The following is a 54,117-nucleotide window of genomic DNA, read 5'->3' as shown; positions in this document are numbered from 1 at the left end:
ATAACACCCGTTTTGAATTTGTGTCCTTAACAAAGGATGAAGATATCAAGGAGCCGGATGAGGCGAAAGTTTCACGTCCGGTTTTGAAGGAGAGGTAGGGGTAGTAATGCCCCTATCGACTCTAACAATATCTTAACTAAAAAAATCATCGATTGGCTTATAAACAACTATGCCAACTTCAACGATTGATGTTCAACTCAAAGAAATTATTGCCAAAACCCGCCAGGGATTAGAAAATCTTTATGGCGAACAGTTAATCCGAATCATTCTATATGGTTCCCAAGCCAGAGGCGATGCTAGACCGGACTCCGATATTGATATATTAATCCTTCTCAAAGAACCCTTCAATTACTCCCAAGAAAGCGAGCGTATTTCTGTTTTGATTGCCGATATATGCTTAGAACATACTGTCGTGATTAGCTGTATGTTTGCCACACTTCAGAAGTACCAAGAGTATGAAAGCGGTTTCTTTCGCAATATCCGTCGCGAAGGAGTCCCAATTTGAACCTAGAGCAAGAAAGGTTACTTGATAAAGCTGATAGAACTTTGCAGGCTGCACGGGTTTTATGTGACCAAGGCTTTTTTGATTCTGCCGCTTCCCGCGCTTATTATGTGATGTTTTACATAGTCACTGCATTTTTGGAGTCAGAGAAATTATCTTATTCTCGCCACTCCGCTGTCATCGCCGGTTTCGGTCAAAAATTTGCTCGTTCGGGGCGGGTTCCGGTGCAGTTCCATCGTTACCTAATAGATGCCCAAAAAACTCGATTAGAAGCTGATTATAACGCTGATATACAAATCTCACAAACAGACGCAGTGCAAACAATAGATCGGGCAGAAGAAATGCTCAACTTTGCTTTGGCAAATATTGATTCTATTTCTCCATCCTCTCCTTGATTCAGGAGATAGCCTGCTTTCCACTCCTGCACCCGCCAACTAAAGTTGTGAGGCACTCAGTCAAGTTTGTGTCTGTTCTCAATTTGTTCTAAATACAGCAATTCTGTGGGTGTAAGAGCCGTTGCTCTTTCTAACAAGTTCAAAATTTCTACTTCAAACGGATCTAGATTCCCTAATTGGTGAAGTCTGTCAGTGCGATCGCAAATTTCTTGAAGTCCCGGTTGACTTTCGAGCGGCACGACGGTAAGGGCCGAGTGTTTGAAGGTATGCAAGTTCATTGTAACGGTGGGGATGTGTCGCATCCACACGGCAGCCGTTTTCTCGCCGACCGACTGAATGCGCCCCAACCGGCCGTTAGCATCTGGGCGATCGGGCGCGTACACTTCTACTAAGGAGCCAATTTTGAGCGTCAAGTGGTGGGCGATAGTAGGTTCACCTTCAGGTTTTACTTTTTGCTTGCGCCTGTTCTCAAACCCCTGTAAAGTTTTGGCAACCTTAGCCGGACTGCTGCGAGCGTCAATCGCCAAAGCGATGACCTGCTTCTTGGTCATCCCCGCCGAGCGAGTCAATATTTTCCACTTCATATCCTCTCCTCCAATAGAACTCAGGGTGTCTACTGCTTTAGTAAACTCAGCGTCTCTGCGAATTGTTTTTGGGGAAGCATTGAACTGTGTCCCCAACTTTTCCTCTGTTTTCAAGTGGTCATTTTGACCACTTGATTTTCTGTCTCCGCCGTGGGACTGCTTTGTCAGCTCGTACCAAGTGCCACGCAAATAGCTAACCGATTCAGACGTGAGGTTGCGGCGGCCCAGTTGATTGAGGAGCATCCAGACCTTGACTGCATTCCGGCTGTCGAAAGACATCTCTACAGTTTGGTAGGGGATGCCGTGTGTCACACAAATAGCATAGCGGTTGTAGCCGTCGATCAGAATTTTTTCCTCAGTCCAAACCACCAAAGGGTCTCGACACCCTTCCTCAAGAATACTGGATTCTAAGGCAGCGAACTCGATCGCACTCAAAGGAGGGATAAGCGCTTTGAATTCTGGGTCAATCCGCAGCGAATCCGCAACAGCGTGGTGGCGCTTTCCTGTTGAGCCTCGCAAAACTACGAACGGTTGACGCTGCTCGTTCCCCGATGTCTCCTGAGTTGTGTGCATTTTCTTGTGCCTCCTTAAATAAGTCAGTCTTTCACTTGCCAGCAACAAAGCCAAACACCAGCTTGAAGAGAATTGCTGGTATAGGTTTATTCCATATTATATATAGTAACATGGAAATAAACCAACAATGTGGGATAATAAAGAAAATAGAGAAAGGATAATGTGGCCCAATGCCCCCAAGAAAAGGAACGCAGCTCCACCCCAACTCTCTGGCTAATTTGAAGTTAGGCGGAGGCGAACCTCGATATGAGGAGCCAAAGAAGCAAAGGAACATTCAGGTGACATCTGCGGGATGGGAAGGTTTTCGAGCTATTGCCAGAGAGCGGGGATTGAGCTTGAGCGAGTTGATTGAACAGATTGGTAGGCGAAAGATTACTTTGGCTGATGCCGATGAACCGAGTCCAAAAATTTTCCTTTCCAGGGGAAGAATTGGATGACAATTCAGATCTTTCAAGCGATGAAAACTAATTTGAAAAAGCTATGAAAACTAATCTGAAATTGTTCGCGATAAATTAGCCGGCTCTAGCCTCGATCTCGCTCCATGAGGACATCAAATGCTGTATGTGTCGGGATGTTTGCCCTTGGTGTTCAGGGGGCAACAAGCGCCCCCAAACCATTACAGGTTAGTGTTTTCGCGCTATCGTTCCCTGAAAAAAATTAGCTTATTGACAAAAAGATATCAAACATATTCAATGCGTTTTTGGGTATTGGCTTCTTGAATTTTTAACAGTAGATATTCTATTCGCCAGCTTGGCTCCCTCCAATTGCTGCAAACCTATGCCACAAAAAAGTCAACTTTCTACAAAATTTTATGTCCATTACGCCTACCTTACCACCCAAAATTGAAGCACTTCTCCGCCAACGTGCCGAGAATACAGGGCAGGATATAGCCAGTATTGTTCTCGCCGTCCTCGCTTTCGGGCTCAGCTTTGATGAAAGCGATTTCTTTGAAGCGCTGGAAGGCATTCAACGCGGACTTGATGATTTCGAGCAAGGTCAATTTTCCAGCCTAGAATAATTTATCGCCGAACAGAACCGAAAATACGGACTTTCCCTGGAAGTGTGACTATCAGTTTCGCGCTTTCGCTGCTGCGAGAATCTGCGACAAGCAATGCGTAATTTCAAGAAAACCACGGCGCAACCGTGGTTTTTGGTTTGAGGTCAATACTGACTGTAAAAATATTAACAAGTTTCCAGATAACTCTTAACGATCGCGCAAATATTAACAATCTTTCATATAAATCTTAACGATCGCGCAAATATTAACTCAAATTTTTCACGCTTTTTGAAAAAATAGATATATCTTTTGGTCGATCGCTAAAATAGTCCCCTTTGGGTTAAAAAGGTAAAAAGCAATTAATTATTTGAGCTTTTGACGGTCGTTAAATAATTAACTGCGATACCAATCATTCATGTTTGATACTAATCATTCATGCGTAAAAATATGGCATTATCAGCAAAAAAATTAGTAGCTAGCGTAGACTTCGGAGGCTGTGGGGTGAAGTCAGTAATGAGCTCATCCAAGGGTGTCAAATTGACTTCAAGCTATATGGAACCCTATGCAGTATCAGTGCCACATTCCAGCGCTGCCGAGTTGCAGGTATCCCTGAAGCTATCCGACCCCGAAAACTGCTGCTGGGTTGGCTGGAACGGTCAGTACGTGGCACTGGGATACTTGGCAGGAACGCACTTTTTGGGAAAGGAGCGATTGGCAGAAGCAAAGGTTGCTACGGCAGTATACAAAGTTTTGGGGATGCTGTGGGTGGCTTCTGAGAGGTTGGAATTGGGTTCTCAGTTTGATGCTTCTCTGTCGCTGCTGCTTCCAGCTAACGAAATGCACTCGAAATTAGCCCTAACTGAAAGGATAAAAGAAGTAGCTAAGAATTTTGTGACACCGACAGGAGAAATTCAAGTAAATGTTAGTACAGTACGCTGTTTGCCAGAAGGTGCAGGGATATTTTACTTGCTAGCAGCTCGGATGCCAAATGAGCTGAGAAAGTCGGACATTGCAATAGCGATGTTGGGGTACCGAAACGCATCAATATTGGTATCGAGGCGAGGAACTTTAGAAGTAATTTCTACTTCAAATTTAGGATTTCACGCACTGATTAGAGAGGTGTCCAAGCGAACCAATAACACGTATCCTGAAGAACTGGTTTCAGTGGTAGCTGCTGGGGGATGGGCCGGTAACAAGTTGAGCTTTGAACTGTCGGCAGCGGTTAAGGAAGCGCAACCGCTTTACTTTGGAGTGCTGGAAAATTGGCTGAAAAACTCGATACCAAAAAGTTGTAAGCAACTTGTATTTTGTGGTGGAACAGCCGATTATTTAAAGTTGAAATTAGAGGAGACTTTTGTCACAAACTTTAAGCTGATTTGGCACGCAGGCGAAAGTTTACCTCATTCTTTAGATGGTTTTGAGTTGGGTAACAGGTTGCTGGATGCTTACGGTGTTTACTTAGCAGAAACTGTTGTCCCAGGAGAGTTATCAGTTAACCGTTAAATTATTGACATTTCTGGACGCATTGAGATGTAGTTATGTCATTTACGTTTGGTTTCATTTCACTGCGTTATGTAAGTTCTATTGGAGTGATTTAACCACAGAGGACACAGAGAACGCAGAGGAGAATTCAGAGAGATGAATAATTTCTATGAATTATATATTTGATATCCAGAAAGGTTTTCAGCAACTTTAAAGGCGATAAAATGTCTAAGCTTCACTAGCAAAAATGTCGAGAGTGCGTAAGTCCTAATTGATTTATAGGAAGGAGGAAAAACTGTGGATAACATTGAAAAAAATCAGGATTCGGCTCAAAAATTAACCCGTAGTTCAACTACAGCATACACTCAAATAACTGTGAAACTGAGAGGTTTAGAAGGCACATCCGACAGCGAAATTTTGGAGTTATTCTCTGGTGTTGACGAAAAGGAGATTGCAGAAATTTATGTTTGGCCGGCGTTGAGATTAATGTGGAAACTCCGTGCCAAGGAAGTTGCAGGTTGCCGGGATGACAGAAAATTAAAAGAGTGTGCTGAGTGGATGCGACGAGAACTCAGAGAGGTGGACAGTCGTGCTAGTTCGTATTTAGAAGAATTACCCCTAACTTCAATTAATGCGGGCGATTATAAACAATTAGTTTTGTGGTGTTTTGAGGTTTTAAAAAGAATGTCTGGTTCGGCTAGTTCTGTTGCAAATACAGATATTTCAGTAGGGGAAAGATATGCAGAAGAGTCTTTATCAGAGAATCAGATGTCGGAAGAAGCAGCTCGGATTATGGCGTTGAAGTCGCTCCAAAACCTGAGCGATAGCTTTTAAAAGGTTGGGACTTAACAGCAATTTCAGAAGCTGATTGTTGAAATTCAATCAAGAAGTTGTTCCTAAACCTGAGCGATAGCTTTAAAAAGGTTGAAATTTAACAGCGATTTGAGCAATCAGTTTCTGAAATTCAATCAAGAATTGGCTCCCAAATCTAAGCGATAGCTTTAAAAAGGTTGAAATTTAACAGCGATTCCAGTAATCAGTTTTTGAAAATCAATCAAGAAGTCGCTCTCAAATCTGAGCGATAGCTTTAAAAAGGTTCAAGTTAACAGCAATTTTAGCAATAAATTTCTTACATTCAATCGAGAAGTGGCTCCCAAATCTGAGCGATAACTTTAAAAAGGTTGAAAGTTAACAGCGATTTCAGCAATCAGTTCCTGATATTAAATCAAAAAGATGGCTAGGAAAAAACAAGAATTAGGAGATGCTATGGATGGAGAAAATGGAGCCGTAGGTTTTGCTGCTGACGGCAAATACAACTACGGTTTAGATGGAACTCAAAATGGACAAGAAGGTGTAGCAGCCGCAGATTCCAAACAGTTGTTTTCGCTTCCGGAACAGGCACACTGGGTACATTTTTGGGGAGGAGAATCAGGTGGTGTTGGCAAGTCAACTTGCTGCCGCTTGATGGTACATTATTTGAGCGAGAAATTGAAAAGAGAAGATTTTTGTGTTATAGACTGCGATCGCACAAAACCTGACGTTTCTAATTGGTACGGCGGACAGTTGGGGGAGAGGTGCATTACCAGTTTGTTTTCAGAATCAGAAGAACTTTCCTCTGAAGCAGATGCAATTATTGAGAAAGCTATGGTGCAAGATGCGATCGTAAATTTGCCAGCTCAGGCATTCGATTCTTTTAAAGAGTGGGCTCGCCGCAATGCTCTTGCAGATGTGGTAAAAGAGCTTGGAATAGCGCCGGTGATGTGGTTTGTTTCTGACGGGACGCCTTCGTCTTTAGCGCTTTTTGCTGATTCAATGCGGGAGTTTGGTTCTTGGATGCGACACGTTTGGGTGCGTAACTACGGCCGGGAAAAAAGCGAAGTGGCTTGGCAGGCTTTGGAAGAGCGGGAAGCTTTTATGAAGCTTAAACCCGAAAAAACTCCTTTGCTGTACGCTTCAGTTGAAATGGAAATTGCGGGGGTTTCTAATTTCGATGGAGCAGGTGTATCTGGATGTTTCATTATGAACGTGCCGGCGATGTACGCGCCAGATCGAAAAATCTTTGAGGAAGAACAGAAGCCTTTAAAAATAGTAGCAGAAACTATGAGGTCTGGAAAACCCTTATTTAGTATTAGAAGCCGAAAGTTTCTGGAAGATGTCTGCACTCAATTTGACATAGTGATGACTCATATGGGAGCAAAAAATGAAAAGTTTTAGCTTTTAGTCATAGTTTTGATGTAGTAAATTAGCCTTAATAAAGGAGTAAAAATGGAAAACTTTAGCTTTGAATTGTGCGATTATGCAAAGCCTTTCCTGCACTTTGTAGGAGGGGAAAGCGACGCCAGCGGTAAGTCTGTTGTCGCCAAGCTTTTGGCAGAGTGGATTCCAAGCTGTGCGTTATTTGATGCGGGGAGAGGTGGCAATTTGAAGAAGTTTTTTAAATCTAAATGTGAAATTATGGAACCTCCGCGCTGTGACGATCTCGATTGGGCTTGTGAGGCGCTGGAATTAGTTCGTCAGGGGCGATCGGCAATTATCGATTTACCGGGGCGGCGATCAAGCGAATTTGCCTGCTGGGCTGCATCTAACAGCGTTGGTAGTGCTGCTTCCGAGAATGGGTGGGGTATTTTCCTATGGTGGGTTTGTGACGGTACGGTTGAGTCTAAATCAGCCCTGCAAAAATCTTTGGAATTAACCGGAGGCGAATTCATACATATTTTGGTACGCAATTTACATTTTGAGAATTATTGGGCAGACTCTACCAGCAAGTGGGAATGGTGCGGCGAAGATTGGTTTTTGGAAAGGGAAGAGGCAGGCAATTTGAAGTCGATCGATCTGCCAAAACTGACTGCCGGACACATGAATTGGATTTCCCGCACGGGCGTTACTTTTTTGAACGCACTTTCTGCAAAAGATGCGATCGGCAATTTTGAATTTTATGCAAAAACGCGATCGGCTGTATTTCGATTCGTGAGAGCTAGTTTCGAGCAATTATCGAGTTGCAATGAAAGTTGGTAGCTGACATTTGACAGTTGATAGTTGACATTTGACAGTTGATATTCGGGTTTTTAGGATGAAATTTAAACAGTTAACAATTAATAGTTGATAGGGTGTTTTTTGGTATCCGCTCAATAATCCGGGGTAAATCGCTCAACGATGCACCTCAAATTAGGAAAAATCGTTCCTGAGTGGGTAGTCCGCCCCGACAGATTGAGCGGATACGTTTTTTAGATATTATTTCAATAATTGACAGTTAAGATTTGACATTTCTTTACTGTAAAGGAGAATGTAAAAGGTGAACAAAACAGAGTTCGACATAGAAGATTTTGACAGCGATCCAGAACTAGATTCCGGTAAAACCGCAGTTTTGGATTACGAAAGAATTCGGGAAATAGTTAAGTGGTTTGCCCCAGAAAATATACCGACTAGCGTCGAAGAGTTTAAAAAAGATGTAGTAGAAGAACTTTCTAAGAACCACGATGTTTCTCCGAACGACCCCGAATTTGACACTCTTCTGAGAATGCAGAGGTTAGAACTTCTGCTGCGATTGCTTCCATCTATATTTGATGGAGTATTTTTCAATTGGTTGGAGCGGGTTAATAGCATTACGAAAGAGCAGTCAGAGTGGCTGTTTGAGGTGAAAGCTGTAGCTGAGCATTACGCGCTCAAGGCAAATGCTTCGGCACTTGAACCGTTATCTAAACCAGATGGGGCTTTTTTGGGGTCAGGAGTTACTCGAAGCGGGAAAACATTAGATTTAAAATTTCTGCTAGCAGGCGGGCTCTTTTCACTACTTACATTTGTAGGAGGTTATCAATTAGCTTTATCGAATTGCCCGTCTCATTTAACATTGCCACAGCAGAAAACGAAGTAATTTAACAATAAAAAAGGATGGTTAATATGCCAGCAAGAAAAGCAAAGATAGCAGAAAAAGAAGTAGTAGCAGAGCCGCCAAGAGCAGATTTAGATCGGCAAGTTACTGCTGTTGCGGAGGATTCGTCTAAGGCTGTGTATTTGGTAGATTTGATGTCAAAATCGAATCAGAAAGCCTTGTTTGGAGAAAAAGGCGATCGCCCAAACGATATTGCTTTAGCGGCAGTAGTAAACGACGCTAAAGGAGTACAGAAAGCCGCTACAGAGGCTGGGTACGAAGTAAAAGGTTCAGTTGATACAATAGGGCGCGTCGCAATGAAATCGCTGGGTGTCAGTGCAGAACCCGGTACAGCACCGGCTGTTTTCAAAAGTCAGCACGGTGACAGTGCTAGTAGGTTAGATTCTGCCAAATCAATGGTGAAACAAGACCCTACACCGGCTACTACCATTGACATTCACTTAAAGGTTAAAGAATCGACTCCTCAAGCATATGAGGCGGTGTGTCCGGCATCTTTGAAGCAGCAGCATTCGGAAGTATATTCGATTCGGAGAATCAATAAGGAAATTCAAGAACAATCTTGGAAATCGTCATCGGAGGATGCCTATGCTCTTGGCTCGATTAAACCGATTCAAGACTTATATCAATCCGAAGCGACTGCGAGATTTACCAGAATAAAAGAAGAGGTTCAACCGAAGGTTGATGGTATTTCATTGAACAGTTTTGTAGAATGGGCTGCGGACGCTCAAAAGCTGCACCGCAGTCCAGAATATCAAGACCGAGTTCAGAATGCTGGCAGAATGAAAGTAACAGGTGATGTACTTGATACGAAGACTTTATCAGAGTCTTTGAAACAGTATGAAGCAAGCATCCAGCAAGCGGACAACGGTAAAGTTCATTTGAAGAACGAGCGCATAGAAAGTCGCCCGACGCCTGTTGCTGTCCGAGAATATAAGGAGGAAATGAAAGCAGTTCATTACGAGTCAATGCCCAAACAATGGGATGTTGTCCAGCAGTATATGGAAAAAGATCGGGAATCTGCTTCTAAGCTCCAAGCATTACCAGCTAAGAGCAAAAATTCTTCGGAATTGGGAGGTTGATTCTAGGTTTGTGTTAAATTTTTTCGATTTCAATTCCAAGGTAAAAACCCGGAGTTTTTATGGTATTAGATGTTGTTTCAGCCAAAAATACTTTGAGAGACATTAGGTATTTGTTGATGCCTCAAGACATTCCAGAATATGCGGTTTATTGCGTTTGTGGTGTACCGTCTTATAAATTTTGTCCCAGTCTACCAGGCGATGACGGCTTTTGGGTTGTAGGGGGAGAAGAGCGAAATGATTTAATGAACAAATCAGAAATTAAGCAATTGTGGGAATTTGAAGAGGCAATGATTTTTGATGGTGAGCTGGTTTACGGTGTGAAAGAAGGTCAATTAGTTGAAAACAAGTATTTATTGCTGCGGCAGAAATTTTTAGAAGTGATCTGATTTTTGTCTTTGTCACAGTCTTTCAAAAAAAAAGGAAACGTGCAACCATTGCACGTTTCCTCCATTATGCTGTTAATACCATTTTTCTATGAAGCTGCATGGAATAGATCCTTTATCGGAAAGGATTTTAGGCTTTCCATGGAGTGCAGCTTCATAGTGAATTGGTGTAAATAAGTTTAGTATTCGGACGGTAATAGCAAAGTGGTGTTGCACAACCACAGCTTAATTTCGTCAAGCGGGAAGTCCGAAAACTCTATTTCTTGGCTGTAGGCGGGTGGTGTTTCTGAATCCTCCTTACAAGACAGCAAAAATTTACATTCCTGCTGTCTTCTGAGTTCCCAGATTTGGAATCCTTGGAGCATTTCATTGCCAGATTTTTTGATTTCTGGTTGGTATGAGGCAATTGCATCGATTAACCAAGTACATTCTGCTTCTCGAACGAGGAACATGACACCTTCCGTTAGCCCGAGCGTCGTCTGAATTAGCCGATGAGTGTACAATGTTTCACTACCGCCAAAGCCCGGTAGTAACTCCAGCAATTCTTCTTTTGTTTTCATATATTTGAGTTGTGATTTATCAAAAACTCGGCGCGAAGCGCTATTATGATTGGGTAGTAAAAAAAAAGAGAATTAGTTGACTCTGAAGTTATAATTCTCTTTTTTAACATTTATCGTCAGTTTTTCCGAGTTTTTCAGAATCCTAATGGTTCAATGTGGCAAGAATCTTGGCAAGTGCAATGGAGCTTTTGAAGGCGTTCTAATTCTTCAATTTTCGCAGTTGTTAGGTGGGTTAAAGTCAAATTGAGGTGGTTGATTAAACTTGATAAAGCTTCTACACTTTCCGTACCAAACTTCAGCGTTATGCTGGTTTCATTGAAGCCTTCAAATAGCGTTACCGTGTCAGGGCTGGAGCAGCAAGTAGTTAAGCTGCTGACATATACGACGTGGCTTGATGTAATTTTCATGGTAGTTTTTAGCTTGTGAATGTGAATGCGAATTTACGCTGTTACTGGCGCGGAGCGCTTGCTAGCCTTGATTGGCGAGAAAACCATTTGGCAAAATTAGTACAGTCTACTAATTTCCATCCTACCTGGGCGCAAATTTGGTGGGCATTTTGAAGTTCTTCTTCAGTGAGATTTTTGTATTTTTGTGCTTGACCATTTTTTGTGAACAAGTAAGTTTGGTAAAAGTGACCAACTTTTGCGTAACCTACTGTTTTAGTGATTGTTTCTGGCTTCAGTAAAAAGTCAGGGCAGTGCCAGACTTTCACTTCTAGTTGACAAGTATTGATTCTTTTTGAGTGGCGGATTTGGCAATCACCCCATCCGTGGGTTATTAGAAGATTCATGAATTTTTCGGCTGCTGCTTGCGAATCGAATCCAAAATAGGCAGTTTGTCTTGTGCCTTGAGGATTGATTATTTCGCCGGATTTTTGAGAGTGGAGGATAAATTTCCATCCTTCATTGAGCAAAGTTATTTGTGGGAAAATTTCTGCCATTTTTTTAGTTCTGAGCTGAGTTCAATTACACAGCGCAGAGCGCCAACTACATAGAGTTGGTATTTATACTCTACTGGTTGGGCTTACAGCAATATTATTGCAAAATATTTGACAACTTATTTAACCATTTATTTAATATGTATAAGTTATCAAATCGGAGAGTTTTGAAAAAAATCCCCAAATAGGGGATTTTTCCTAAACTCATCTAAAACGGAATGTGAGTATATTCACTCTCATTTAGTTCCATCTCAGGTTGAAAGCTGCTCTCAAACGCAGTCAGTTCTGCTTCCGATTGCTGTTTAGAAACAGGTTTTGATTTGGACTGCGGTTGAAATTGCGGTTTTGTTTTGCCTTGACTTTTTGCAGTTGGTTTTGATGCAAATTCCGATTTGATTTGAGTTTCTGGCTGTGGTTCTGTGTTGATTTCCGCTATTTCCGCATCTTCTATATTGAAGAGAGGAATATTTTCTTCAAATGTGATGTATCCTTTACAGGTACACAAAACTTTGTCAGTATTTTGAGACTCTATGAGTTCGGCAGACAAATTTCTAGCAGAGAATGGAATGCTAGCAAATTCCATGTCTTCCCGACCGCGAAACTGAAAAATTCCAGTGCCTGTAACAAGGCTATTCTCGCCTTGCTGTCTGAAGTTATACTCGTCATCTTTTATGACGATGAGAGATAGCGTGCAAGTTTGCATCATGAGAGTTTTTCCTGTATTTATGTGGTTGATTGCTAATATTCGATGCCGCGATACCAAATTTACATAAAGTCGCATAGAATTCCAGGGTAACAAAATCGAAACCTGACTTTGTTTTCAGCTTGTCTATGTTCTATGCAGCTTCATAATAAATTGGTATGATTATTCGTTTCAGCAAAGATAGATGTTAAAATACCTTTGCGGAAACAGGAGTTTTGCCGTTGTGGTTGTAGGCAATCTTTCCAAAAGAGTTTACTTTGGGAAGAGTTGCGGTTTGTGTTTCTCGATCGCGTTTTTCTAGGAGAGTTACGCGCTGGATTTTTACAACCAGTTTTGAATGAAATTCGCCGTTGTGTCCCGTCCAGCTTTCGACGCTTACTTGACCTTCGACACCGACGAGGCTGCCTTTTCTGGTGTAATTGGTAAGTACCTCACCTGTTTTTCCCCAAGCTTCAATGGAAAACCAGTCAGTTTCATCAGACATCTTTCTTTTGATGGCAAGAGAAGATTTTGTCACAGACGATCCAGATTGAAAGTAGGTGATTTCTGGATCTCGACCGAGGCGACCTACAAGCATAATTGTGTTCATGCAAATTCCTTTTTAATTGTTGTAGATTTTGCGCGTAGCGCTCTTATTAATCAATTTATTTTAATTAAATACAGTTAATTGCTATTAACATCACCGCGTCTCCCAGCACAAATTCCACACATCGCCTAGCATCGGGGGCTAAGTTCTTTCGTTAACTCTGTTGCGAGTGCTGCTGCTTTTGTGGCTCCCATTCCATTTGCCCACATTGCGGCTACGCGATTGGAATAGCAAAAAAATATCACTAAAAATATTTACAGAAAAAACGATCGCAAGTAAAGTAGCAAAATGCAACTAAAAACTGGGCAAATTGTCAAGGTGCGATCGCGCCAATACCTCGTCGAAGAAGTCGCACCCAAATTCTCGGAGGATACAGACACCTTAGTGCGACTGTCGTGCTTAGAAGATGATGCCTTGGGAGAAAGCCTCGAAGTCCTGTGGGAGCGAGAAGTTGACGCCGTAGCGATCGGCAATAACTCTTGGGATTCCGTCGCGAAGCGGGGCTTCGACAATCCTAAACTCTTCTCAGCTTACCTGCACACCCTGCGCTGGAACTGCGTTACTTCAACCGAACCCAAGCTATTTCAATCCCCCTACCGAGCAGGCATCGAAGTTAAAGCTTACCAGTTAGAACCTCTCCGCAAAGCCTTACTCATGCCGAGAGTTGGGTTATTTATTGCCGACGACGTAGGCTTGGGCAAAACGATCGAGGCGGGACTGATTTTGCGGGAAATGCTGATCCGCCAGAAAGTGCGACGGGTGGTGATTTCTTGCCCCCCGACTGTCGTGCGGCAGTGGCAAGAAGAAATGGAAAGCCGCTTCGGGCTCAGTTTCATAATTTGCGATCGCTCCTTTGTGGCCACCTGCCGGCGCGATCGCGGGTACGGCATCAACCCCTGGACAACACACACCCGCTTCATCATCTCCCATGCTTTGCTCAGAGATGAAACCTACACCGGCCCACTGCGAGATTGGCTGGGCGAATTTGCAGCCGCATCGATGCTGATTTTAGATGAAGCGCACAATGCCGCCCCTGCCAGCGGTGCTAAATATGCCGTTGATTCCCAGCTAACTCGCACAGTGCGAGATTTAGCGCCTCGTTTTGAACATAAGTTATTTCTCTCAGCAACGCCTCACAACGGCCATTCTAATAGTTTTGCAGCGTTGTTAGAAATTTTAGATCCGCAGCGGTTTTGCCGGGGTGTCCCCGTGCGCGATCGCAAATTACTCGACTCGGTAATGGTGCGCCGTCTCAAGCGAGACTTGCGGGAAATTGGCGATGATTTTCCGAGAAGGGAAGTGATTGCAATCTCGATCAACAATCTGCCTGAAACTGCACCCGAACTCCAACTTTCGCGCTTGCTGCAACACTATCGAGAATTGCGAGAAGAGCGATTGCAAGGTGAATCTCGCAGCAACCAAGCAGCGGCGATGTTAGTAATTACCAATTTGCAAAAGCGCTTGCTGTCATCTATTGAAGCCTTTACTCGCACGTTGAAAGTTCACCGAGTAGCTTTAGAAAAGCAAGTTTCTAAACAGCCAATTTTGCGGTTAGAACGCTTACAACTGCTGTCTGAATCGGCGGGAGGTGATGATGAGCGGGCGGAACTGCCCGAGGAAGAAGTGCAGGCAGAAGAAGACGCGCAAATGGCAGCGGCAACTGCTAATAGTTTATCACAAATTACCCAGCGAGAACAAGAGATTTTGTCAGAAATGGCGGAAATTGCCAATGCTGCTCGTTATCAACCTGACCCGAGAATTGTTAAGTTAATTGAGTGGATTAGAGAAAATCTGTGTCCTGATTTAGGGCAGCCAAATGCTCAATGGTTAGAGCGGCGCGTCCTGATTTTCACAGAATATACGGATACCAAACGTTACTTAGAAGAACAATTGCGATCTGCCTTCGCCAATTCTCACTTAGAACACCAACGAATCGGCGTTTTTCATGGTGGCATTGGCGAGGAACGGCGCGAGGCTATTAAACAGGCATTTAACAGCGACCCAGCCAGCAATCCCCTCCGCATTTTGATTGCCACAGATGCAGCACGAGAAGGGATAAACTTACAAAATTATTGTGCTGATTTATTCCATTTTGACATACCTTGGAATCCCAGTCGCATGGAACAACGCAACGGTCGCATTGATAGGAAGCTTCAGCGTTCGCCTGTTGTTAATTGCCATTATTTTGTATTGCCGCAGCGAATTGAAGATCGAGTTTTAGAGGTTTTAATTCAGAAGACAAAAACCATTCAAGCAGAGTTGGGAACTTTGACACCTGTTGTTGAAAAAAGTATGTCTCGTTTGCTGCATAATGGGATTATTCATAAAGAACTGGGAAAAATTACTCAATCCCTTGAAGAAATATCTGTAAGCTGCGTCAGTCCTAATTCAAGTGGGCAGTTAGAAACATTTAATACAGACGCACCCTACAAAATAAACTCAGAAACAATTAATCCTAACACATCCACCGCTATTGGCGAAGAATTAGAAGAAATTCGCCTTCGCAAACAAGACCTCACTAAACAGATTTCCGAACTCCAAGAAATGCTCAAGAAATCGCGGGATTGGTTGGGTTTAGATGACCGCCATTTCCGGGATGCAATCTCCGCTTCTTTGGAAATTTTAGGTGCACAGCAACTCAAACCCATTGACGTAATCGCAGCAAACCACAATCCAGAAACAGCGAAATGGGAAATTCCTGCACTTAACCAACGAGTCGGGGCAGATCCAACTTGGACAGTGACGCTGGATACCTTGAGAAAACCTCGCCAAAAAAGTCAGCAACTGTGGGATTGGCGTAGGGAATCTCCCATCCGACCAGTAGTTTTTCGTGACCCAGGTTCTCTGGATGGCGAAGTGGTACACTTGCATTTAGAACACAAAATTGTGCAGCGATTATTGGGACGATTTTTAGCCCAAGGATTTCTACATGATGAATTAACTCGCGCTTGTATTTGTCTCACCGATGACCCGATTCCTAAAGTTATTGCCTTGGGGAGATTGTCACTTTATGGAGAAGGTGCTACCCGACTTCATGATGAAGTAATTGCCGTTGCTGCGGAGTGGATAGATCCGGCAAATAGGGGGCGGAAAAAACTGAAGCCTTTGGGAGAGGGAGAGAAAGAAAATGTATTGGAATTGCTAGAAAATTCTTTGGCAAATCCGCGATTGCGAGAGGTTTCTGAAGGGGTAAAGATTCGCCTAAAGGAAAGTGCGTCTCAGGATGTTGAGGAGTTAATTCCGAACCTGGAAAGTCGGGCAGAAGTATTAGCCCAAAGGGCAAAGCGGAAGTTAAATGAGCGCGGTTTGAAAGAAGCAACTGAGATGAAGAAAATTTTAGAACAGCAGCAACAGCGTATTTTAGCACGGCAACAAGAAACTCAAGCGATTCAGTTATCTCTTTTTCCAGAAGAGGAACAGCGACAAGTGGATGCTGATAGGCGTTATTGGCAGAAACGTCTGCAAGGTTTGTCTGAGGAATTAGTGAAAGAACCGGCTCGAATTGAAGCGATTTATCAGGTAAAAGCGGTGCGAATTGAACCAGTGGGGTTAATGTATTTATATCCGGTGTCGGGTTGAGTCGGGGTAGGGTGCGTCAGAGTCTAGGTAGGGTGCGTCAGGTGATTATTCATAGTTATAGTTGGGTATTTTAAAGCTGACGCACCTTACAATTATACAATTTAGGGAACAGCTAAAATCAGGAGGAACAATGGCACAAGATCCAGAATTAATCAGACATAAAGAATGGTTGGGATTCCTGCAACCAGTGGGACTTGTTGTGTCGCCTCCCGCCTTAGTAAAATTTCAGTGCGTGCCGAATCGCAATATCGTTGAATTGCAGCAAGCTTTGCAAGAAATTATTAGCACAAATAGCGAGGAAAGTCAAGCATTAATTTCAGATTTTCCCGCGTTTGTTGCCGAGGTTTTGGGGTGGGAACCCTATGATTTAGTGGCAGAAATTGCTCCAGAATTCACGGTGCCACTTCCTGACTACGGCGAGACTTTAAAACCAACTTATACAGTTCTAGATCCAGAAGTAGTTCGCCCCTGTATATTAGTCCAAATTATAGAAAATAATCGCCCTTTTGATGAATTAGATTTAGAATCAGAAAAAGCAGGTCAGTGGAATGCTTCGCCACAAGCAAAATTTGAACGCTTATTGCGCGAAACGAGCGTTAACGTGGGGTTATTGTGCAACGGTTCGCTATTGCGCTTGGTTTATGCGCCGCGTGGCGAATCGTCGGGGTATTTGACGTTTCCGGTGGCGGCGATGTGCGAAGTGGCCGGCCGCCCAATTTTAAGTGCGATGGTAATGCTGTTAGGTTCGGATCGGCTTTTTGTTGCGCCGCCGGAACGCCGTTTGCCAGCTTTGTTGCAGGAAAGCCGCAAATATCAAAGTGAAGTTTCGACAAAATTAGCCGAACAGGTTTTAGATGCCCTCTGGGAATTGTTGCGGGGATTTCAGACAGCGGATGAGGCGAGTAATGGTAAGTTATTGAGTGAAATTGCTCAAACAGAACCGCAGCATATTTATGGGGGATTGATTACAACTTTAATGCGCTTGGTGTTTTTGTTGTACGCCGAAGATGAGGGGTTGATGCCGCAAGATTCGGTGTATGCGCGGAATTATGCGGTAACGGGACTGTATGAACGGTTGCAAATTGATGCGGGAAATTATCCCGATACGATGGATCAGCGGTATGGCGCTTGGGCGTGGCTGTTAAGTTTATTTGGGTTGGTTTATGAGGGCGGCGGTCATTTACCTCAGTATTTACCGGCCCGTCACGGTCAGTTATTTGACCCGGATGAATACCCGTTTTTACTAGGTAAAAAAGTAGGGTGCGTCGCCGCCGAAAATCTCGGTGAAATGTCAAAAACTGAACAAGCGACGCACCAAACAAACTCAGTAGGGTGCGTCGCCACCGAAAATCCCGGTGAAATGTCAAAAACTGAACAAGCGACGCACCAAACAACTCAAACAGCGACGCACCAAACAAACTTAGAAACAGCAACGCATCTTACAGAAGTGCCGCGTATTTCCGATGGGGTGATTTTTCGCGTATTAAATCGGTTGTTGATTTTGGACGGAGACAGACTTTCTTACCGTGCTCTCGATGTCGAACAAATTGGTTCGGTTTACGAAGCGGTGATGGGTTACGAAGTCGAACGGGCCCAGAGTCCATCTATAGGAGTGTGGAGTAAACCTAAAAGTTCAAAAGTCTCAGTTACGGTTGTGGTTAGCGTCGAGGAAATTCTCAAAACTAAGGCAAATGACCGCGCTAAATTTTTAAAAGAAGTGGCGGGATGCGAAATTTCTGGTAATTCTCTCAAAGAGTTAAAGGAAGCGAAAATCGCCGATGATATAGTCGCGGCGTTAGGGCGGAAAGTATCAGCGCAAACTCCCACTTTAATGCCTGCGGGTTCTCTTTATTTGCAACCAGGCGAAGAACGGCGGCGCAGCGGTTCCCACTATACCCCGCGCGCGATGACGGAACCAATTGTTAAGGAAACTCTCAGACCAATTTTAGCAGCATTGGGAGAAGATGCCACACCAGAACAAATTTTAGAGTTAAAAATTTGCGATTTGGCGATGGGTTCGGGGGCGTTTTTGGTGGAAACTTGCCGCCAGTTAGCAGAGAGGTTAGTTGAAGCTTGGAACAAACACAATTGTTTGCCGGAAATTCCCCTTGATGAATATCCTTTGTTGTATGCGCGGCGGTTGGTAGCGCAACGGTGTTTGTATGGGGTGGATAAAAATCCGTTTGCAACTAATTTGGCGAAGCTGTCGCTATGGTTGGTGACATTGGCGAAAGAACATTCGTTTACTTTTTTAGATCATGCGTTGAAATGTGGCGATTCTTTGGTGGGGTTGACTCGGGCAGAAATTGGGGAATTTGTTAAAGCAACTGATATTTATAATGCGCCTTTGTTATCGTTGCTAAAAAATCGGGTAGATCAAGCTAAGATTTATCGAGATGAGATTGGTAAATTAGCTGATGATAAAGATGAGGAAAAACGGGTACGTTTCCAAAAAGCCGAACAGGAATTAGAGGAAGCTAGGTTAACGGGAAATATTGCTGTCGCGGCTTTCTTTGCTGGGGAGAAAGATAAGGAACGCAAGGAAAAAAGAATCGAGTTTTCGCAGAAAATTAATGATTGGCTTTCAGGGGTTGTTAATCTCAAGCAAATAGAAGGTATTGCTGAAAGTTTGCAGAGGTTAGAAAAGCCGATTCAGCCGTTTAATTGGGAGATAGAATTTCCCGAGGTGTTTGACAGGAAAAATCCTGGTTTTGATGCGATTATTGGAAATCCGCCCTTTTTGGGAGGAAAAAAAGTCAGCACAAACTTTGGCAATGAATATTTAGAGTGGCTAAAAGTAGCTAACCCTGAATCTGACGGAAATGCTGACATAGTAGCGCAATTTTTTAGACGAGGTTTTACAATTCTGCGAAAAAGCGGTTGTTTGGGTCTAATTGCTACAAATACCATTGCCCAAGGTGACACGCGCAGCACTGGTTTAAGATATATCTGTCAGAATGGTGGCACAATTTACAATGCAACAAAGCGGTTTAAGTGGATTGGTTCGGCCGCAGTTGTAGTCAGTATTGTGAACATCCAAAAAGTAGATACAGTAGGGTGCGTCGCTACAGATATTCTCGATTTATCTCGAATATCTCCCGCAGCGACGCACCCTATACTCGACGGGCGACAAGTCGCTAAAATTTCTGCATTTCTGTTTCATGCGGGGGGTAATGAAAACCCTCAAACTTTATTAGAAAATGCTGGTAAAAGTTTTATAGGTAGCTATGTGCTAGGTATGGGGTTTACATTTGATGATACTAACCCCGATGCTACAGCTATTACAGAAATGCACCGTTTAATTCAACAAAATCCTAAAAATGCCGATCTGATTTTTCCTTATATTGGGGGTGAGGAGGTTAATTCTAGTCCAACTCATGCTCATAATCGTTATGTGATTAATTTTGGTGAGATGAGTGAAGCTGAGGCGCGGGAATATCCAGATTTGATGCAAATTGTAGAGGAAAAAGTTAAGCCTCAGCGCGCTTCATTAAAACGTGATGTTTATCGGACTCGTTGGTGGCAATTTGCTGAAAAACAACTTGCTCTTTATAAAGCGATCGCCAAGTGCGATCGTGTGTTAGTTGTTTCCCGTGTTGGTCAGCATGGATCATTGGCTTTTTTACCCAGAAACATAGTTTTTTCTGAAGGTTTAGTAGTTTTTGTAGATGAACGCAATTCATTTTTCTGCATTCTACAATCCCGCATCCATGAAATTTGGGCAAGATTTTTCAGTTCATCCATGAAAGATGACCTTCGCTACACACCCACAGACTGCTTTGAAACCTTCCCCTTCCCCTCAAACTGGGAAACCAACCCGGAATTAGAAGAAAAAGGCCAAACCTACTACGAATATCGTGCCGCCTTAATGGTACGCAACAACCAGGGGCTCACCGACACCTACAACCGCTTCCACAACCCGGACGAGCGACATCCAGATATAATAAAACTGCGACAATTACATCAAGAATGTGATAAAGCTGTATTAAAAGCCTACGGGTGGACAGACATCGCCACCGACTGCGAATTCATCCTTGACTACGAAGAAGAGGAAGAAAGCGAAGGAATTAGCAAACGCCAGAAGAAAAAACCTTGGCGGTATAAATGGCCTGAAGAAATCCACGATGAAGTATTAGCGAGATTGCTTGAATTGAATCTGAAACGCTATCAAGAGGAAAGTCTGGGAGGGAAAGCGGCCGAGGCGAAGGCGAAAGGAGGTAAAAAGACAGCTTCTAAATCTCGCAAAAAAGTTTCAGATAAGCCGCCTAGTATCCCCGGTTTTCCTGATAGTCTGTAATCTGTAGGGTGCGTCAGGGGAAGATTTATCGCAATTAGCAGAGAATTGATGACTGACGCACCCTACTCACACCATTGCAACTAACTTATCAATAGTCTGAGATGCCCAAGGTTGTACTTCATTTTCTTGCAAAACTTCCGCCCCCAAACTCCTGTAAGTTGAGATAGTTGTTTGATACACTTTGTTGAGTTTTTCATAATCCTGCCACTCTTGTTTTGGGGGAAGTGCAACAATTCCTATAGGCAATTTAGGATCAGATTCTTTGACATCTGAAATCATCCAAGAAATAGAATCTTGAAGACTTTCAGGAATGTGAACCTCAAAGGATATTCCGTGGGCGGCAAAGTAAGGTTGACCGTTAGCAACAACCGCATCAAACTTGTGTTCTTTATGACTTCCTTTTACAGGAAAATCATTTTTTAGCATTTCTTTTAAAGCAGGTTTATCATCATAGGATATAAGAGTTTTTCTAATTATAGAAGTTGTAATTCTCGCAGCATCTTGGCGATTTCGCTTAGTTTTTGTAGGAACTACATTAACCAGGTAAGTCTGCGCGATATCTTCTAATAAATTCTCGACATTATCTAAAGAGCCGTGAGGTTCTGTGAATTGAATACTGTTAATCCAACCCTGTGCAATTTTTTTTAATCGCTCATGTTTAGGAGTGCCATCTGGCTCATCTCCGGGAAAAAGCAAACCCTCACTGGCGGCGAAGTTCATTCGTTTTGCAAAGTCTCTGAGAAAATGAATATCTTCGCGCCCAAAAGCCTGCACTCGACTCCAATTATTCAAAAATTGTACGCGCACATCATTGTCATCAAAAGCAACAACACCAATATTAATCCGTTCGTCAGCGATGGGATTGGGGACGTATTGAACGATACTATATCTGCTTGCCATTGCTTTTGCCTCCCTCTATGCAAATCTCATCTGTGATAAAATTGCAATTATCACACAAATAGGAGTTTAGTTCAGCTTGGGGCGCTTGTCATAACACATTATCTCCTGCTTTGTCAAGTCGTTAATAAAAAATGACATATTCGCCAAACCAAATTTACGCATAATTACATCAACTCAGCAAAAGCGAACCGAGACAATTTGAGGAAAGAATGCCGGCAAGAGATACAATCCATAATATCGTTAAAGAAGCGCTGATAAAAGATGGTTGGGAAATCACTAACGACCCCTATGTAATTTCTTACGGAGAGCGGTTTCTCTTTGTAGACTTGGCAGCGGCAGCGTCCGAAATCAACAACAAAATAGAAGGGCGTTTTATTGGCGCAAAGCGAGATAATACTCGCGTCGCCATTGAAATTAAAGAATTTCGAGGAGCGTCACCTATTGCCGATCTGGAACAATCTATTGGTCAATATATACTCTATCGGTTATTGCTAGGCCAAGTTGACCCTGAACGGATAATTTATTTAGCCGTTCCCACTAGGGCCTATAACGGCATTTTCAGCGAACCTATTGGCGAACTCGCCATTACAGAAATACCCTTAAATTTGGTAGTAATCGATTTAGAAAAAATAGAGGTTCAACAATGGATAACTTAACGGGTAATGCAACCACATACCGAGAAATTGTCAAACAGGTAATCGGGAAATATGCCCAATTAAAGCCTTCTCACGGAGAGATCCGACTTGATCCCGTGTTTGACGAAACTCACGATCGCTACGCCTTGATGCAAGTTGGTTGGGATCGGGGGCGGCGAATCAGAGGAAACCTCATTTATATCACGTTGGAAGCTGGTAAAATCTACATTGAATATGATGGTATGGAATGCGGCATTACCCAAGATTTAATGGAGGAAGGCATTCCTCAAAACGATATTATCTTAGCTTTTCTGTCACCAGCCCAAGTCCTTGTTACCGCATAAAACAATGCCGGTCGTGTAATCTTGTCACTACTTATGAAGAATTGATGAAGCCGAATTCGTATAACACCAGCACTCAAGTGCTGACAGTCAAACCTTATACAGTGATTACTACAGGTCAGCGTTTTATTGGCAAAAAAACAAAAATTCAATTAGGAAACCTTCATACATCTGTGCAAGCTATGACTCAAAAAAAAAGATTCCTTTGATACAAGTAAGGAATCATTTAGGGATTAAAGTTTGGACTAATTATTAAACAATCTAATTAAAGGTAAAGACATATTAATGAATATCAATGCAACCCCGACAACCCCCGCCCAAGTTCGCCAACACCTAATCGACGCTTTACAACTCGACCTGATCGGCCCCATCCCCGACGACGAAGCCCACGCCGCAGAAATCATCAACCAACCCCCTTCCCGCTGGTATCTCAGCGGTTTTCTCGTACCCTACGGGGCCGGCCTCGAACAACGTAGCGACGACACCAGCAACGACGAACTCGACGAACTCAGTCGCCCCAGTCCCGGCGACGACGAAAACCCCCCGGAAAAATCCTCCGCCCGCAGAGCATTTTTTCCCTCTTCAATGGGGCTGAGTTTCCTGGTTCCCAAAGAAGCAACTTACTTCCGGGCGATCGCATCTTGGGGCGACTACTCGCCCATTCCCACAGAAGAGGAAAAAGCAGAAACCAAACTGCAAAGTCTCGTCTCCGGTGATTGGCTGCGGAAACCTCAACAGGTAGAACTAGATGTTCCCATCAAAAGCAGCACATCGCCCTACACCTTGGACATTCCCGACAGCGGCGGCTTAAAACTCGTTATTTCCGTTCGCCCCGTCTTGTCCCAGATTAAGTTACCCCCCGGTACCCGTTCCGTCTCCGCTTTCCTTGTCAACTACCGCACCCCCACCACCGACGACTCCTTGCGAGATACCACTTACATCTTCCAAGCAACTTTAACTATTCACACCCCCTACCCCCTCGTCCCCCGCCCGAATTTGCGGGGACAAACCGATGATGATTGGGATGAAAAGGTGGCAGACTTGCAGTATCGGGAAGACTGCGAATTTGCTGTTGGCCACAACATTTCGGCGATCGCCCTTGTCCACCCCGACTTGATTTGCAAGGAAATTCGCACCGCCTGGATACCCACCGCTGACGTAGAAAAAGTCATCGCGGCCGTTGTACCCGGAACTGAACTGGAAATGGAAGCGATCGCTGCGGCACCCAGTCCCGCAGCTTTGCGGTCAATGCTAGAGCCAATGGTAACAGCTTACGGCGATTGGATTGCAGACCAGCGGCACAAATTCCCCCTCGATCTCAACCGAGCTCAAATTGCCCAAAAGTTGCTCAACCGCGCCCAAGTCGCGCGCGATCGCATCGCTGCGGGCCTCGACGCTATGAATGACCCCGAAGTGTTCGAGGCCTTTAGAATTGCCAATTTCGCGATCGCCAGATCCATCCGTCAACGGGCCACCCATGACAGTGAGAAAACCCCCGCAGAAATCCCCGCCCCCAAATGGCGGCCGTTTCAGCTAGCCTTCCTGCTGATGAACTTAAGTGGAATTGCCGATCCAGAAATGGGCGATCGGGAAATCGTAGATTTGCTATTTTTCCCCACCGGCGGCGGCAAAACCGAAGCATATTTAGGGTTAGCCGCATTTACTTTAGTTCTGCGACGGTTACGAAATCCAGGGCTTAGCGGGGCCGGGGTTAGTGTTTTAATGCGCTACACTTTACGCCTGTTAACCTTAGACCAACTGAGTCGCGCCGCCACTCTGATCTGCGCTTTAGAATTAGAACGGCAAAACGATGTTCAAAAACTTGGCACTTGGCCTTTTGAAATCGGGTTGTGGGTGGGACAAGCAGCCACGCCAAACCGCATGGGGCGCAAAGGAGATAACAACCCAGAAAGTGCCCGTACCCGCACCATTGCCTATCAAAATGACGATCGTAATAAACCCTCCCCCATTCCCTTAGAAAACTGCCCTTGGTGCGGTGAAAAATTCACCCGCAACTCCTTTACCTTATTCCCCAACGCAGACAATCCCACGGATTTAAGAATTCTCTGTACCAACCGGAAACGCCTTGCCAACAGCCAACCGCAATGTACTTTTAAAGGGAATAATCCCTTGCCCATTGTTGCGGTTGATGACCCCATTTATCGCCGCGTCCCCTGCTTTATCATCGCCACAGTCGATAAATTTGCTAACTTACCTTGGGTCGGAGAAACTGGGGCTCTATTCGGCAAAGTCGATCGCTATGATGACAAGGGATTTTACGGCCCGGCTGCGATCGGCATCGGTCGGACACTAGAAAAACCTCTCCTACCACCCGATTTAATTATACAAGATGAATTGCACCTAATTTCCGGGCCGTTAGGTACAATGGTCGGACTTTATGAAACGGCTATTGACGCCTTATCAGCTTTTGACAAAAACGGCAAAAAAATCTATCCTAAAATAGTCGCTTCCACTGCCACAGTGCGACGAGCAACAAAACAAATTCGCGCTTTATTTGGTCGCACCGAAGTCGATGTCTTTCCGCCTCCAGGGCCAGACCGCCGCGATTCATTCTTCGCCAAAACTGTCCCCGCCACCGAACAAAACCCCCGCACTTATATCGGTATTGCCGCTCAAGGTCGCAGTTTAAAAGTCATCTTGCTGCGGAGTTATTTAGCTGTATTAGGGGCGGCTCAAAAACATTGGAATGCCAACGGCGGCGCGAGAAATAAAAATAATCCTGCTGACTCTTACATGACCTTATTGGGTTATTTTAACTCCTTGCGAGAACTGGGGGGAAGTCGGCGCATTGTTGAAGATGAAGTCAAATCTCGGTTGTTAGGATATAGCCAGAGAAAACGGGAAAACGAGCAGTCAGGATGTTTTGCTAACCGCCAAATTAACGATGAACCTTTAGAATTAACTTCTCGCGTTAGCACTAGCCAAGTTTCGGAAGCAAAGCGCCGTTTAGCCCTAGCTTTTTCAGACCAAGACCGGGTGGATGCTGCACTAGCAACTAATATGATTTCTGTGGGCTTAGATATCACTCGCCTCGGATTAATGGTCGTATTAGGACAGCCAAAAACAGCCGCCGAGTACATTCAAGCAACCTCGCGGGTAGGGCGAGACGAACAGCGGCCGGGATTAGTGGTAACATTATTAAATGTACACAGACCGCGCGATCGCTCTCACTACGAACGTTTTGGCGCGTGGCACAACACTTTTTACCGGGCAGTCGAAGCAACCAGCGTCACACCCTTTTCACCCCGTGCCATTGACCGAGGAATTGCTGCGATTACCGTTGCTTTAGCGCGTCTAGGTAATCCAGAAATGACCGCACCTTTAAATGCAATTAAAATTACAGAACAGCGCTCTAACTTAGATTTTGTTGCTGATATCATTGCCCAGCGTTCTGAAATCCACGACCAAGACCGAGACGCGGAAGAAACCGAAGAATTGCGCCTGAAACTAAAAGAACGAGTCAATAATTTGCTCGATACTTGGCAATATATAGCTTCTGAAAAAGGTAGTTTGCAATATCAGCAAGAAGTGGGAGTTGCACCGCCTTTATTATTTGACCCCCTTGACCCAGATTTGCAGAGACAACCGCAACCTGCTAAAAAATTTAAAGCGCAGCGTAGTTTGAGAGATGTGGAACCCGTTGTCAATTTGTGGGTGAAAAATCCAGATGGCTTAGAGATTGATGAGGGGGATTAACTCGCCCACGTTGTGTCAGATTGAGTATCAAGATTAATTCGCCCATGTTGCGTCAGATTGAGCATCAAGATTAATTCGCCCATGTTGCGTCAGATTGAGCATCAAGATTAATTCGCCCATGTTGCGTCAGAAAAAAAGATTATTTAATTGCGAGCAAATTTCTCTCTGACGCACCCTACAAATAAACTCAGTAGAGTGCATCAGAAAAAAAGATTATTTGCCGAGCGGAAGATTTCTCCTTGACGCACCTTACTAAGTAACTAATTGCGAGCAAATTTCCGGCTGACGCACCCGACAAACTACAAACTAACTAAAATCAATATGAAAATCCCATCTGGACAAATTCGCCAAAGTCAAATTTTAACCACCTTCGGGCCGGGGGCAATGGTCGATTTGCCCAACTATTCGATTATTATCGGCGGGTTGAACCACTGGCGGGGCGATAAATCGCGCATCCACGAAGAGCGCTTGGAAGAGCGAGTTGCCGAAATTCTCGGGCTGAGCCGCGTTTCCCTGTACGCTCCCCCTGTAGATGAACAAGACCCCAGCGCCCCTCGCACAGGTATCACCGCCTTCACATTTCCTACTTGGTTTGTAGCGCAAGATGATAGCACTTGGAAAGCTTCCAACGGCAAAGAATACCGCACCAGACCTTTAATTCGTTGGGGGAGTTTAGTTAAGGGAAAATATCTTAATGCTGAGAGGAAGAAAAAGCCTGTTGTTCCGGTGCGCTTCGTGCAAGCTTGCGCCAACGGACATATCAGCGATATCAATTGGTATGCTTTCGCCCACAACAATTTGGACGCTCTATGCCGAGGACAATTGTGGCTTGATGAAAGCGGTTCTGGCAATGATTTCGCTGAAATCTTCGTCCGGTGCGAAGCTTGTAAAGCTCGTCGGCCTCTTTCTGATGCCACTGTCCCGTATTCTAAAGTGCTCGGCAGGTGCTTGGGAGAGCGCCCTTGGCTCGGCCCTGTTGCAAAAGAACCTTGCCTTTCTAGAGATGGCGATCGCCCGTTGTATAATCGACTGTTAGTGCGATCGGCGAGTAATGCTTATTTTGCCCAAGTGCTTAGCGTGATTTCTCTGCCGGACACCGACGCCAAACTCAGGGAAGCTGTCAATCAAGTTTATGAAGATTTCCTGCAATATGCTGAAGATTTAAATGATATCAGAAAAGAGCGAAAAAAACAAAAAGTTTTTAATGCTTTAGCAGGTTTAAGCAACGAAGCGGTTTGGGCAGAAATACAGCGAAGGAAGGCAGGATTTTCTAATACAAAAAAGAGCATTAAGCAAGTGGAGATTGAAACTTTACTTGCTAGTCCTGATGAAGTTGGGGAAGATGTGCCCGAAGGAGATTTTTACGCCCGCGCTCGCAAATTAGAGGGGTTAAATTCTCTCGCAACAGCTCGCATTGAACGCATTATTCTAGTGCATAGGCTCCGAGAAGTCGTGGCGCAAGTCGGATTTACTCGTTTTGAAGCAGCTATGCCGGATATTGATGGTGAATTAGATATTAACGTGCGACGGGCAGCTCTTGACATCGATCCGACGTGGGTACCGGCGATTGAAAATAGGGGTGAAGGAGTATTTATAGCCTTTAAAAAACAGGCAATTGACCAATGGCTGAAGCAAAAAGCTGTTCGAGAAAGAGGGGAAGAGTTGCATAGAGGTTTCCAGAAATGGTGTAACACTAGAGGGATTCCGCAGGACAAAGCTAACTTTCCGGAATTGCCTTACATTATGTTGCACTCCCTCTCTCACTTATTAATTACTGCTGTTTCTCTGGAATGTGGCTACGCAGCTAGTGCCATCCGGGAACGCATTTATGCTGGGGATTCAGGCTACGGTATTTTGCTCTATACTGGCACCTCTGGTAATGATGGAACTTTGGGGGGACTGGTGCAAATTGGCAAGCGCATTGAATTACTGTTAATCAGCGCATTGGAGTTAGGAAGGCTTTGCTCTAACGACCCTGTGTGTGCTCAACACGGGCCGGAAAATGATGCCGAAGACCGTTTCTTACATGGGGCTGCTTGTCATGGATGTTTGCTGATTGCTGAGACTTCTTGCGAACGGCGCAACGATTTTCTCGATCGGGCTTTGGTGGTAAACACAGTTAGTGGTAACGGTGCTGCTTTTTTCCCCGATGAATGGTGATCTCTAAGGAATACAGCCACATTCCACAGGTGCGATCGTCCGCAGGTAATTTTTAAACCCACATTCCGCGGTGAAATTCTGATTCATTTAGAGGTGCAGAACGTCCTCCTAAAGTTGTATTTCCTTTTTAGCCGTAATTTTGTAGGATTCGAGGAATTGCTTCTGCTCTTCCGACAAGTTAATTATTGCTGCATTTTTTCCCAATTCGCGCGAGTAAATTGTCGAATTATCTCTAGCTCGAATTACGGTAATGGTTTCAGTTTCTTTGCAGTAAGTAACTAATAAAGTATTTTGGATAAAGGGAGTTCTGGGGCTGTAATTATTGTCGGTTGCAGCTTGTACTGCCGCAGCAATTAGGTTTTTTTCCCAAGCAGGTATGAGCGGTGAATTGTCTGCACTTTGTTGCAGCATTTTTTGAGGCTCTGAGGTAGCGATCGCATTTTCAGTGTCTTGAATACCGTAAAATTTCTGTAGCAGCAAAGATGCCCTATTCGGAAGTGGCGGAGATTCTCTGAGTTTTTGGAAATATGGACTATCGGGAGATAAGTCTTTGGCAATTGGCGAACCAAATTGCTTTGATAGGGATGACATTATTTTTGGGGGTAAATTTTCGGGGTTTAGATGAAAAACTGCATAACCCCGGCGAGTTTCTTCTGTAACAGACGCATCTAAGCGATTTATTTCGGAATGCTGTATTTTGTAATCTTTAAAAAACTTGCGTGCCGTTTCGGCTTTTCTCAGGCTGACAGAAATTCCCAGCACAGATTGGTCTGTTATTTTTCCGGCAACCAAAGTTGGTTTTTTGACTTCATAAAATATAGTGGGAGGTGAGTTCATGTTTTCTATTATTTGCTGTGCTACGGCAAGTCTTTCTGCATTATTCAGTGTTTGACTATTGGGGATTGGACTATTCAGTGTTTGACTATTGGGGATTGGACTATTCAGTGTTTGACTATTGGGGATTGGACTATTCAGTGTTTGACTATTGGGTGTTTCACTATTGAGTACCTGATTATTGACTGTGTTGTTGAGTGTTTGACTATTGAGGATTGGGCTATTGAGTGCCTGATTATTGACTGTGTTGATGAGTTTTTGATTATTAAGTGGCAGATTATTGAGTGTCTTATTAACTATTTCATTATTAAGCACGTTTTGTTTTGACCATTGAATAGGATACTCTACAGAGCTTGGATCTATAGATGCTGTGAGAGTAGTAGAATTGAATTTTATGTAAGCCTTAAAAGAAAGTCCCGTTAGTTTCCCTGCGTCGAATTCTTTTTTCAACATTTCCTCACTCTTGCCTTGCTGTCGATTGTAGAAGGCTTTCATTAAGGCTATTTTAGATTCTTTCTGGTTTGGTGTAAACACCCCCAAGACTTTTAATCCGCATTCAGTAGTAACTGCGGCGCAAATTTCAGGCTTTTGTTGAATATTGACTGAAACTTCTGCTATTGTTCCTTGAAACTTAAAATCTTTATAATGGCCAAGGAGATTTTGTTTTCTGGCACAGAGAATATTGCCTGTTCGGCTTTTAGCTACTGTATACGTGCCGTTACTTACTCCGTAAGTAGTTAGTTCGGCGGTGAAAGAAAAATTGTTGTGCAGGCAATTAAGTTTCCTGAGTGATTCTATTGAGGTTTCGTCGAGTTCGCCGATTACTTTACCAGATGTTTCAAGTAAATATCTAGGTTTATTGAGCCTTTGGATTGTAATAGTATATTCTTGGTTTAAGAGAGAACTTTGTCCGCCAAATTCGCATTCTGCTACTTTCCCGACTTTAATTCGATCGTCCAAACCAGTTACGTGTAGTTCAGCCGTTTTTGCGATCGCAGGAATTAGCTTGACGCGGGCAGTAGTTCCAATTGGTAACTGCGCCGAATTTTCAGAGATAGTACCGGCTGTGATGTACCTACCGTCTTTCATTATTTGCAAAGTTCTTTTACCCTGAGTTGGGTAGTTTTCGCGCTCGTTGTTTGTTGTTGCGTCCGTTTGAATTTCAGCATTTTTAAGATTGTGAGTTTGGGAATTGCTGCGTTCGTTGTTTGTTGTTGCGTCCGTTTTAATTTCAGCATTTTTACGATTGTGAATTTGGTAGTTTTCGCCATTTTCGGTTTGGGCAACGTCAATTCTGATTTCAGCATTTTCGATGCAGTTATTTATTTTGATATCTGCACTATTTAACTCGCCGATAGTTAATTCTTTAAATTGAAGTTCGTTGAGCCGATCGACAATTTGAGAACTCCAAGTAGCAAAAACAAAATTTTGCGTTTTTTTTCTGCTATCATAGTTGAGTTCTGGTGCACAACACAAGTGCCAAGTAGCAGCCGCCATAGCATCAGTTTCACCTTTCAGGCTGCACTCACTTTGAAAACTATCTGCTATTTCCGCTGCTTGTTTGAAAATTAAATTACAGTCAGTTTCAGTTAAAGCTTGTACTGCTTTGACATTTTGCAGTCTAAAATACTTCGTTCCTTCAATTTTTACGGGGATATCGAGTAGCTTTCTGCTGCTTTCGCTGAGGGTGCCGAGTTTAACCCATTTATCAGCTCCTTCTGAGTCTTTGGTTTTTGCCAAAACACAAGTTTTGTGACTGTTTGAAGTAGAGCCACCGTAGTTTTCATTGGTAACTAACAAGACTTCCAACGACGATCGGTTTTTGAAACGTTCCGGGTATTTGCTTAAGGCAACATTGGTGATTTCTATGGTTTTCCCGGTTTCTGTTTGTGCGGTTAAATAAGGCCCTTTTTCAGTCTGCAAGCGTAGTTTGGCTGCAACGGCAGAGTTGAAAAGAGAATCAAAAGCAGCTTTCCTTTCCCTGCAAGTATTGTACTGTTCTGGGGTATAATAATATTTATCTCCTGGTTCAGATACTGGGAACAGGTTGCGAAATTGGTAAAACGGTCGCGCTTCGAGTTCCGATGCTTGCAATAAAGGGTTGAGGGACTGTATTATCGCTTCTTTTAAACTGTAGCCGTTGGGTTCTATGACTTTTCCTTCTAAGTATATGTTGGGCAATTTTTTGTCTTGCAAGTAATTAGGATTTCGGTGGCACAGATTTCTGTACTGGGCGATCGCAATTTCGTCGGCTGGAGTAGCGCTTTTTTTAGAATCTACGGCTATTTGATTTTGCAGTAATAGTTGTGGCGTTACTTGAAACCGCAGAAATTTTCTGTAGGTTTCAAGACCAGTTTCAACTTGTGATGGTGGAATGTGAAACAGAAGTTGATCTTCGCAACATAGCTTGTAGTCTACCAAATCTCGCTCGATTTGATTGGCATCAGCCGAGATTAAAGAAGCCATTGTCGGATGGGCTGAGGAATTGTGTATATTGGCTATCTCCCTGACAGTTGACATGAGCTGTTCCGGTATAACTTTTTCAGGTTTAGCCGTGTAATTATTGTTTAGCTTTTGTTTAAATTGATTAGAAACGTTCCGAATATAATCTTCTTTTTGCTGGGCGCTAAATGTATTTTGGACTGCCACTACTTCTGATTCAACAGAGGCAGCACATTTGACAGCAGAGTTGGCAAGCTCCGTCCATTTATTTGCCATAAATAGAGCGATTTCAGGCAGTATTTTCTTGGGCTGGCCTGGTACGTCAAAGGAAACCTTAGGTAATTTTATGGTTGGCGGATGAGCATTTTGTGGAGTTTGAGCCTCTATAAGATGTAGGGCCGTATAAGGCCAATCTGAAGCCTTGGCGAAGCATTTAGAGTCTCCGTCGTAGTCTTCTCCTGCTAGCTTGCTGTAAGTCTCTAAAGGCAGCGATTGTAATAGTAAATCCTGTAAAGCATCTTGTCGATCTTGTATCGTTTGTAGTTCTTTTTTACTGGGTTTATTTTCCAGGTGAGCTTTTTTACTAGGCTTGCTTTGCAGTTGAGATATTTCGCGCTTCGCCCATGCTTGAGAGAACAAGCGAGCAGCGCGTTCCTGCTGGGTTTCGCCAGCTTGCAAGTCAGTTTTTTTTCTCATGTCTTCGCTGATGTCGATACCTTGAATCGCAGTATATTCAGTAGCCTTCCGAGCTGCGTATTTGTGGTATGGTTCGTCGGAAACAACAGAAACTCCGATGAAAGCTCGCCCTTTGGGGTCGAGGATATCAGGTGTAAAAGTATTATTTTGTAGGGCGATCGCATCTTCGTAAAGCAGGGGCGATCTAAAACTCATTATCAGTTCGCCTTCTCTACCAACGGCTGTGCAAACTTGGTCGTCATTCAAATCTTTTGAGGGAATTATTATGCTGGATCTATTCCATTTGATAGCCCCTCCGGTTGCTATCTCCCGGCGCTGACTTTGTAAAAATCGTTCTAATTGTTTTTGTATGTATTTACATTCGAGCAATTGGTAGTGACCACCTTGTAAGTCTGATTTTAATAGTTTATAGACAAGATTTTCTGAAAGTAATTGCGAATTTAAAGTATTTTCCTGCGGGGTACTTTTGTGGTGGATATTGTCCTGTTGGGTATTTTCTTGTTGGGTATTTTGTTGTTGGGTATTTTGTTGTTGGGTATTTTCCTGTTGGGTATTTTCCTGTTGGGTATTTTCCTGTTGGATATTTTGTTGGATATTTTGTTGTTGGGTATTGTCCTGTTGACCATTTTGTTGTTGGGTATTTTGTTGTTGACCATCTTGGCTGATTTCTCCTCTGGCGGTTGCCTTTTCTTCCCAAGTTTTACAGAAAAGTTCAGCTATTTTTCTAGGATCTCCAGCAATTTCATTTAACTTCAAAGCATATTCTTTAAGAATTTCTCTGCTATCCAGTTCTAAACCGACTTCTGCGGTTGAGGATAGAGTAGTTTGAGAAATGCTTTTTGCCCCCGCCCACATATCAACTTCATATAGTCCTGGTATCGGTTTGTTCCAGCCACCTTTAAAAGAAGATACTGGGAGTATTAAATCGGGAACGTTTGTGGAGTTAGGTTCAAACAGTGGCTCTAAAATTTTTGCCGTTACCGTTCCTTTAGCTATGCGAGCGTTTGAGTCGCAATTCGGAAAAAAAAGCCGGTGCTGTACGGCGTGTCTGATAATTTCATCTGGTTCTCCAGCAACTGTTTGAGAAAGCAATTCATCGTTAAGAACGATAAATTTTTCTAGAAGTTGTGGCGAGATTTTTCCGTGGCAATCTCCTACTAACGAAATCGCCACATTTGGGGGCATAATTCCTCCGTTTTCTCCACACCGCTCTGATTCTAGATCGTCTTCTACTATTAAAAGTTTAACTTTTGTTTTGAAGGTATCGAGACAACTGCCTGATAACAAACTGCCGTAGGCTCCCTTATCTTTTTCGTCAGGTAATAATTGGTCGAGCTCGGTTTTGTACTCTTTTGGCCCGTAGAAGCATCTATTTCCCGAACTAAAAAGCATGGAGCAATTATCGGGGTGGCGCGTTGAATTTTCAACGCTTGTCCATTCGTGTATGTATCCTATTGAAAAAGTATCTTCTGGAGCATTAGGAAAAATTGCTTCCAGCATAGAGTTGTTTAGTTCTTCAGTTAGAACTGTATGGTTATTTGTGAATCTATCGAAGGAATTAACCCATTGATTTAGGTCAGTATCGAAATGTTTGAGTTTTAGCATTGAGATTTTAGGATTGAGTATTGAATTCAGATTTGAGTGTTGGATATTGATTTTGAACTTGAAATTTGAGTTTGAAATTTGAGTTTAAGGTTTGAAATTTGAGTTTAAGGTTTGAGTATTGAGTTTGAGGTTGAAAGTTGAGTTTAAGGTTTGAGTATTGAGGTTAAAAGTTGAGTTTGAGGTCAAAATTTGAGCTTGAGGTTTGAGATTTGAGTTTGAGGTTTGAGATTTGAGGTCAAAATTTGAGCTTGAAGTTCAGATTTGGGTTTTAGATTTTAATATTGAGCTTGAGATTGAGATTTGAGCTTGATGTTGAGATTTGAGGCTTGACAAAAGAAATTAAAGTGGTGAGATTTTATAATAAATATGTTAATTTGGAAGTGAAATCTGACGATAATCTCTGGTAAAGATTATGATGGAACATGAAGATTGGGATTTTATTCCCGAATATGAAGACTGGGATATTAAAGAAGATTTTGAGCAAGAGACAGAACTTCAGCGGTACACCGCGCAGAGTATCATGGACGATCTAAACCGCCAAGAAGTACAGGGAAACATACAGGCTTGGTACGATGGCGGTTGTCAGAAAAAGCTCGAAGATTTGACTTGGGATGAAGTCAGGATTCCCGACGGGTGCGATTTTTTTAATGCCACCGATTATTACATCGGTTACGATATTTGCATCGATCCATTTGTCTTGGAAAACTACAACTCAGATGGCACGATGAAGCCTCACAGGTATCAATTATTAGTCGATTCAGGGGTAAGTTCGGAGGGAAAAGCCTTGGAAGAATTGAGAGTACGCAGGCATTTACGGAAACTCAGCGATCTCGTGATGAGTTACGGTAAACCTCGTGCCCGTCACTTTATGTGTTTCTTTGAGAGAGCTTGATGTTGTCAGGATTAGAAATCAGGAGGTTTTTCTCGCTTCTGGTTGTGGCTGGTGACTAAAATATCCTCGTTTAAGAAACTTAATTGTTCAGTTCTAGACGCACTCAAAGGTCAAAAACCCGGTTCCGTTCCTACGTGAATATCTCTCGCTAGTAATGCACGATTGTGCTTATACCCATTCTGTAGGTCGCTGCACAGAATGGAAGCCACAAATCCTTTCCGGCAAAGGATATTTTCTATCCAGCTTCACAGAAAAATGGTATTAGGAAACTGGGTTTTTTGCATAAGTCTTATGGTGGTGATATCATGTCCGGTCAATCAATCTTAATTAAGGATTGAGTGGAGGAGGGAAAGAAGGGGAGAGGGGAGAGGATTGGGAAAGTTAATTATGAGTAATCGACCAGACTCGATATGACTCGAAAACCAAACGTGCAAAAAATAGTACGTTTGGTTTTTTACCGCATTACCCTATGCAGGTTCGGAGTTCGGTTCGGATTTTGTGCTTAGCAGGTTGGTTCCGAAGTCGATTAAACTGAGATTTTGATAGCGCTTCCCGATCGCAATTGCAATATGCGCGATGGATTCATCAGGTAATTTTTCGATGATTTCTGGTTTTTGCGAGAGATAATTAGTGGCGCGGGATAACAGCTTAGTTTCCAATTTTTCGCTGTCAGAGCCGTTAACCTCGCTCGATTTGATACTTTTCTTCCTAAGAACTCTATCAGCCCAATTGAGCGAAAGAGTGGCTTCTCCTTGATTTATTGCCTCTACAGCAAGGGGTATGAGTTCATGCCAACGCTTGGCTATTCTCATTTTTATTTCACATTGAGTTTTACCAACACCTGCATCCGAAAGAGTTTTTCCGAAGCTGCCATGACACCTCGCTTTTAACTCTAACAGAAAAATACCGGACTGTTTTGCATAGATTAATTTTGACATTTCTGCCAATTTTCCCGCAGTTTCCGCATTTGTAAATTGCTGTTCGCTTTTTTTCAGTGATTCCAGCAGCAATTCGTCGCTCATTCTCTCCAAATTTAGTAGTGGAGGAGAATCGTAAATATCTAGTGTTAGCTCGAATAAACGTTCGTCAGACAGAGCGTTCAGTTTTGATTGTTGAGCTTCGAGTTCTTCGCAAGATTTTTTTTGTTCTGTGGATTTTACTAAAAATCCCAGCGGAAAGCCTTCTTTGGGTTCAAGCGTGTACGTTATACCCATAGATTTGATCCATTATTTAAAGGTATTAGCAAAAAAACAATTTGGAAATATGCACTACCACATTCGGTTCCAATACAATTTCGTTAAATCCCTGTTTTTTGGAGCTCTGGAATTTCAATGGTTATCTGAGTCTAATTTGTTATTTGTGTTTTTGACAACTCAGAAGTGTCTGTTGTTACAAAACTATAAATTAGAGTTATGGTCAGCAAAATAAATTATATGTACTAAAAAATAGTGATTTTTATGATTTTTTAGTGAAGTATTTCTGGTGGTATACGTAATATTTCGGAGGTATGCAATTACTCGATAACTAAGTGGATACAAATAAATATAACATGGTTGGGGTGCGTGAATGCAGCAGTAAACTCGCTTAAATATAACATGAGTCAGTCGCATCCGTGACGCAGTAAACTCGCTCCTAGCATAGCTCCTTACCCGATCTACCCTATAAATATAGATTAATTATCGATTGGATATTATTGTTTTTTTCTGATGACATACTGACTCTATTGCGACAGATTTATTGCAAGTGCCCGCGCATTTTTAAATTAACGATTATTAATTGATAGCTTTTTTTTGATTAAAAACCACGGCGACGCCGTGTTTTTAGTGGTGGTGCCGTTTTTTTGTATTTTTTTTGCTTGGATGTGTTGAAACGGTTGGTGAGATTTATGCCGGCTTTTGACAAGTAGGTTTGTCGGTAGTTATCTCTTGCCATTGCTGTGGCTGTTTTAGTGTTCCACTGTTTGACTGGCAATAAATCGGGAAAGGTTTTCAAGGGTGCGGTAATTTTTGAATCGCCAATGACTTCGGCAAATATGCGGGCGATGAGCTTGCAGCAGGCTGCTGGTTGGAGTGCAATTTGTTCTTCTGCGAATCGAATTACTATCCAATTTCCCTGTACGAAAAATTGATTGCGGTTGTTGTCGCGGTTGCAGTCAAAGCAATGATGCGGCTTGCCGTAGCGATTGTTTGTTGCCACGTAAGGTTCGTCAATTTCAATGTCTGCTGCAATTCCAGTTTCGGGATGTACGGCTATAAAATCGCAAGAATACCTTAGCTTGCTTCCGGGTATGGCAAAAGGAACTCCCTGCGCCGTGTAGAGGCTGGGAAGGAGCTTTCTGAGATGGGATAGAAAGAAAGATTCGGTTGCTCCTTCTTGTGCTGTAGCTTTCTCTAGCAGGGGCTTGATGGCGTCTGCCGATATCTGTTTGAGTTCAATTGCCGTCTGTATTTTTACCTTTTTAAGATGCTGTATGATGTTCGGATCGATCGGCAGTAAAGAGTCAACAGTTTTGTTGAGATGAGTGTTGATGGTTGCGTTTTCTCGCTCTGCTTGCAGTGCTGCTGTGCGATCGCGATCGGCTTGGGATATTTGAGTTTGAGTGCGATCGGCTTGCGGTGCTTGATATTTGGTGCGATTTGCTTGCAGTGTATCGCTGCGATCGCGCTCGGCTTGCAGTGGTTGAGTCCGATCGCGCGATCGATAGCAGCAGTAAAAGCAAAAAGCGGCAGTTAACAGCGCGGCGGCTGCAAATTGCATTGCAGCCAGCATTGCAGTCAAACACGCAAGGTATAAGAAGACGACAGGCATCTGGAGCGAGATTTTTTCGATTGCAGGCGTTTCGGTGTGAGATTTGCGATTTTTGGTGGTATTCGCTTGTGGCAACTGCAAATTTATTTTTGTACGTGCGCCGTCCAAGCAGTCGTTTGATATCGTTTTTTCGACGGCGTTTCTAGCCTTTATTACCGCTGCGATGCTGTCTGGGATAAGGACGATCGGGTAATATTTATTTCTGAACACTTTCTTAAATCTCCTAAAGTATCAATTTGTAGTTTCTTATTTTTAGCTATTTACTGACTAAATTACTATTACTAAAGGCTGATTCCGAACGCCACCAGCACCAGTTATGTTGGTACAAATTAATAATCGATTGTCTGGAGGGAACAAGTCGTGATGTTTCAAAGACAAATAGCAAAAAGTAATTTATTGAGTTCTCCAAACCCGAGCCGCACGATCGAGAATAAATTATCAGCTTCTCCAAATGTGTTGCTTTACTCTGGAGCAGCCGTATTGGTTTGGGATGCTTCTCTTTCAGGTTGGTTCGGTTGGGCAGGTGTTGGCTTCGCCTCTTGTTTATTTTTAGGTACAAATTGGATTGCTCCGAGGCAGCAGATGCTGAAACCTTGGCACAGAGCATTAATCAAGTACGGGCCGGCTGCGCTATTATTTTTGTCAGCGCTGGCAATTTTTTGGATAGTAATTATGAGCGATAGTGCCAACGCTCAATTCTTCAAGAATGCGGAAACGTGGATGAAAACGAATTTCGGTAAAGCAATTGGAGGAGGAGGAGGAGCCGGAGGAGCCGGAGGTGGAGGTGATGTAATTTCGCTAGTTTTTAACGTTTTGCGGGCAATTTACATCTTGTATCTGGGTGTGGAATTGGTTAAGTGCATCAAGGCAGCCCAGCAAGATCAGGATTGGCAAACGCTGGCTAGAACACCGTTAATTATTGTGGTTTCGATTACCATAGCTGATATAGTCAGCACTTTAATTTTGGGTTCTGGAACTGGAGGAGGTGCCGGCGGGCCTTAGTAAAACGGACAGTAATTTCCAGACTATAACGTTAATCTGTTCAGCCATTGGGTTAGATCGTTGTTGATGGTAAGAACGTAAATTGGAGTGTCGGGATTGGAATGTCGGTTTGAATTAGGATTTGAATAGAGATTTGAATCAGATTTAGAATTGGGATTGGATTTTGAATCAGGATTTTAAATATGGCTTCAAATCAGAGAGATTATGCTTTTCGGCGAGTCAATCATAGCTTGGGTAAACAGCCGAATATCGGGCCACTACCAGCAGATCAATTAATTCCTTGGGTAGTTATTTTCTTGTGCTTTTACTACATATTTCACGGCATATTTGGACTCGACTGGGTGTGGACTGGGAGCGCGATTGCGTGGGGTTGCAGCACTTGGTGGGTAATGACAGCTCGCGGAGCCTACAGGTGGCTGTCCATGTTTCTGCCAGCTCCTAAATGGGGAGTAGGCTTTGCAAGATACGAAAAGTTTGTGAAGGATACCGGTGAGAAAAATCGCGATTAAAAAGGTCAAAAAAATTTCTGCTAAAACTTCGCAAAAAACCGATTGTGACAGCCTAGGTTCCGAAAAGTGGCTAAAAAGGTAAGAAAACGGCACTGAAAAGTCTGAGCAGGGTTTGCAAGATACGAAAAATTTGTGAAGGATACCGGTGAGAAAAATCGCGATCAAAAAGGTCAGAAAAATTTCTGCTAAAACTTCCGAAAAAACCGATTGTGACAGCTTAGGTTGCGAAAGGTGGATTGAAAAGGTAAGAAAACGGCACTGAAAAGTTTGAACAGGGTTTGCAAGGTACGAAAAACTTCTGAAGGATATCGGTGAAAAAAACTGTGATTAAAAAGGTAGGAAAACGAGAGTTAAAAGTCGGAGTAAAATCTACCAGATATACTCCTTTGGAAGATGAAATGCAACTAGCTAGCATGATTTCTATGCAGTTTGCAGGTCGCTCGGTTGGCGCGTATTTGCTGCGAAAAGGGTCAGATAATTTTAAAATCAAGTTTGCGTTTGATTGCATCGGCATTCATAACACCTTGAGGGATGAGGAAATCGATTCGATATTTGCTGCCGTTGAAGGTGGTTTAAAAGATATACTTCCCGGTGAATCCCTGACAATTCATTTGGGTTCTTTCTCTGTAGACAGCGAACGGCAAGAAGAACTTTCGGATCTGTACCGACAGGTGAAATCTACCGAACTTCGCTATTTAATCATGGCTGAAAGGTCAAGAGTCCGCGAGTTGAGGAACTTAGGAATCCGCAAACCCAAATATTTGCGCCTCTACTGTACTTATACGGTAGACCCCGGCAGTGCTGGCGCATCGGACGCCATAGAAAAAGTGCTAGTTCGCCTTGAAAAAGGGTGGAAAAGATTTGTGGGTGAATACGATGAAGCCAGATTTAATCAAGTGGACGGAATTCTGAATTCGGCTTACACCGATGGCTTTCAAATATGGGAAGCATTGCTCTCAAACAAAATGGGATTGACCGTCAGGGCCATGACGGCTGCTGAAATGTGGCAGCAGCTTTGGGAATATTTTAATGAAACCCAAGTTAGGGAAATTCCGCAGCTTTTAGTTCTCGACGAATCCGGTCTGAGAGAGGAAGTCAGCAGCGAGTGGAATCCGCTGACAGTTCTTATGGAATCGGATTTCAGCATTCCGGTAGCAGACCGCAAATGGGTTCATGTAAAGGGTAAGTATGTAGGAGTTTTAACTTTTTTAGAAAAGCCGGGAGGCTGGGGTGACAAGTACAAACAAATGCTTTATTTATGGCAAGTAATTTCGAGAGAGGCAATTGCGGATACAGAAATTGTTTGTGAGGTGGCGCGGGCAAATCAAGATATAGTAAAAACCCAAATGCAGCGGGTGGCAAAGCAAGCTATTACCGCCGCTGAAATATCAACAGACCACCATTCTGTAGACGTAATGGCTGCTATTAATTTAAAGCGTTCGGTGGCGGCGCAAGAATCGATTTATGAAGGTGACGTGCCGCTGTATGTGGGAGTAGCATTTTTACTGCACCGCAGCACTACATCTAAACTTGATGATGCCTGCCGCTTTTTTCAGTCTCTGTTCGTTTCTCCGGCGTGGGTAGCGCGAGAAGGCGAATATCCCTGGAAAATATGGCTTCAATGTTTGCCCGTAACCTGGGACAACTTGATGGCAGTTCCTTTCAACCGCAGGAAGCTGTATTTGTCGGGAGAAGCGCCGGGGCTGTTGCCTTTGGTGCGTACCAAGCCGGGGGATGCTAAGGGCTTTGAATTGATTTCCGACGACGGGGGTACGCCGGTTCGCGTCGATTTGTACTACCAACATAAAAATTTGGGATTGTTCGGGGCTACGAGATCCGGTAAATCCTTGCTGGCTGGGAACGTTGTTACCTACGCCCTGGCAGTCGGTTTGCCTGTAGTAATTTTGGATTATCCCAAACCCGACGGTACCAGCACCTTCAGCGATTACGCAAAGTTTCTGAAGCATGAAGCTGCTTATTTTGACATCACGACGGAAGCGAACAATATCTTTGAAATCCCCAACCTGAAAGGGCTGCCCTCAAGCCTGCAAAAAGAAAGGATGGACGACTACATTGACTTTTTGCTTTCGGCACTGTTGTCGATGGTAGTCGGAAGCAGGCGAGGAGAATCGACAGATGCTGCATTTTCCGACATGGTGCGATCGATCTTGGGACTGGCCCTCAAAGCATTTTTTGCCGATGTTCTGATTCGCGATCGCTACGCAGCAGCTTACAAAGGCGGTTTGGGTTCGCAGGATTGGCAAGCAATGCCGACTCTTGCTGATTTTATTGGATATTGCTCTCACGAACGCCTCCGTATGGATTCTATCGCTGGGGATTCCAAAGGAGCGATCGAACGCATCAAACTTCGCCTCCGGTTTTGGGTGGAATCTCGCGTTGGTAAAGCGCTAGCAGCCCCGTCTACGTTTAAGAATGACGCTCAACTGCTGGTATTTGCACTGCGGGGACTTTCCAACGATGAAGATGCAGCGCAGATGGCACTTTCGGCTTATTCTGCCGCGCTGCGCCGCGCTTTAGCCTCTGCTGCTTCTATCTTTTTTATTGATGAAGCTCCCGTACTATTTGAATTTGACGCAATTTCTAATCTAATTGGCCGGCTTTGTGCCAACGGAGCAAAATCAGGAATTCGCGTCATTTTATCAGCACAAGACCCCGATACTATTGCTAAATCTCCAGCGTCCGCAAAGATATTTCAGAACCTCAGCACCAGATTAGTAGGGAGAATTCAACCCGCAGCCGTTGATAGTTTTGCGACTATTTTGAAATATCCCAGAGAAGTAATTGGTCGGAATGCAGCCGAGAGTTTCTTTCCTAAAAGAACGGGGATGTATTCGCAGTGGCTGATCGATGATTCGGGTACTTTTACGTTTGCCAGATTTTACCCAAGCTTACCGCTCCTGGCGATTACCGCCAACAATCCCGACGAACAGAAAGCGCGGCAGGAAGCATTTAACCGACAGCCAGACAAAATACGGGCAATTACAGAATTGGCACGAATGCTAGCTGCTAATTAATGTTATTTGAGATTTGTCAAAACCCAACAACCAACAGTCAAAACCTAACAACCAACAACCAACAGTCAAAACTCAAAACTCAAAACTCAACAACCAACAGTCAACAACCAACATCTCAACTATCGACTGTCAACCATCAACCATCAACCATCGACTGTCAACCATCAACCATCAACCATCGACTGTCAACTGTCAACTGTCAACCATCAACCATCGACTGTCAACCATCGACTGTCAACTGTCAACTGTCAACTATAAAAGTAGGGGTTTAGAAATGGAAACTAATGATTTAGGCTCGAACAGCGAAATTGCAGAGGCAACGCACAAACTAGAAATTAAACTAATTGCAGGTGGTTTAATTTTAGGTTTATTGGTGGCAGTCCCTCTGGTTTATGCGCCACAGGTTCAAGCCGCTTCAGGTGCTACGAGCAATCCCTTAGAGTTAGTTTTGCAACAGTTCAGCCAGCAAGTACAATCCCTGCGTTCTTATGTAGAAAAAACGCTGATGGTCAAACTGCAAGATATTTCCAAAAATTTGGGCAACGATTTGCAGTCAGCCGTGAGTCAAGCTATGGGAGACTTGGGACTTCCCGACCCTGCAAAAAGCCGTGACGCAGTGGAAAAAAGTGTCGGTGCGAAAGATTTGCAGGTAAACAAAGCAACAGAATTAGCTAACGAAATTGACAGGGAATCTGCGAGGGCTACAGCAGCCGGAACGCTGTCAGAAGAAGGACAAAAGCAGCAAATTAAACAAGCTGCTGCAACGCAAGATTCGGTTAAAAAAGTACAGCAATTCGGCGAACAAGCTCAAGGAGATGTGGTTACTCAAGACGTGATGAAGCGTTTGGCTTCTCAAAACAGCGAGATAGCAAGTACCTTGGGTGCCGTTCGCGCAGATGCCTTGAAAGCTGAGCAGAGTCGAGCTCAAAGTAACGTCCTCCTCTCTAATATATCGAGGGCTCAAGACAGTCAAATTCAGCTTCAAAAGACCGAGCAAGCAGCTCAGGGATTAGGCAATTTGGAAACTGCATCGCAAGCAAAGCTTTTTTAATTTTATAGGACTTACACAAGATTTTAATTTGGACACTATCCATAGTGGTATGGCGATCGGCTCACCTACAAATAGGGTTGATGCGTAAGTCCTGTTTAGTTGTTTAGTTGTTTAGTGTAACAGCGATTGCCATGTTTTACTTCACTTTTTAGTTGTTTAGTTTAGCAGCGATTGCCATGTTTTACTTCACTTTTTAGTTGTTTAGTTTAGCAGCGATTGCCATGTTTTACTTCACTTTTTAGTTGTTTAGTTTAGCAACCACTGCCATGTTTTACTTCACTTTTTACTTCATCTTTTACTTTGCAACAGTGGGAGACGGCAATTTCGGTCAAGCTGTCACGGATATCACCAAGCAGGGAGAACAAGCCTCAAACCTAGTCAGTCAGTCGATGGACGGGCTGTGGAATGATGTTCTAGGAGGTGGTTTGTACGCGGCAATTTGCAAACTGGGGTTGTTTTTTGCGATCGGAACTTTTGTTTTGTTCATGGTGAATTGGACAAAAGCTATGATGTACGATGAAAACATAGAAGCCTTCAGCGAGTTAATCTGGCCGATAATAGTCATCATATTTCTTAGCAATAGCGGCGCAAACTTGTCGAAAGGAACGATCGGCTTAAGAAATATAATTAACGAGGCCAACCGCTCTTTTTTAGAGTCAACCTCCGGCTCAATGGATTTGCAAGCTGCTTACAGGCAAGCGATGATATCTGTTGGCATGAATGATGCTTTGAGGGGACAGCTTCAGCAGTGTTCGCTGGAGCCACCTGCATTGCAAAAAACCTGCGTTGAAAAAGTGCAAAAACAAGCCGAAAGTATGCCGAAATCCCCTTCGGGTGGCGGCTTGAATCCAAATTTGATAAAAGGTGCAGTGGATGGGGCAGTGGCTCAACTGCAAACACAGTTAGTTTTGTTTGTCAAAGGTCTGCTTTTAGCTTTTGGTATGGCATTTCAATGGATAGTTGAGATTTCGATGTTACTGACAGGTCTGTTGGGCCCTTTAGCAATGGGTGGCTCGCTTTTACCAGTTGGGCAGAAAGCTATTTTTGCGTGGCTAACTGGATTTTTTAGCATTGGAATGGTGAAGATTTGCTTCAACATTATTTCCGGTCTGACAGCCACTTTATTTATCAATTCAAAATCAGGAATGGATTTAGTATTTGCAATTTGCGTGGGGATTATTGCACCAGTGCTGTCATTAGTTTTGGCGGCAGGTGCGGGTATGGCAGTTTTTACAAGCCTGTCTACTTTGGGACAGACATTGATGTCTGGAGGGATGAGCTTTGCGGGTTCTGCCGCCGGACGGATTGCTGGGTCGTTTTCGGCCGGCAAGTCAGCAGCAAGCAAAGCAACTGATTCAGTAGTTGAAAGTACCGATTGATGCAATTTATCATATGAGCCAATTTACGATAATGTAATTAACCCGATTTATCACATAACCCAATTTACTAGAATGTAATTGATTTAATTAGAAAAGATTCAATACACGCAAATTTACAAAGGGAAATAGTGTTATGAATGCAGCCGAAAAAAATCAGGATTTAAAACAGAAAAAGAAGAAATTAGACTTTTTGGATAGAGCTCGCAGCCCCTCGCAGCGTGATTGGTTGGGAGTAGTTTCGACGGCATCATTTTGCTGCCAGCTAGCAGTTTTGTTTGCGATGTTTTTGCTTTACGGGTCGATGTCGCGATTGGCTTCTAAGCCCGTGCCAACTTTGGTACAACTCAGCGACGGCTCTTCTTTTTCTGCGGCACCGATGGACGCGAAAGAGAGGTCTAACGCAGCTATCAGCAGGTTTGTTTCTCAATCGCTTCACGCACTGCTGACTTGGGATGGCGCGTTGCCGGCGTATTCTCCTGAAGAACAAGTTAACCGCAAACCAGACCCCGGAATTGAGATCGCCAACGGAGGCAGGATTGCAACTGCTGCTTGGCAAGCGTGCTTTGTACTCTCTGAAGATTTTCGAGAGCAGTTTCGTGCTGCTCTCTCGAAGATGACTCCTCCAAGCGTCTTTAACGGCAGCGTCAAAGTGATATTTATTCTTACCGATTTGAGCGAGCCGGTGAAAATTGACGAGGGCAAGTGGAAAGTGCGAGTAGTTTCTTATTTGAATGTCTTGAATACTTCCGATGCAATGTCTCAAGTCATCCCATTCAACAAAGAGGTATTCGTCCGTTCTGTAGAACCGCCTAATTATCCTTTAGAAGCCGACGGCATTGTTAAAGCTATACACTCAATTAGGGCTTCTGGTTTAGAGATTTATGCAATCAGAGATTTAGACTTGGAGAACTTAAAATGAAATAATCTCAGGAATATAGGCAGTCATAAAATTAGAGTCGGAGAGTTTCAAATGAAAGAGTCAAAAATACGCACTCATAAAATTAGAGTCGGAGAGTTTGAAATGAAAGAGTCAAAAAAAAATAAGTATTCACAAAATTAGACTCGGAGAGTTTTAAATGAAAAAGATAAAGGTAAATCAGCACCACAGATTTTAATTAGGAGAGTTTAAACTGAAAAACTTGAAAAAAAATAGTCGGTCACAGATTGATTTTTGGAGAATTTTAAATGAAAGAATCAGAAGGAAAATATGCAGTGTTACCCGGAGGAAAAACCGATGACGAAGCGGATATTTGGAACGAAGAGGAACTTGCTAAAATCTTGAATTTTGATGGGGTTTCTTTTAAGAAAGATTTAGATCCCGGTTTGGAATATGGTAGCCCTACTGGTAGCTCTAGAGAAAGTAAGTCTTCGAGCGAACCCGAAGGTGAGGGAGAGGCAGAAGGTGAGGCAGAAGGTGAGGCAGAAGGTGAGTTCTTCGGCTCACTGTCGGGCGTTTCTGGCTCAGAAGGTGTTGCAGCAGCACCCCGCCGAAATTCAATGGCGGATATGTTTGAAGATCCCAGCACTGCTGCTACGAAGCCGACTTTAGCCAAAAATCCGTTTGCCAAGGTTTCCGTGGTAGGAGCAATGCTGGGCGTGGCTTTTTTGATAGCAGCGGTTTTTTTAAGCGGGATTATGGGAGAAAAGAAGCCCGGTACAGTCAAAGTGCAGGCAAGTCCTTCTCCCGAACCAAAACCCAAAGCAGAAGGTGGCGAAAAACAGGATGTAGGCGATTACAAAACGCAGGCGGCTGTAGGTTCTCAGCAACAGAAACTGAGCGCGATCGAATCTGAAAGAAATTCCCGCGCACCGAAAACATCGAATTTGGCGGTTCCCAAGGATTCCTCGTCCGATTCAAATCTGAAGTCTCCTAGTGCACAGAAAACGCCAGCACCCACCGCGATCAACACTCCAGCTCCAACTGCTGCCCCTTTGCCGCCCGTTTCGGATTCAGTGCGAAGTCAAGCGGTAGTCCCAGACCCGCTGCCCGATCGGTCTTACCTGCCCCCGCCACCGGCGAGAGTGCTCGATGTTGAGAGGCCAGCGCCGAGAATTCAACCGCCGCCAAGGGTGCAAAATATTCCTGTCGTTCGGGAACAGCCACAAAGAATACAAATTCCGCCGCCGAGGCCTGCATCCCCTGTGCCACCGCCAGATCCGCATCGGCAGTGGGCCCAATTGGCAGCTTTGGGAAGTTTCGGACAGGGGTCTAAAAACGGGGCTTTGGAAGCTCCGACTCTTGCAAGTGCAAGCCCTCCTGTTTTAAATCCAGGGGCAGTTCGGAACGGGACTTTGGAAGCGGACGCCGGAGTAAGTGCAAGTCCTCCTGTTTTGAACCCAGGAGCAGTTCAGGAACAGCCCGTTCCCAGAGATGGAGTTACAAACTTTCGCTCTGCCGTTTCTGTTGCAGCGAGGGCTTCAAGTCCTGATGATTTGGGCGGCCGGGCAGTTCCACCTCCGACAGGTGAAACGGTTGCACCCGTGGACGCTCCGGGTCTAGTTGTTTTTGCGGGTCAGTCACTAGCCGGTACTCTTGCAGTCCCTGCTGTAGCATTTTCCGGCAGCTCTGCGTCCCCGTCTGAGGGTGTGGGCGAGAGGTTTGCTGTTTCTTTAAAAATGCCCCTGATGGCGCAAGATGGCACGGTGGCGCTTCCTCAAAGCGCTCTCATAATTTTTCAAGTAGACCGCGTGCTTACCAACGGGTATGTGGAAGCTCATGCAGTGGCGGCCGTAGACGGTTTGGCAGAATACCGCTTGCCCCGCAATGCAGTGTCTGTCCGGGGGCGATCGGGAGAACCGCTGATGGCAAAGCGCCGCACCACAGGAGGTTCGGATCTATTTCGGATGGATATGACTGCGTTTGTTTTAGGTGCTGCCCAGCAAGTTGGGGAACGGCTCAATCAACCTACGAGCGAATCTTCTACGCAAAGCGCGTTCGGATCGAGCTCCAGCGTGACGAGGGGAAGTCCCAATATTTTGGGGGCAGTGATGCAAGGTGGCGCAACCCCGGTGTTGCAGCAAATTCTACAGCGCAACCAGCAAGCGTCTGCTGAAATTCAATCTCGGCCACCTCTCTGGTATGTTCCAGCAAAAACCGAAGTGTTGATTTTTGTTAATTCCAGTTTTTATCTCGGGAGGTGAAAGTTATGTTAAAAGTTCGGACGGCGTTGTGTTTTTCCCTGCTATCTGTATTGGGAAGTCCAGCGGTTTTAGCGTCAAATCCTGTAGTTAATTCTTCCCAGAATACAGCATCAGTTATTACAATAAATGCTTCGGGCGATGTAACATCAGTTAATGTCGCGAATGTTGTTGCCAATACAGCATCATTTCCTGTAGCGAACTTTTCCCAAAATACAACATCAATTCCCGCACTAAATTCTTCAACCGATGCAACATCAGTTCCCGCACCCACTCCTTCCCGCGACACCGTATCGGTAGAGAGAGCGCTGGGAAACTCGGGCAGTCCGTACCGGGTATTTTTAAGTCCCGGAACTGGAGTTAGCATCTCCGTTCCCGATGGAGAATTTATAGAAAAAGTTTGGCTCGACAATCCCGCTGAAATAGTCGTCGATGCGAACGGTTGTTTGTCCGGCTTGCCGAAAGTTGGCGAGTGCAAAGGTGATGCGACAACGTTGCACTTGCGATCGATCGAGCGCTTGAATTTTCCGGGCGTTTTAGTTTCTGATTCTTCATTGCTTTCAATCATTGCTGCAAGCAGTGACGGCAAGCGCCATATTTATTTGTTTGAAATAATCCCCTCCGGTCAAGGCAAGCAGACAATTTTTTCCATTGCTATCGATCGCCCGCAACCCGTTCCTGCGATCGCCCCGCAGGTAGAAGTACGCCCGATCGCGATCGCAGCTTTTGCTGTAGAAAGAGGAGCCGCGATCGCCCTCTCGGCTTCGCTTTACCCCCAGAATTCACCTATTTGGAATAGAGTGCGAGATTTTGTGAGCCGTTTGAAGGGCGGTCAAAGTGTCAGGGCTGCTGCTGCCGCTTCAGGAGTTTCTTTGGAATTGCTGTACAAACTCCAAACTTTAGGAGTATTACCCGACTCAAATATTTAAAACTTTCTTGGGTAAAACAATGATTCTTTTGGATAAAACAAGATTTTTGAGATAAAGCCATGAATACTTTGGGTAAAACAATGAGCGCTTTGAGAAAGGTCAGTAAAAGAGATAGAGCAATTTTTTGGCATTTGAAAACATTCATTTCTGGCTTATGGCTCTGCCTATTTTTTAGTTTGATTTTAGTAATCGCAGGCATCAGCGTAAAAGCTCAAGTTTTGCCTGCCCCCCAACAGGCAAGTCAGGGAGTACCGACATTTCCTTGGAACGGCACACAACTTCCGGATTGGGACAAAATTACATTCGGCTCGATGCCAGCCCTCAGAGAAGCGGGCAGTTTGTCAGTAGATCGGAGTAGCGCCCAATCCCTAGGTTTCGATCCTTCTCGCTCGTTTCCGGCTGGCACAACTTTGGACAAAGTATTTAATTTGGGGGATTTCCAAGACAGTTTTAAGATTCAGACATTTAATCTAGAAAACATCTCCCAAATTGTCGGCACTAATTTAGACAGTTTGAAACTCTCAGATTTTGGCTTGTCTAGCTTGCAAAATTTGACTTCTTTGGTGAAAGCAGTTCCTAATTTAGCTAATTTCCCGATCGCTCAAGTAAAACCAGTCTTGGATTTGCTGAAGACGAGCCTGAATTTTCAGCAATTGCAGCAGTTTAACCCCCAACAAACTTTAGGCTCTTTTCTCAAAGAATCTCCTCATTTGGGAAGTTTGTCGGTATCGAGTTTGCCGCTGCAAAATTACCCTCTCAAATCAATTCCCAATTTAGAAAAAACGCCTTTGGGAACTCTCGATAAATGGCAAACAGCCAACATTAGCGATGTTCCGGGCCTTAAGGATGTACCCCTATCCAAGTTTCCCGGCGGTATTTCTCCCGTCGGTACATCTGTCGGTACTGTAGATATCGTGTTCGGTACAAAAGAACAAAACAGATCTCGAACCATGTCCGGTTCAGATGTCGAGGGTTTTGGAGTTCCCTGTCAGAAAGAATGCGCTCACGTTGAATTTTCCGGCTCCCAATTGGTGCGCGGGAGACAGTGGGTTTCTGGCAAATACCAGACTGTTAAAGGAGGGCGCGGCATTCTTGGCAAAGTCAACGACGGCAAAGAGCCTACTGGTAGGTTGCCATTCGGGCCTGCGTTCAAAGTAGCGGTGTGGGATGTTTCCGAGACTCAGGGCCGGTTCACAACGGCACTATTTTTGAGGTTTTGTTCGCGATCGGCATTTGTGGATTTGGGCTGCACTCCGTACTACCTCGGCCCAATTCCCTGGCTGGCTTACGAAGAGAAGTTCAGCGACGTGTTTTTGGGGTCTGTAGATGCAGTTTCTCCCAGTGCTGGAGGAGCCTCCACTCCCACCGGAGCCGCGCCTCCTTCCACGCAAAAACGCTCTGGCAGCAGCACCGGTACAGCTTCTGGCAACTCGGATACGTCGATCGCAGGTGCATCCAAATCGGACACGTCGATCGCAGGTGCATCCAAATCAGATACGTCCAGAGCATCCAGTTCAGATACGTCCAGAGCATCCAGTTCAGATACATCCAGAGCATCCAGTTTAGATGCGTCCGGAGCATCCAATTCAGATACCCCCGCAAAATCAGGCGGTGCGGGAGCTCAGTATCAAGGCATTTCCCTCGATGCTTTGGGCAGTTCCATGCAGGGAATCGAGGGCAATTTCAGTGCAGTCGGCACCCGCACTTGCGACGGTACGGGCAACTGTGGCTCTGCTTTGGGTGCTTACGGGCTCAAGAGTTACAGGCCGGATGTGAGGTCTGCCATATCGTCGCGCCCAGGAGGCTCTGAGGTGTTATCGAAATTGGATAAAGGAGAGGCGGTAACTCCGGATCTGTTGGGTGAAGTTTTTCCTCCCGAAGCTCAGAAAGAAGTGTTTGAAGCAATCGCAAAAAGGTCGATCGACTCTGCCCTATCTCAAACAGATCCGCAAACAGGTCAAGCATTTTCTGGTCAGCGGGCGATCGAAAGAATCGGGCAAATGCAATATGGAGGCCCAGCTATTCCAGTGGATTCTCCCGCATCGGACATTCGCGGTTATTACTCGGTGTCTGGTTACGGCAAAAAGGTAGCAGAGTCTTATCAAAGTTTCAGCTCATTGCGTTGAAGTCAAACGATTGAAGAATTTAATAATTGACCGATTTTGAGATGGGTGATTTGTGATTGAAGAATTGAAAAATTCTAGGATCTCAAGTCTGAGAATATAGCTTTTTTCAGAAAGGTGGAGTACGCAAAAAACCTGTGTTGTCAAGTTTTTCAAGTTTAATTATGTAACTTATCTACCCAAGAAACGCCATAGTAGCGTACTCCTATTTTCAGCTTTGCTTTCTTTCAAATATGTATTTTTTTGCACGTGGGAAGGAGAAACGATTTGATTAATGCTCGTGTCCAAATAACGAATGTTTGTCATTACGAATGCTGCGGGCGATTGCAAATAACAATTGATGTTCCATCTAGGAGGTTGTATGAACAATTTAGCAAAGGCGGTAAGTGGGTTTAAGTTAAATTTGAGGCCTCGGTTGTATTTGGCAATAGCAGCGCTGGCGATACTGTTGCTGTTGGGTTTTTCGTTGTTTCGGAATTTATATCTTACGAATCCCAATTTACCTACCTGGAGTAACGCATCGCAAATAGAACCCAGTTTATTAAGTAATGTGGTTCAAGAAAATTACATTACTTCGGCTGGTGTCGAAACTTTTGATAAGTCAAAAATGGAAGTTTTGCGGTTGCCTTTTGTTTCCAGCTCAGGTCGTGACTCAGCTCAGGTCTTTCGATTCAATTCTCAAAATTTATGCGGTGTCGGAGGCTGCTTGTATTCTATTTATATCGACCGACAAAAAGTGTTAAGCACGCTTTTGCGATCGGTCGAGCCAAAATTTAAGTTTTTGTCGGTGGTCAACAAAGGGATTCCGTGTTTAGCGATCGCACAAAAGAGTATTGATAACAGCGGTGAAGTAGAAAGTCAATACTGTTGGTTTGGTTCTAGTTTTTTGAGGGTAGAATAATGAACCGAGATAACGACTTGATTTTAACAGTAAAGTATCCATCATCAGTAGGTTCTTCATCATTAGTAAGTTCCTCATCATTGGTAGGTTCCTCATCCGCCGCAAGTTCCAGCGACGGGTTCCAGGCCGCTTTGGGCAATGCGATGACCTTTGCCAAATCTCAAAACGGCATGACTTTATTGGGATGCTTGGCCGCTGTTTTGATTTTGCAGGTGTTTGGTAGCGGAAAAAAAGGCAAGATTGCCACATCTCGGTGGGCCGGCAAATCAGAAATATCGTCAGCCGGTCGCAAAGCCAAAAAGCAAATAGCCAAACCTACCCGCAACAGCGTTGCTTTGTACGTAGGACAGCCTGAGTTTATGGATGAAAAACTTAAGGAAATGTGGAGAGATGCGGGTTTGCTGCGCGATAAACCTCCCAACAGAATACAGCAGACAGCCGCACGTATCGGCAAAATTGGCAGTACAGAGCGATCGTTTTATTTACCGGACGTGCAGCGGGGCGTTTCTGTAATTGGAGCTGCTGGATGTGGCAAAACTTTTACAGTTATTGACCCGCTAATTAGATCGACTTTAGATCAGGGATTTCCCCTGCTTCTGTACGATTTCAAGTATCCCGCACAGTGCAAAAGAGCCGTAGCTTACGCCATAAAGCGAGGCTATACAGTTAGAGTTTTTGCTCCCGGTCGTCCTGAATCGGAAACCTGCAATCCCCTGGATTTAATTAGAGATGAAGAAGATGCCGTTGCTGCGGGTCAGTTGGCACAAGTAATCGGCAAAAACTTTAATTCAGGAGGCGGTTCAGGAGATAAGTTTTTTGAAGAAGCAGGAGACAGTTTAGTTGAGGGGTTGCTATTAGTAACAAAGGCTGTAGCGACTCTGACAGGTAAGAAAGAATACTGTGATTTAATGATGGCACAAGCAATTTTGAGCCTTTCAAATTTAGCCGGGAGAATGGATGAAGCTTCCAAAACTAAACTAAAAGTTTGGACAACTCGCCCGCTTTCTCAGTTAATTAGCGTCAAGGATTCCGAAAAAACTGTTTCCGGTATTGTTGGTACAGCCCAGCGGATGTTTATGCGGTTCCTGAAAAAAGATTTTATTGGTGCTTTTTGCGGTGAAACTTCATTACCTTTAGATTTAGAAGGTAAGCAGATGATTGTATTCGGCTTGGACAGGAACAATCGAGATATTGTCGGGCCGCTGTTAGCAGCTATTCTGCACATGGTTGTCACCCGAAACGTTTCCCGCACTGTTCCCAGAAAAGATTGTTTGGTGGTGGCCTTAGACGAGCTACCTACGCTTTATTTGCCAGCTTTAGTTAATTGGTTGAACGAAAATAGAGAAGACGGTTTTGTGGGTATTTTGGGCTACCAAAATATGGCCCAACTAGAGAAGTTTTACGGTAAAGACCTGGCGAGAGCCATAATTGGCGGTACGGCTCATAAGATTATCTTTAACCCGCAAGACCCGGAAAGCGCCAAGGTATTTGCCGACTATTTAGGAGAAGAAGAAATTAGCTTTCGTTCTAAATCTACTAGCACGGGTAAGAGCGGCAATTCCACCAGTTATGGGGAACAAACCAATAAAAAATACTTGCTAGAACCCGCTCAATTTCTCAAGTTAGGAGTGGGTAGGGCAGTAGTAATCAATCCGGGGTATACCGAGGGCGGGCCTTCTAAAGAGGCTTACGTTCCCAGCATTCAAAGCATAAAAGTTCCGCAAGCAGACATCAAAGAGATGAATTGGGCCGAGTCAAAATGGGACGCAATACGCAATACTTTGCTGGAGCAAAACAGTCGTCCCGTTTCTGATGAAGAACGGCGACAGCAATTTGAAGAGCGCAGAAATCTTGCTGAAGAGCTATTTCCAGAGCCTGTGGATTCTGGTGCTAAGGAACCTTCGGTTTTATTCTAATCAGTCATGCTGATTTTGTTCTAGGTTCCGATTTTATTCTAATCAGTCATGCTGATTTTGTCCCAGATTCCAATTTGATGCTAATCAGTCACGCTGATTTTGTCCCAGATTCCAATTTGATGCTAATCAGTCACGCTAATTTTGTTCCAGGTTCTGATTTTGATGCTAATCAGTCACGCTGATTTTGTTCCAGGTTCTGGTTTTATTCTAATCAGTCATGCTGATTTTGTTCCAGGTTCATGTTTTGTCCTAACCAGCCGTGCTGATTTTGTCCCAGATTCCGATTTTGACGCTAATCAGTCGTGCTGATTTGTTCCAGGTTCCAATTTTGTCCTAACCAGTCGTGCTGATTTTGTTCCAGGTTCCAATTTTGTCCTAACCAGTCGTGCTGATTTTGTTCCAGGTTCCAATTTTGTCCTAACCAGTCGTGCCCAAGAGATTTAAAATCTATAGGACGGTTTATGACACAGGTGATGGAACCAGGAGATGGTGGTAGAGATGGAATTAAACCTGATGGTTTGGGTTTTCATCATCGATCTAAATACTTCCATTATATGT

Annotated in this window: 39 protein-coding genes and 1 pseudogene; 30 read left to right on the top strand and 10 right to left on the bottom strand. The window is 44.0% G+C overall.

Annotated elements, in window-relative coordinates; translation table 11 throughout:
* The first annotated feature begins 169 nt into the window (after nt 1-169).
* Both QZ938_RS24830 and QZ938_RS24825 read left to right on the top strand, forming a co-directional pair.
* Nucleotides 170-505 carry a nucleotidyltransferase domain-containing protein gene (locus QZ938_RS24830; protein WP_293351656.1) on the top strand — a complete coding sequence of 112 codons (336 nt, stop codon included), beginning with the start codon at nt 170-172 and terminating at the stop codon, nt 503-505.
* Nucleotides 502-897 (top strand): HEPN domain-containing protein, encoded by a 396-nt coding sequence (locus QZ938_RS24825; RefSeq protein ID WP_293351654.1) that lies wholly within the window; start codon nt 502-504, stop codon nt 895-897. The genes QZ938_RS24830 and QZ938_RS24825 overlap by 4 nt, the downstream gene beginning before the upstream one ends.
* Before the next feature lie 56 nt (nt 898-953).
* Here QZ938_RS24825 and QZ938_RS24820 read toward each other — a convergent pair whose 3' ends face one another.
* Nucleotides 954-2,054: a hypothetical protein gene (locus QZ938_RS24820; RefSeq protein WP_293351652.1), complete on the bottom strand. Its 1,101-nt coding sequence runs from the start codon at nt 2,052-2,054 to the stop codon at nt 954-956.
* A 170-nt stretch (nt 2,055-2,224) separates the two neighbouring features.
* Here QZ938_RS24820 and QZ938_RS24815 point away from each other — a divergent pair, with 170 nt between their 5' ends.
* From QZ938_RS24815 to QZ938_RS24775, 9 genes are all read left to right on the top strand, one after another.
* The gene (locus QZ938_RS24815; RefSeq protein WP_293351650.1) at nt 2,225-2,491 is read left to right on the top strand and encodes a hypothetical protein; all 267 of its coding nucleotides are present in this window, start codon (nt 2,225-2,227) and stop codon (nt 2,489-2,491) included.
* 374 nt (nt 2,492-2,865) lie between these two features.
* Entirely contained in the window at nt 2,866-3,072 is a 207-nt protein-coding gene (locus QZ938_RS24810) for a hypothetical protein (RefSeq protein WP_293351648.1), read from the top strand.
* 426 nt (nt 3,073-3,498) lie between these two features.
* Complete coding sequence (locus QZ938_RS24805) at nt 3,499-4,554, top strand: ParM/StbA family protein (protein WP_293351646.1); 1,056 nt, start codon at nt 3,499-3,501, stop codon at nt 4,552-4,554.
* Nucleotides 4,555-4,830: 276 nt separating this feature from the next.
* The gene (locus QZ938_RS24800) at nt 4,831-5,367 is read left to right on the top strand and encodes a hypothetical protein (RefSeq protein ID WP_293351644.1); all 537 of its coding nucleotides are present in this window, start codon (nt 4,831-4,833) and stop codon (nt 5,365-5,367) included.
* A gap of 399 nt (nt 5,368-5,766) precedes the next feature.
* A complete protein-coding gene (locus QZ938_RS24795; RefSeq protein ID WP_293351642.1) occupies nt 5,767-6,747 on the top strand; it encodes a hypothetical protein in 981 nt (326 codons plus the stop codon).
* Between the two features lie 51 nt (nt 6,748-6,798).
* On the top strand, nt 6,799-7,548 hold the full coding sequence (locus tag QZ938_RS24790) for a hypothetical protein (RefSeq protein ID WP_293351640.1): 750 nt from the start codon (nt 6,799-6,801) through the stop codon (nt 7,546-7,548).
* A gap of 277 nt (nt 7,549-7,825) precedes the next feature.
* Entirely contained in the window at nt 7,826-8,404 is a 579-nt protein-coding gene (locus QZ938_RS24785) for a hypothetical protein (RefSeq protein WP_293351638.1), read from the top strand.
* 26 nt (nt 8,405-8,430) lie between these two features.
* Nucleotides 8,431-9,501, top strand: a complete 1,071-nt coding sequence (locus tag QZ938_RS24780; protein ID WP_293351636.1) for a hypothetical protein — start codon at nt 8,431-8,433, stop codon at nt 9,499-9,501.
* A 59-nt stretch (nt 9,502-9,560) separates the two neighbouring features.
* Nucleotides 9,561-9,887, top strand: coding sequence for a hypothetical protein (locus QZ938_RS24775; RefSeq protein WP_293351634.1), 327 nt, complete (start codon nt 9,561-9,563; stop codon nt 9,885-9,887).
* Between the two features lie 176 nt (nt 9,888-10,063).
* Here QZ938_RS24775 and QZ938_RS24770 read toward each other — a convergent pair whose 3' ends face one another.
* From QZ938_RS24770 to ssb, 5 genes are all read right to left on the bottom strand, one after another.
* Nucleotides 10,064-10,444 (bottom strand): DUF6876 family protein, encoded by a 381-nt coding sequence (locus tag QZ938_RS24770; protein WP_293351632.1) that lies wholly within the window; start codon nt 10,442-10,444, stop codon nt 10,064-10,066.
* 134 nt (nt 10,445-10,578) lie between these two features.
* Nucleotides 10,579-10,851: a hypothetical protein gene (locus QZ938_RS24765; RefSeq protein WP_293351630.1), complete on the bottom strand. Its 273-nt coding sequence runs from the start codon at nt 10,849-10,851 to the stop codon at nt 10,579-10,581.
* Nucleotides 10,852-10,892: 41 nt separating this feature from the next.
* Nucleotides 10,893-11,384, bottom strand: a complete 492-nt coding sequence (locus QZ938_RS24760) for a hypothetical protein (protein ID WP_293351628.1) — start codon at nt 11,382-11,384, stop codon at nt 10,893-10,895.
* Nucleotides 11,385-11,589: 205 nt separating this feature from the next.
* Nucleotides 11,590-12,087, bottom strand: coding sequence for a hypothetical protein (locus QZ938_RS24755; protein ID WP_293351626.1), 498 nt, complete (start codon nt 12,085-12,087; stop codon nt 11,590-11,592).
* A 184-nt stretch (nt 12,088-12,271) separates the two neighbouring features.
* Nucleotides 12,272-12,673: a single-stranded DNA-binding protein gene (ssb, locus tag QZ938_RS24750; protein WP_293351624.1), complete on the bottom strand. Its 402-nt coding sequence runs from the start codon at nt 12,671-12,673 to the stop codon at nt 12,272-12,274.
* Nucleotides 12,674-12,958: 285 nt separating this feature from the next.
* Here ssb and drmD point away from each other — a divergent pair, with 285 nt between their 5' ends.
* Together drmD and QZ938_RS24740 are read left to right on the top strand one after the other, a co-directional pair.
* Nucleotides 12,959-16,249 (top strand): DISARM system SNF2-like helicase DrmD, encoded by a 3,291-nt coding sequence (drmD, locus tag QZ938_RS24745; RefSeq protein ID WP_293351622.1) that lies wholly within the window; start codon nt 12,959-12,961, stop codon nt 16,247-16,249.
* A 130-nt stretch (nt 16,250-16,379) separates the two neighbouring features.
* The gene (locus QZ938_RS24740; RefSeq protein ID WP_293351620.1) at nt 16,380-20,546 is read left to right on the top strand and encodes a DNA methyltransferase; all 4,167 of its coding nucleotides are present in this window, start codon (nt 16,380-16,382) and stop codon (nt 20,544-20,546) included.
* A 66-nt stretch (nt 20,547-20,612) separates the two neighbouring features.
* Here the strand turns inward: QZ938_RS24740 and QZ938_RS24735 are convergent, their stop codons facing one another.
* Nucleotides 20,613-21,446, bottom strand: a complete 834-nt coding sequence (locus QZ938_RS24735) for a DUF3037 domain-containing protein (protein ID WP_293351618.1) — start codon at nt 21,444-21,446, stop codon at nt 20,613-20,615.
* A gap of 209 nt (nt 21,447-21,655) precedes the next feature.
* Here QZ938_RS24735 and QZ938_RS24730 point away from each other — a divergent pair, with 209 nt between their 5' ends.
* The 4 genes from QZ938_RS24730 (at nt 21,656) to drmB (ending at nt 28,299) form a co-directional block, all read left to right on the top strand.
* Entirely contained in the window at nt 21,656-22,102 is a 447-nt protein-coding gene (locus QZ938_RS24730; protein WP_293351616.1) for a XisH family protein, read from the top strand.
* Nucleotides 22,090-22,425 carry a XisI protein gene (locus QZ938_RS24725; RefSeq protein WP_293351614.1) on the top strand — a complete coding sequence of 112 codons (336 nt, stop codon included), beginning with the start codon at nt 22,090-22,092 and terminating at the stop codon, nt 22,423-22,425. The genes QZ938_RS24730 and QZ938_RS24725 overlap by 13 nt, the downstream gene beginning before the upstream one ends.
* A gap of 282 nt (nt 22,426-22,707) precedes the next feature.
* Nucleotides 22,708-26,139 carry a DISARM system helicase DrmA gene (gene drmA, locus QZ938_RS24720; RefSeq protein ID WP_293351612.1) on the top strand — a complete coding sequence of 1,144 codons (3,432 nt, stop codon included), beginning with the start codon at nt 22,708-22,710 and terminating at the stop codon, nt 26,137-26,139.
* Between the two features lie 321 nt (nt 26,140-26,460).
* Nucleotides 26,461-28,299: a DUF1998 domain-containing protein gene (gene drmB, locus QZ938_RS24715; RefSeq protein ID WP_293351610.1), complete on the top strand. Its 1,839-nt coding sequence runs from the start codon at nt 26,461-26,463 to the stop codon at nt 28,297-28,299.
* A gap of 108 nt (nt 28,300-28,407) precedes the next feature.
* Here the strand turns inward: drmB and QZ938_RS24710 are convergent, their stop codons facing one another.
* A complete protein-coding gene (locus tag QZ938_RS24710) occupies nt 28,408-33,771 on the bottom strand; it encodes a hypothetical protein (RefSeq protein ID WP_293351608.1) in 5,364 nt (1,787 codons plus the stop codon).
* A 517-nt stretch (nt 33,772-34,288) separates the two neighbouring features.
* Between QZ938_RS24710 and QZ938_RS24705 the strand changes: the two genes are divergently transcribed.
* Nucleotides 34,289-34,768, top strand: a complete 480-nt coding sequence (locus tag QZ938_RS24705; protein ID WP_293351605.1) for a hypothetical protein — start codon at nt 34,289-34,291, stop codon at nt 34,766-34,768.
* Between the two features lie 467 nt (nt 34,769-35,235).
* On the opposite strand, the gene QZ938_RS24700 is transcribed toward QZ938_RS24705, so the two are convergent.
* Together QZ938_RS24700 and QZ938_RS24695 are read right to left on the bottom strand one after the other, a co-directional pair.
* Nucleotides 35,236-35,982 carry a hypothetical protein gene (locus tag QZ938_RS24700; protein ID WP_293351603.1) on the bottom strand — a complete coding sequence of 249 codons (747 nt, stop codon included), beginning with the start codon at nt 35,980-35,982 and terminating at the stop codon, nt 35,236-35,238.
* Nucleotides 35,983-36,562: 580 nt separating this feature from the next.
* On the bottom strand, nt 36,563-37,786 hold the full coding sequence (locus QZ938_RS24695; protein ID WP_293351601.1) for a hypothetical protein: 1,224 nt from the start codon (nt 37,784-37,786) through the stop codon (nt 36,563-36,565).
* A 186-nt stretch (nt 37,787-37,972) separates the two neighbouring features.
* Between QZ938_RS24695 and QZ938_RS24690 the strand changes: the two genes are divergently transcribed.
* The 12 genes and pseudogenes from QZ938_RS24690 to QZ938_RS33135 form a co-directional block, all read left to right on the top strand.
* Nucleotides 37,973-38,578: a hypothetical protein gene (locus tag QZ938_RS24690; protein WP_293351599.1), complete on the top strand. Its 606-nt coding sequence runs from the start codon at nt 37,973-37,975 to the stop codon at nt 38,576-38,578.
* 182 nt (nt 38,579-38,760) lie between these two features.
* On the top strand, nt 38,761-39,087 hold the full coding sequence (locus QZ938_RS24685) for a hypothetical protein (RefSeq protein ID WP_293351597.1): 327 nt from the start codon (nt 38,761-38,763) through the stop codon (nt 39,085-39,087).
* Between the two features lie 311 nt (nt 39,088-39,398).
* Nucleotides 39,399-42,122, top strand: a complete 2,724-nt coding sequence (locus QZ938_RS24680) for a hypothetical protein (RefSeq protein WP_293365650.1) — start codon at nt 39,399-39,401, stop codon at nt 42,120-42,122.
* 13 nt (nt 42,123-42,135) lie between these two features.
* Nucleotides 42,136-43,173, top strand: a complete 1,038-nt coding sequence (locus QZ938_RS24675; protein ID WP_293351593.1) for a hypothetical protein — start codon at nt 42,136-42,138, stop codon at nt 43,171-43,173.
* A gap of 266 nt (nt 43,174-43,439) precedes the next feature.
* Nucleotides 43,440-44,552 carry a hypothetical protein gene (locus tag QZ938_RS24670; RefSeq protein ID WP_293351591.1) on the top strand — a complete coding sequence of 371 codons (1,113 nt, stop codon included), beginning with the start codon at nt 43,440-43,442 and terminating at the stop codon, nt 44,550-44,552.
* Between the two features lie 133 nt (nt 44,553-44,685).
* Nucleotides 44,686-45,471 carry a hypothetical protein gene (locus QZ938_RS24665; protein ID WP_293351589.1) on the top strand — a complete coding sequence of 262 codons (786 nt, stop codon included), beginning with the start codon at nt 44,686-44,688 and terminating at the stop codon, nt 45,469-45,471.
* A gap of 266 nt (nt 45,472-45,737) precedes the next feature.
* Nucleotides 45,738-47,693 carry a TrbI/VirB10 family protein gene (locus tag QZ938_RS24660; RefSeq protein ID WP_293351587.1) on the top strand — a complete coding sequence of 652 codons (1,956 nt, stop codon included), beginning with the start codon at nt 45,738-45,740 and terminating at the stop codon, nt 47,691-47,693.
* Between the two features lie 5 nt (nt 47,694-47,698).
* Nucleotides 47,699-48,619, top strand: coding sequence for a hypothetical protein (locus QZ938_RS24655; RefSeq protein WP_293351585.1), 921 nt, complete (start codon nt 47,699-47,701; stop codon nt 48,617-48,619).
* A 59-nt stretch (nt 48,620-48,678) separates the two neighbouring features.
* Nucleotides 48,679-50,745 (top strand): hypothetical protein, encoded by a 2,067-nt coding sequence (locus tag QZ938_RS24650; RefSeq protein ID WP_293351583.1) that lies wholly within the window; start codon nt 48,679-48,681, stop codon nt 50,743-50,745.
* 358 nt (nt 50,746-51,103) lie between these two features.
* Nucleotides 51,104-51,643, top strand: a complete 540-nt coding sequence (locus QZ938_RS24645; protein ID WP_293351581.1) for a hypothetical protein — start codon at nt 51,104-51,106, stop codon at nt 51,641-51,643.
* Entirely contained in the window at nt 51,643-53,559 is a 1,917-nt protein-coding gene (locus tag QZ938_RS24640; protein ID WP_293351579.1) for a type IV secretion system DNA-binding domain-containing protein, read from the top strand. The genes QZ938_RS24645 and QZ938_RS24640 overlap by 1 nt, the downstream gene beginning before the upstream one ends.
* 446 nt (nt 53,560-54,005) lie before the next feature.
* Nucleotides 54,006-54,117: pseudogene (locus tag QZ938_RS33135) on the top strand (chondroitinase family polysaccharide lyase); the annotation flags it as partial.

Source organism: Microcoleus sp. CAWBG27, assembly GCF_020883145.1.
In the GTDB taxonomy this organism is placed as follows: Bacteria; Cyanobacteriota; Cyanobacteriia; order Cyanobacteriales; family Microcoleaceae; genus Microcoleus.
Note: the sequence above shows the minus strand (reverse complement) of the source record. Positions and strands in the feature narration are given on the sequence as shown.

Bases quoted from the DNA above. Each gene is read 5' to 3' on its own strand.
- QZ938_RS24830 (WP_293351656.1), top strand. From the start codon at position 170: ATGCCAACTTCAACGATTGATGTTCAACTCAAAGAAATTATTGCCAAA.
- QZ938_RS24820 (WP_293351652.1), bottom strand. From the start codon at position 2,054: ATGCACACAACTCAGGAGACATCGGGGAACGAGCAGCGTCAACCGTTC.
- QZ938_RS24815 (WP_293351650.1), top strand. From the start codon at position 2,225: ATGCCCCCAAGAAAAGGAACGCAGCTCCACCCCAACTCTCTGGCTAAT.
- QZ938_RS24810 (WP_293351648.1), top strand. From the start codon at position 2,866: ATGTCCATTACGCCTACCTTACCACCCAAAATTGAAGCACTTCTCCGC.
- QZ938_RS24805 (WP_293351646.1), top strand. From the start codon at position 3,499: ATGGCATTATCAGCAAAAAAATTAGTAGCTAGCGTAGACTTCGGAGGC.
- QZ938_RS24795 (WP_293351642.1), top strand. From the start codon at position 5,767: ATGGCTAGGAAAAAACAAGAATTAGGAGATGCTATGGATGGAGAAAAT.
- QZ938_RS24790 (WP_293351640.1), top strand. From the start codon at position 6,799: ATGGAAAACTTTAGCTTTGAATTGTGCGATTATGCAAAGCCTTTCCTG.
- QZ938_RS24780 (WP_293351636.1), top strand. From the start codon at position 8,431: ATGCCAGCAAGAAAAGCAAAGATAGCAGAAAAAGAAGTAGTAGCAGAG.
- QZ938_RS24775 (WP_293351634.1), top strand. From the start codon at position 9,561: ATGGTATTAGATGTTGTTTCAGCCAAAAATACTTTGAGAGACATTAGG.
- QZ938_RS24770 (WP_293351632.1), bottom strand. From the start codon at position 10,444: ATGAAAACAAAAGAAGAATTGCTGGAGTTACTACCGGGCTTTGGCGGT.
- QZ938_RS24765 (WP_293351630.1), bottom strand. From the start codon at position 10,851: ATGAAAATTACATCAAGCCACGTCGTATATGTCAGCAGCTTAACTACT.
- QZ938_RS24760 (WP_293351628.1), bottom strand. From the start codon at position 11,384: ATGGCAGAAATTTTCCCACAAATAACTTTGCTCAATGAAGGATGGAAA.
- QZ938_RS24755 (WP_293351626.1), bottom strand. From the start codon at position 12,087: ATGATGCAAACTTGCACGCTATCTCTCATCGTCATAAAAGATGACGAG.
- ssb (WP_293351624.1), bottom strand. From the start codon at position 12,673: ATGAACACAATTATGCTTGTAGGTCGCCTCGGTCGAGATCCAGAAATC.
- drmD (WP_293351622.1), top strand. From the start codon at position 12,959: ATGCAACTAAAAACTGGGCAAATTGTCAAGGTGCGATCGCGCCAATAC.
- QZ938_RS24740 (WP_293351620.1), top strand. From the start codon at position 16,380: ATGGCACAAGATCCAGAATTAATCAGACATAAAGAATGGTTGGGATTC.
- QZ938_RS24735 (WP_293351618.1), bottom strand. From the start codon at position 21,446: ATGGCAAGCAGATATAGTATCGTTCAATACGTCCCCAATCCCATCGCT.
- QZ938_RS24730 (WP_293351616.1), top strand. From the start codon at position 21,656: ATGCCGGCAAGAGATACAATCCATAATATCGTTAAAGAAGCGCTGATA.
- QZ938_RS24725 (WP_293351614.1), top strand. From the start codon at position 22,090: ATGGATAACTTAACGGGTAATGCAACCACATACCGAGAAATTGTCAAA.
- drmA (WP_293351612.1), top strand. From the start codon at position 22,708: ATGAATATCAATGCAACCCCGACAACCCCCGCCCAAGTTCGCCAACAC.
- drmB (WP_293351610.1), top strand. From the start codon at position 26,461: ATGAAAATCCCATCTGGACAAATTCGCCAAAGTCAAATTTTAACCACC.
- QZ938_RS24710 (WP_293351608.1), bottom strand. From the start codon at position 33,771: ATGCTGGAAGCAATTTTTCCTAATGCTCCAGAAGATACTTTTTCAATA.
- QZ938_RS24705 (WP_293351605.1), top strand. From the start codon at position 34,289: ATGATGGAACATGAAGATTGGGATTTTATTCCCGAATATGAAGACTGG.
- QZ938_RS24700 (WP_293351603.1), bottom strand. From the start codon at position 35,982: ATGGGTATAACGTACACGCTTGAACCCAAAGAAGGCTTTCCGCTGGGA.
- QZ938_RS24685 (WP_293351597.1), top strand. From the start codon at position 38,761: ATGGCTTCAAATCAGAGAGATTATGCTTTTCGGCGAGTCAATCATAGC.
- QZ938_RS24670 (WP_293351591.1), top strand. From the start codon at position 43,440: ATGTTTTACTTCACTTTTTACTTCATCTTTTACTTTGCAACAGTGGGA.
- QZ938_RS24665 (WP_293351589.1), top strand. From the start codon at position 44,686: ATGAATGCAGCCGAAAAAAATCAGGATTTAAAACAGAAAAAGAAGAAA.
- QZ938_RS24660 (WP_293351587.1), top strand. From the start codon at position 45,738: ATGAAAGAATCAGAAGGAAAATATGCAGTGTTACCCGGAGGAAAAACC.
- QZ938_RS24655 (WP_293351585.1), top strand. From the start codon at position 47,699: ATGTTAAAAGTTCGGACGGCGTTGTGTTTTTCCCTGCTATCTGTATTG.
- QZ938_RS24650 (WP_293351583.1), top strand. From the start codon at position 48,679: ATGAATACTTTGGGTAAAACAATGAGCGCTTTGAGAAAGGTCAGTAAA.
- QZ938_RS24645 (WP_293351581.1), top strand. From the start codon at position 51,104: ATGAACAATTTAGCAAAGGCGGTAAGTGGGTTTAAGTTAAATTTGAGG.
- QZ938_RS24640 (WP_293351579.1), top strand. From the start codon at position 51,643: ATGAACCGAGATAACGACTTGATTTTAACAGTAAAGTATCCATCATCA.